A 56753-nucleotide genomic window follows, 5' to 3' on the forward strand; every position below is an offset into this window, starting at 1 on the left:
GGCGAAATTGGTAGACGCACTGGATTTAGGTTCCAGCGCCGCAAGGTGTAAGAGTTCGAGTCTCTTCGCCCCCACCACTTTAAGTTAATAACTTAAAGTTTGATGTAGATGTTAAGTCATCTAGATCTTGGAAGAGGATTGGTGTAATGGTAGCATGACGGTCTCCAAAACCGTTCGTCAAGGTTCGAGTCCTTGATCCTCTGCCACATTTATTTTAAATAAATGTCCCAGATGGGGGCGTGGCGAAATTGGTAGACGCACTGGATTTAGGTTCCAGCGCCGCAAGGTGTAAGAGTTCGAGTCTCTTCGCCCCCACCATTGAAAAAAGCAAGACGATGATCTTGCTTTTTTTATGATTAAATCGTGAGTGTTTAATCATGAATATAGAGGATTGGTGTAATGGTAGCATGACGGTCTCCAAAACCGTTCGTCAAGGTTCGAGTCCTTGATCCTCTGCCATCAAATAAAATAAGGCTCCTATTCGGGAGTTTTTTATTATCTATATTTTTAAAATAACTTTTCATTCGTGCTCAAGCAATTTTCTAAATAGACATTTTTATATCTGTTGCTTTCCAATGCTTTTATCACATCATAGATTGTTTTTTAATTAAGCAATGTACTGAATTTCTTAATCTTTTTTTAAGCTATTGTTTTATATTTATTTAACTTAAGTTTTGGAAATTATTTATATAAAAGCCTTGAATACAATTTTATTTCATGTATGATGCTGTTAACTAGAAAAAAGACTTGTTAGTAAATCTTCTTTTAAGTATCGTAGTTTTAGTCATAATCCTTCGTTTTTTAAGATATTAAGCTCAATTTGTTATTCTTTTTTCAAAGTTATGATAGGGTCATTATTTAATGATTCTAAAATATTAGAAATCAGTAGGATATATCATGTCTAATACAGTAAGTGGTACAGTAAAGTGGTTTAACGAAACTAAAGGTTTCGGTTTCATTCAACAAGACAACGGTCCAGATGTGTTTGCTCACTTCAAAGAAATCACAGGTTCTGGTTTCAAAACTTTGCATGAAGGTCAACGCGTAACATTTACCGTTACTCAAGGGCAAAAAGGCCCAAATGCTGTAAATATTATTCCACAATAATATAACAGCAAGTAAAAAAAGCACTTTTTAGTGCTTTTTTTTATTTTAGCTTTTAAAGAAATTTATTGTTCTTTTAGAGCATTAAAAGCCCTCAATAGGAGGGCTTTTTATTTTCTTGTGAATATAAATCATTAGTTATTAAGCTCTTATAGTTAATAATCGAACGTATTTTTAAAATAAACTTTAGAATATGAGTGAAATATAAATTATTAGTAATAGAGATATGGTAGATTAAAAAATCTTTAAATAAAGAAATTTTATATTTCACGGAATTGCTAATGAACGTTCGCCTGTGTTATGCCAGTCAACGAAACGAAAAAAATGAAGATTTGTTGCAAGATTTGCGTGATATTTTGACAGAAGCACGAGATTTCAATGATTTGAATCAGATCTGTGGGGTGCTCTATTATGCCGATAATGCTTTCTTTCAATGCTTGGAAGGTGAACGAGAGGTGGTTGAACGATTATTTGAAAAAATTACAAATGATGAAAGACACCACAATGTTAAATGGTTGTGTACATATTCCATTGAACAAAACTCGTTTCAACGATGGTCAATGAAATATGTACAACGTAATACAAATATCGAATCTTTCTTTCTAAAAATGGGAGAAAGTACTTTTAATCCTATTCGTCTTGATGAGCAAAATTTAAAAGCTTTCATCAATGAATTAGTCATTGCCGAACAAACTAAAATTAACACAGTTAAGAAAGTGGGTATGGTGAATCGTGGGGTGAAACCGTTTTAGCTATTTGGCTATCACGCCAATATGGATGGTCTTGAGTTTAGGTAATATTTTAGTCATGACTAAATATACAATAACTGAACTTGCGAGCATCCATATCACTTCTAAGCTTTGACTAATGACAAACATAGCCCAATAAAAAAAGCTAAATAGGGCGAGACAGAGTCCACTACCTTTAAAATACCAAGTAATAAATATTCCAAACAGTGCAGAAGAGAGAAGAAGATTAATCGTCTCGTTTATTCCTATGTAATTAAAGAAAATAATCAGTAAGCATAAAGCTAACATTGATAGTAAATATACAAATATATTTTTTGCAATAAACATTTTCTATACCCTATCTGATGATTAAAAAAGTATCTTTCCTCTGTTTCCAGAGGAAAGATAGTACATATTAATTTTTGAGATTCTTTTTCTATTATTAAGAGTTTTTATATTAATAAAGATGACTTTATCATTTTCTCCAGATCTCTTTATTAATATTCAGCTTTCTATTTAATAGTAAAGAGTGCTTATATGTACTGAAATTAATTATAAGAAAAACAATCAGTTGAGTTGTAAGCTTTGGCTTACATAATTGTGAGAGACTGCCTACATTTGTATAAATAATGATCAAATTTTACAAAATTAAATTTATAAAAATAATTGTTTAACAGTAACTTAAGTAAATATATTGTTTAGATGAGCTTTACATAAATAACAAAAAGTAACATCAACTTTAAGAGGTACTTTTCTTAAAATTTATAAATATTAATAAGAAAAAATTGATCTATTTAAAAAATTTTAACATTTGATAAAATATTGTTTTATTAAGTTGTATTTCTAATAAATAAAATTTATGTGTTGAAGGATTTTAATGTGATTAATAGTGAGGAAATTATATTTATATTTTTGAGTTATCTAGTAATGAGCTGCTTTTGAATTATGAGAAAAAACTACTGTAATATAAATGAAACTAGAATATCAGACTTATAAAATTTGAATTATGGCCAGCATAGAACTGACTACACTGGCTTTACTGCTTTTGAATTAATTATTCTGAACGAGTAGCTAACCAAGTACTCACTTCGGGCCAGACCGTAGTGGGTGCTTGACTACCAGAAACTACGCCCATATGACCACCGGGTACCACCTTAAATGTTTTGTCTTGGCTACTAATTAAATCCATGAGTGGTTTAACAGCATCAGCTGTGACAATAATATCTGTGTTGCCACCAACAGCTAACACAGAGCATTTAATGTCTTTTAGATAGGCGGTAAGTTCACCAAATTTAACTACACCTTTAGATAATTCATTATCAATCCAGAAACGGAGAATAATGTCACGCATGACACCGCCCGGATAGGCCAGCATATTATCGATAAATGAACTTGAGGTTGCATGATCGACAATAAACTCTCGGTTATCTAGATTTTTAAAAAGTTCCCAATATGTTTTCAAATTTCCAATCGGATCCGTTAATTTAAAGCCAAGCGTGTTTTGCCAGCCATGAATATGAAATGCTTCACTTGGTACATGATGGCGAATACGAAACGGCGTATGTTTGCGAACCCATTCGGCAGGTTTGGTAAGACTACCGTATAGTTTCCCCATATAACCTGCTTTATGTGTGTCGATAGGGGAAGCGAGAATAATTAGATTTTTAATATCTTTATCTTTAAACAATGCGGTATAGCAGAGCGAAAGTGCGCCGCCTAAACTCCAACCATGCAAAGAAAGCTGTTGCTGACCGCTGTGTAGGCGAACTTGCTTTAACATCTCTGGCATGAAAACTTTAATATAAGTACCGAAGTTGTATTTTGCTTGGTGTCGGGTTGGTACGCCCCAGTCAATTAAGTAAACATCAAACCCTTGGGCTAAAAAGAAACGTACAAAACTACGAGTAGGGAACAAATCGTAAATGAGCATGTTCACTGCTAGTGGTGGAACAATAACTAAAGGTACGCGGTGTTTAGGAGTAGTGGTATCAGTCTCATTTTTATAATGGCGTAAGGTAATGATTTCATGCTTATGAATCACATCAAAAGGTGTTTTTCCTGACAAAGCTATTTGAGGGCCTCTGAAAAAGAGATCTGATGCATTGATCAGCATGTGAGGTATTTTTTGACCAGCACGTGTCTGAAGAGATTTTTTAATAGATTGTAGCTGTGGAACGTTCTGACGAACTTTAAGCAATAAACTCATTGAATATAAAACCTATAAAGATGTTGCCCAGAACAGTAAAGAGCTGGTCTTTGAAGGATATTAAAGTGAATGATGGAGAAGTTCAGTGACCCAAAAGACAGGATTTTTCTTTAAATGTATCAAGTAGAGCTTAGCTTAGCCCAACATACTCTTACTTAAAAAATCGGTAATAAGATTGAGGCAACCAGATGTCTTGATTTCATCGCTTGAGCATTTAAATGTTTAAAAAATTAATTATCAAAGCAATATAGAAATTTAAGAGAGGATACATCATGATTTTTTACTAAATACTCAAAATAATACATTGATTTATATTGGTATTATTAAATAAAGATGGTTTTTGTAAAGTTTGTTTGTGTTTTTTTTAAATAATAAAAAATAAAATATAATTATTTTACAATCCATTAGGAATGTAATCAGAAAGTAGTATATATGGAATTTGTTTTTAATGGTTTTTATACACTAATTTCGGCGGTTATCGTCTTATTGTTGGGCCGCTTTCTTGTTAATCGTATTGATTTTTTAAAACGTTATAATATCCCTGAACCTGTAGCGGGGGGTTTGGTTGCTGCTGTAGTTTCTTTACTTGTCCACACATTGTGGGGGTATAGCATTGTTTTTAGTAGCGAATTACAAACCAGTTTTATGCTCGTGTTCTTTGCTTCAATTGGGTTGAGTGCCAATTTTATGAAGCTTAAAGAAGGTGGTACTGCTTTAATCATCTTCTTAATTTGTGTAGCCTCATTTATTGTTGTGCAAAATGCTGTTGGTATGAGCCTTGCGACTTTATTGGGCCTTGACCCACTTATTGGTTTGATTGCTGGTTCAATTACCTTAACAGGTGGTCATGGTACAGCTGGCGCATGGGGTGAAATTTTAGAAAGTCAGCATGGTATTCAGGGTGCTTTAGCATTAGGTATGGCGAGCGCGACTTTTGGCTTGATTATTGGTGGTGTGATTGGTGGGCCTTTAGCGAAATTGCTTATCAATCGTTACAGCCTTGCTCAACCAAAAACCAATGCTGAAATTCAAAATCGCGACACACATCTTGAACAAAATTCAGATGACCTTGCTCCGTTTGAAAACCCGCATCAAGTCCGTTTAATTACTGCCGATAATGCAATTACTACACTGGGTATGTTTGCAGCATGTTTAGCGTTTGCTGAATTTATGACTGGCTTTAGTAAGGGAACGTGGTTTGAGTTACCAACTTTCGTTTGGGCACTCGGTGGCGGTGTAATCTTAAGAAACATTTTAGAAAGCGTATTGAAAATTGATATTTTCGACCGTGCGATTGATGTATTTGGTAACGCGTCTTTGTCGCTTTATTTAGCAATGGCATTGCTTTCATTAAAGCTTTGGCAACTTGCCGACCTAGCTGGTCCGCTTGTGGTTATTTTAGGTGCGCAAACCATTACGATGGCTTTATATGCAGCATTCGTGACGTTCCGCGTCATGGGCAAAAACTACGATGCAGCAGTATTGGCAGCAGGTCATTGTGGTTTTGGTATGGGTGCAACACCAACAGCCGTGGCAAATATGCAAGCCATTACTAACATGTATGGTCCATCGCATAAGGCTTTCTTAATCGTTCCGCTTTGTGGTGCATTCTTTGTCGACTTAATTAATGCGACAGTCATTCAGCTCATGTTGAAATTTATTGCCTAATATAAAAAAAGCCCGTTAGGGCTTTTTTTATGGGTGTTTGTCCATGAATATTTGATTCTTATTTATAGGCTCAATTTTTATTTTCGGATCATTAAACCATTTTATTTTTAGGATGCTTTTTCTCAAAACTAATAATCGCCCTTAAACCTCGTTTCACATAGAATAAATGCAGATAAATAAAATGAGAAATGTATGAGCTCAGAAGCACATTCAATTAGCTTGGTTGCCCCCGTGGTTTTATTGGCGGCTGCTGTCATTGCGGTTCCTATTTTTAAACGTATTGGTTTAGGTTCAGTATTAGGTTATTTAATTGCCGGTCTAATTATTGGTCCATTTGGTTTTGCTTTTTTTCAAGATTCCACCGCAATTTTGCATATTGCCGAGTTGGGAATCGTGATGTACCTCTTTGTGATTGGTTTGGAAATGCAGCCGTCACATTTGTGGAGTCTTAGACGCGAGATTTTTGGCCTTGGTACATTGCAGATCATCATTTGTGCGTTGGCTTTAACTGGTGTCGGGCTGTTATTTGGCTTTACATGGCAAGTTGCTTTTATTGGTGCGGCAGGGTTCGTCTTAACCTCGACTGCGATTGTGATGCAGCTCTTGGGTGATCGGGGGGATCTGACTCAACCCCGAGGACAAAAAATTGTAGCCATCCTACTTTTTGAAGATTTACTCATTGTGCCATTGCTGGCTATTGTTGCTTTTATGGCACCGAATCATGTGGTCGAAAGCACATCGGTACGTCTAGAAAATATAGGGATTGGTTTGCTCGCAATTGCTGGGCTTATTGCGGCAGGGTATTGGTTACTGAACCCATTATTTAGACTATTGGCCGCTGCTAAAGCCCGAGAAGTCATGACTGCCGCGGCTTTACTGGTTGTGTTGGGTGCGGCGTTACTCATGCAAGTCAGTGGTTTGACTATGGCGATGGGCGCTTTCTTGGCGGGTGTGCTTTTATCTGAATCGACCTTTAGACATCAAATTGAAGCGGATATTGAACCGTTCCGAGGGATCTTATTGGGCCTCTTTTTCCTTGGGGTCGGCATGTCATTGGATTTATCGGTAGTTGCTCAAAACTGGCAACTGATTGTGAGTGGCGTAATTGCCCTAATGTTTGCCAAAGCGCTCATGATTTATATGGTCGCTCGAGTAACGAAAAGCTCTCATACTGAAGCATTGGATCGCGCTTTACTTATGGCTCAAGGTGGAGAGTTCGCTTTTGTACTATTCTCGGCTGCGCTAAGTGCACAAGTTATTGATAGCACCGTTAAATCTAACTTAACCGCTATTGTTGTGCTTTCAATGGTATTGACCCCAATTGTCGGTATTATTTTCAAACGTTTTACTCAAGCAAAAACGAAGGTTTCATTAGAAAATATCAATATTGCCGACGGGCTAAGCGGTAGTGTTTTAATGATCGGTTTTGGGCGCTTTGGACAGGTTACTAGTCAATTGTTGTTAGCAAGAGGTGTCGATGTCACCATTATTGATAATAATACCGACATGATTCGAAACGCCGAAAAATTTGGTTTTAAAATTTATTATGGCGATGGTTGCCGTCTAGATATTCTGCATGCATCTGGCGCCGCAACAGCACAAGCGATTGTGGTGTGTGTAGATAGCAAGGAAACGACCAATAGAATTGTAGAACTCGTGACCCATGAATTTCCTTTGGCAAAATTATTAGTTCGTTCATATGACCGTGAGCATTCACTGCATTTAGTTAAACAAAAAGTGGACTTTATGATTCGTGAAACGTTTGAATCTGCAATTAAGTTTGGCGGCGTGATTTTGCAAGAACTTGGTGTGGATGAAGATGAGGTAGAAAGAATTACCGAGGAAATTCGAGATTTGGATAATGAGCGTTTTGAAACTGAAATCGCTGCAGATGACGTCAATGCGGGAGTAGGTATGCAATATACACATACTCATCATCCAAGACCTACAGCACCGTTGATTCGACCAAAACAAGAAGGGCGGATTTTAAATAAAGAAGATACTTCAGAGAATGAGGGTGTGAATTAGTCATAAAGCTCAGTAAGAGTTTTGTAGAAAAGCTTTTGCTGAGCATTTTTATTGGTGGAAGTACCTAAGTTGCTAAATTCCATCCGTTTGCCAATCAAATCATTTGACCTTATTAAAATTAGATTTTTAGTTATATTCATAAACCCGATTACAAACGCTCTAAAGCCGTACCTTTAACTGGGTTTCTGCGCCAATAATAGGGTTGTAAAAATCTAAGGAAAAGCTTCCAAGGCGTCATCCATGCGATGCGTCGATTGGTTTTCTTGTTTTGAATAATTTGTTTTGCTAAATATGAACAAACAACCTCTGGTGGATCAATCACAAAGAAAAATAAGCGCTTCATCTTTTTCCAGTGTTGTACGTTGCCATTGGTCCAAGACGAAACTAACAGATCGGTTGCGACCATACCGGGGCTGAGCGTACCAGTTAAAATAGAAGTCGATTTGGTCTCTTTATAAAGTGCTTTGCTAAAATAACTTACTGCTTGTTTAGTGGTCGCATATGGGGTCATTCCCGGACTCCATTCGCCGTTGCTTCCCCAACCTTCCATGTTAAAGATTTGGCCATACCCTTGTCGGAGCATGCCTTTTAGAGCTACTTGCGAACCAAGCATTGTGCCCAAAATATTAGTTGAAACGGCTGCATTTAATTCATCTGACTGAAGGTCAATAAACTCTTTCGTTGGGTGACAGCTTCCTGCGTTATTAATCCACACATTTACTTGTCCAAAATGCTGAATTGCTCCCTCCCATAAGGCTTGTAAATCTGCAATTTGTGTCACATCACAGCATGAACCAATAAGTTTTTCTTTACTAAAATGATTTTCTAGGTGATTGAGAGCATGCTTAAGATGCTCCGCGTTTCGTCCAGCGATGACAACTGAACATCCCAGATCTAAAAAAGCGTGGGCGAGTGCTAAACCTATACCTTTTGTGCTTCCAGTGATGACTACGCAGCCAACTTCACGACTAGATAAACTCATTGAAATCTCTAAATTTTTTTAAAATTAACGCTATTGAGCAGCTTTATGAAAATGAGTTGTTTGCTCTTTTAATAAAAGCAAATAGATAATTGATAAACTTATCATCGAAATATTCATTACGATAGGGTTATAAGGCGAGATAAGTGTAGAAGGTTTTAAAAAACCAATTAAGAATAGTAAACCGAATAAACCTAAAATACTTAAATAGTGAATATATTTATGAGTATAAAAAAGAAACAATAAACCAAAAATAATTTCAGCTATACCGCTCGCGCGCCCTGCAAGTTTTGCATGCTCAAAAGAAAGTCCGATGGTTTGCCATACAAATATTTCATCAGAGTTAATAAAGATTAGTTTAGGAACCAGTCCTTGATAAAACCACAAGAAAGCGAGCATAAAGCTTATAAATTTTAATGCTTTAGCATTATTCATTAAGATTCTCTAAAAGATTGAAATTTCAATTTTGATCATTGCGACTATTATGTTTTGATTTAATTTATTCTTCAATAGCTAATAAGATTAGCTTGTTTTTTAATCATTTCTTATGGTTGTTTTTTAACATTAATGTAGGGATATGATAGGAAAATTTTATATTAAAACATAGGAGAAATACTCCTATGTTTTTAATTTTATGGTTCACTAACTAATCTTGATATATTTTTTAAAAGTATATTTCTTAGAAATTGTTTATAGCATTCATCTGTATTTTTGTTTGAATGTTGAACTAAATAACCGTTGAGCTGTGTAATTATAATTATGGCTCTTTCTTTGTATTCTTCTGATGAGATCTTATTATGAATAGGGAGTATAATTTTATATATAAGTTCAAAATTATATTTTTGTATCATTGATAAAGAATCATATACATAGGGTAAGTGATCTGAAATAGAAAAAACCTCTTTAAATGTATGCGTAATGACCGGTTGTTCTATTTCATATATTATATTAGTGATAATATTCATAAACCGATGCAAGGGTGGCTCATTTGCATTTAAGTTGATTAAAATTTCTATACGCTGTATGTAGTCGAAAATTAATTTATCGAGTAAAGCTTTTAATAAACTATCTTTATTTTGGAAATAATGCTGTAAGGTACTTAAACTAATATTCGATTGAGCTGCAACTCCTCGCATACTAAAACCAGAATAACCTTTGGTAAGAAAAACTATCTCAGCATTTTTTAAGATTTGCTTTACTCTTTCTTGTCCTTTTAGTGTGGTAAAGGACTTCTTTATTTGCATAGTATCAAAGGTATCAATTTTGATCATTATCCAGCCTGTAAGTACTATTTAAAAAAAGGCATTCTAAACCATGAAATTAGAAAAATATAAATAAAATATTTAAATTCTATTAAACTAATTATAGGTCATGTGACCTATAATTTTTTAATATCGGTCATATGACCTAATCTAAAATTAAAAAATAGGTCATGTGACTTATTTTTGTCTCTTAAGTAATAGTTAAAATAGGTCGTCTGACCTGTTTAAATAATAATAAGTTTCTTATGATTTTATTAAATCTATAAATTATTGTATTTGAATAAATATTGACTAGTTTTTATTTGATGGATGATATTTATTTTCTCTATTTTTTAGACTTTTTTTTAAAGTAGGGGTGGGTATTTAGTTAGGTGTTTTTTTAACTGTTAAAGAAAGAATTTTAAATAAGTAAACATAGTCTTTTTGTAATGTGTGTATACAAGTTAAATAATTGTTATTAAATTGTGAAAAGAATCACACAATAGTAAAAGGTAGTTTGTTTTATATATAAAACAAATTGGACATATTTTATTTATTGAGTTTGATTCATTTTGTTCTACAAAACTAATCATTATATATGTAGGTTATGAATATGAAAAACATTCAGAAATCACTTCTTGCAGCATTAATAGTTGCTGGTTATGCGGTAAATACTCAAGCGGCTGTTACTGGACAGGTTGACGTTAAATTAAATATCTCAACAGGCTGTACTGTAGGTGGTAGTCAAACTGAAGGGAATATGAACAAGTTTGGTACTTTAGATTTTGGTAAAACTTCTGGTACTTGGAACAACGTATTAACAGCTGAAGTCGCTTCAGCAGCAACAGGCGGTAATATTTCTGTGACTTGTGACGGCACGGATCCTGTTGATTTTACAGTTGCAATTGATGGTGGTGAACGTACAGACCGTACTTTAAAAAATACTGCTTCTGCTGATGTAGTTGCATATAACGTTTACCGCGATGCTGCTCGTACAAACCTTTATGTTGTAAACCAGCCACAACAGTTCACTACAGTGAGTGGCCAAGCTACAGCGGTACCAATTTTCGGTGCAATTGCTCCAAACACTGGCACAGCAAAAGCTCAAGGTGATTATAAAGATACTCTATTAGTTACTGTAAATTTCTAAATATAAAAAGAAATAATTGATTGAGTGGCAGGTTTACTTAAAAGCGAGTGAACCTGTTTTAAATGGAGGGGAGATGATATTTAATCGCGGTTCTATATTTATAATTTCTTATTTTTTAATTTCTTCATTAAATGCGGGTGAAATTGGAGCTAAGTTAACAAATCAAATTGAATTATTACCCTCTTGTTCTATTAATAATAAAGTTGTTGAAAATAATGCGACAAATTTAAATTTCGGAACTGTTGATTTTGGTGAAACCTCAACTGGTTTTAATGGAGTGATCGACGCAAGTTTTATGAATAATGGAAACTCTGGTTTACAGATACAGTGTGCTGGTATTTCTACTGTAAAAATAATATTTGGTTCTGGAAATAATGATAGTAAAGTTCCTGCTTCTTTTTCACAAAATTATTATCATGCATTAAGTAATGGTAGAGATTTTGTTGCTTATAACTTGCTCTATGGTTTAGATAAACAAGTAATTAGAGCGAATGATGCTTTTATTCTTAATGATATGAATATTAAAAAGAATATCGATATTTTTGGTCAAGCCATACACGATGGTGGTCGTATATCTAAGGGTGAGTATAGAGATATAGTACCAATTACAATTGAGTTTTAAGAAAATGAAATATTTTTATTTTAAAGCAATATTATTGCTATCTGTAAGTTCATTTGTATATGCAGTAGATCCTCAATTAAATTCTAGTTTTAAAGTTCAGGCTAAAATTGAAAATGGATGCTCAATAGATAATATCGAACAGAAAATGGATTTTGGTCAGTATTCAGCTTTATCAAAAGATAAAGTCGTTTCTAACATTATAAATAGCAAAGAATCTTGGAATATTCGTTGTACTGAAAGCTTGCCTGTTAGTATTTCTATAGATGGTGGTGAAAATCTACAGAATAATATAAGACGTATGAAAAATGGTTCATCTTCGAATTATTTGCCTTATAAGTTATATAACTCTAGCAGTTTGTCTACTGAATATGTTGTCGGTAATAAATATTTATTGCCTGCCACAACACCTACAAACCGTCTGGCAAATTTTGAAATATATGGTGTCGTTGATTTAGAAAATAATAATGAACCACATACTGCTGGAATTTATAAAGATACTGTTTCAATAATGATTACATGGTGATTTGTATGAACAATTCTGCATTTATTAAAAATGGCATTTTAAAATCTTTTTTATTTGCAAGTACATTATCACTTGTTACACCTGTGATGGCGCAAGCAACTTTTTTAATTTGGCCTATTTATCCAAAAATTGAAGCCAATGAAAAAGCAACAGCGGTTTGGCTTCAAAATACCGGCAAGACCGATGCGATGGTGCAAATTCGGGTGTTTAAATGGAATCAAGATGGCTTAAAAGATAACTATAATGAGCAATCCGAAATTATACCAAGCCCGCCTGTAGCTAAAATTAAAGCAGGTGAGAAGCATATGCTTCGTTTAACCAAAAGCGCCAATTTGCCAGATGGCAAAGAACAGTCATATCGGTTGATTGTAGATGAGTTACCGATTCGCCTTTCCGATGGAAACGAGCAAGACGCTTCTAAAGTGAGTTTCCAAATGCGTTACTCAATTCCGTTATTTGCCTATGGAAAAGGTATTGGTAGTGGTTTAACTGAAGAGAGCCAAAAAGCGAATGCAAAAAATCCTTTAGCCAAACCCGTTTTACAGTGGTCCGTCCGCAACAATGAGAAAGGCCAGTCTGAGCTATATTTAAAAAATAATGGACAGAAATTTGCGCGTCTTTCGGCACTTAAAACTTCAAAAACTGGCAATGATATTTCTTTAGGGAAAGCTGCTTTTGGCTATGTTTTATCGAATAGTACCGTGAAGTTTGCTATTGATAAGTCGACTGCAAATGAATTGTTAAAAACTTCTAAAATTTATGGTGTTGATAGCTCTGGCATAAAACAAGAGTTAATCGAAATCACCAAAATGGAGGATCCAACATGATCCTTCGGCATAATAATTTATGCAAAAGTATTTTGCTAATTTTGTTGTCGGGTGGATGCTTAAATATTCCAAATGTTGCTGTTGCTGGCGATTTGCCTCCACCACCAAAAGATATTAACGAAATTAATCAATTGTTTAAGCTATATCTAGACTTGGTTGTAAACCAATATTCAGTTCAGCAGGTTGTGCCTGTCATTGTTAAAAATGATGAGTACTTCATACAAAAAAACAAGCTGATCGATGAGTTAGAAATTCAAATTCCTCAGGAGCTACTGACAAACAACGAGACTGCTTTAACCAATCAAGATATCTTAACTTTGGGGTTTAGTGGTGATGCAAGTGACTGGATATCTTTAGATAAGTTGAAAGATGTAAGCTATGAATATCAATCATCAAACCAATATTTTAAGCTTAACTTTCCACCTGCTTGGATGCCGACTCAAGTTTTAGGTAAAGACTCATGGTATAAGCCTGTCGTTGCTCAGTCTGGTATAGGGCTGCTCAATAACTATGATTTTTATACTTATAGACCCTATCAAGGTGGTTCAACCAGTAGTTTATTTACTGAGCAGCGTTTTTTCTCTCCGTTAGGGGTTATTAAAAACTCTGGTGTCTATGTCAAAAATCAATATAAAAATGAAGGTAACGCCGAGTCTTTAGACAATGATGGCTATCGTCGTTATGACACATCTTGGCAATTTGATAACCAAAATAACGCTACATCTTTTGTACTAGGTGACATTATTACCGGTAGTAAAACGACTTGGGGAAGCTCTGTCCGTCTAGGTGGTTTTCAGGTACAGAGAAATTATTCAACTCGACCCGATTTAATTACCTATCCATTGCCACAGTTTATTGGGCAAGCCGCGTTGCCAAGTACAGTCGATTTAATTATTAATGGTCAAAAGACCAGTTCAACAGAGGTACAGTCTGGGCCGTTTATTTTAAACAATGTTCCTTTTATTAATGGTAAAGGGGAAGCTGTTGTGGTCACGACCGATGCAGTCGGGCGTCAGGTTACAACAGCGGTCCCATTTTATATTTCTAATACTTTGCTCAAGCCCGGCTTATTTGATTACTCATTGTCTTTAGGGAAAATTCGTGAAGACTACGGACTTAAGAACTTTTCTTATGGAAAATTTGCAAGTGCAGCCGATGCCCGTTATGGGGTCAATGACTGGTTTACCGTAGAAGGTCGTACAGAACTTTCTTCAGACTTACAGTTATTGGGTGCAGGGTCTGTACTCAAGCTTGCAAACTTAGGTGTGCTGAGTGCTTCTTTTAGCCAAAGTAAGGCCGATAAGTCTATGTCTGAAGATCGAGCTAAAGATTTAGAGGGTAATCAATATACGGTCGGGTACAGCTATAACCGTAATCGGTTTGGTTTTAGTATTAACCATAACCAGCGCGATGATGAATATACCGATCTTTCACGGCTGCAATATAGCAATTTAATTTCGGTCAATAGCAATAAAAGCTTAACGGCCAATACTTACTTTGCGACCAAAAACTCAGGCACATTTGGCGTCGGTTATATTAATACTAAGGCGAATGACTTTAAAAACCGCTTCTTAAACTTGTCATGGGCACCTGTTTTACCGACTTATATGAATGGTGTGACCGTTTCCTTAAGTGCCAACCGTGACTTTATCGAAAAAGAGTGGAGTGCTGCATTTCAGCTTTCGATACCACTGTTCCAACGAAACGCGACTGTGAACTCGGGTTATGCATTTAATAAAGAGGGCGATACGGGTTATGTTAATTTCAACCGTTCTGTGCCGTCTGAGGGCGGTGTGGGTGTCGACTTGACCCGACGCTTTAATGAAAATAGTGAAGATTTAAATCAGGCACGTGTCAATTACCGCAATGGTTATATCAATACCGACTTTGGTATGTCTGGAAACCATGACTATAACTATTGGTTTGGTCTATCTGGTTCACTTATTTATATGGGGGGTGAGATATTTGCTTCAAACCGTTTAGGCGATTCTTTTGCATTGGTCGATACCAACCAAGTACCAGATGTTTTGGTTAGATACGAAAACAGTTTAATTGGTCGTAGTAATAAAAAAGGCCATATTTTTGTGCCATCGGTGACGCCTTATTATTCGGGTAAATACAGCGTCGACCCAATCGATTTACCTTCAAACTTTACAATCACGCAAGTTGAACAACGTATTGCTGCTAAACGCGGCTCGGGTGTTGTGATTAAGTTCCCAGTTCATCAGTCTATTTCTGCTAACGTTTATTTAACTCAAGCAGACGGCAAACCGATACCTGTTGGTTCAGTCGTGCATAGAGCTGACCAAGAGTCGTCTTATGTGGGAATGGATGGCATTGTCTATTTAGAAAATTTAAAAGCGAACAATACCGTAACTGTTCAACGTTCGGATCAGAGCGTATGTAAGGCAGATTTTTCTGTAGATGTAGAGCAAGCCAAGCAACAAATTGTGGTGGTTAAGCCTGTTACGTGTCATGAGGTATCTTTACCATGAAAATAAAAACAAAAAAATTACTCAGCCATTTATGTATGTTTTCTGGACTGATGTTGGCTGGAAATTTGGCTCATGCTGCATGTAGTGTGAGTGCTTCCGGTTCATCTACTATTTCGGTTCCGTCTATTTACCTAATGGAAAACGGTGAGAATTCTTCACAGTTTAATTCTGGTTTGTCATGTACGGGTTTTAGTCTGGCTTTAGCAAACATGACATATCTAAAATATCGAGTTGAACAAATGTCGAATTCGTTTACCAACGCTCAAACCGGAGAAAAGCTCAATGCTGTTATTTTAGATAGTAACAATGAAATCATTAGCTTAGGCCAAGAAAAAGACATGAGTAGCTTTACACTGGTCAATCTTTTTAGCGGGCCAGATGGTAATTTGCCTTTTTATATACGCCTTCCGGCTGGGCAAAGCGTATCACCTGGTGTTTATCAGGCTGATTCACCGTTAAAAGTAAAATGGTTCTATTCGGTACCAGGGGTTGCTATTGCCGGAATCGGTATATTCTTTGAAAGCCCAGGGTTTAAACGCGGGGTATTGGGTATCGGTTTTAACTGGGGAACTGGAACAGACTCGCTTGGTTCACTGTCAATTACTGTACTTCCGGACTGTCGAATTTTAGCTCAAGACGTAAACTTTGGTACAGCAGCGTTTGCGTCCAAGCTTGAACCTGTTCAGTCATCTATGGGAATACGATGTTCTGTGAATACGCCGTATTATGTCAGTTTAAACAATGGACTTTCCCCGCAAAATGGCGACCAACGAGCTATGAAGTCGCAAACGGGTAATACATTTTTAAAATACGATATTTTCAAGAACTCATCGAATGATCGATGGGGAAGCGGTAACGAGCGTTGGTCGAGTTTAAATGCAACGATTAACCCGGGCGTACATAATGGAGTAACTCAGCAGAATTATGTGTTTACTACAAAAATTGTGGATGAAAACGCAGACACGGTACCAGCGGGAACTTATCAAGATACGGTCACGGTACAAGTCGAGTTTTAAAAGCTGTTTTATATAGAAGATAAAAGCTCAGTTAATGGGCTTTTTGTCTTGAAAAATAGCTTACAATCAAATAATTATTTTAGGATTTAATTTTAGATTGATAAGGATCACCTATGTTAGTTATGTCTGATAAGCAGCAGCCTAAACATGTACTGACTAACATAGATTCATACATTCCTTTTTCTATTGAGTTCTCTGATAGTGGATTAGCTGATCTATACTGGCGATGTGGAAATGGAAAAACTTGTTTATTTGAACTAGGTTTAAGTAACACTGGCGAAGTAATTAATATTACTCTTGTATCAATAAATTCTAGTAACATTTTGAAAAACAATAATAAATATAAAATTCCATTTCCTGTGGAAAATTTCCTACCTAAATTTGATGTTTCAGAGTGGAATATATCTGAGGATTATTCAAGTATATTTAGAGATGATTTTAATTATGAACTACAATTAATTGTAGGTTTAGATTACTTAGTTTTAACTTATTTAAATATTGAAAAATCAGTATATTACTTTAAAAATGAAGAATTATATTTTGGTTTTAACTCTAATAAGGAACTTTCATCAATACATTTAACTAATATTACAGCGGAAGAAGTAGAAATCATAAAAAGAAATTTCTCAGTTTAATACAAACTAATTTGAGATATTCACAACATATAACTACTCAAGCTCTAATTGGTCATCATCTTTCGTAATTTTAATTTTTAACTTCTTATATTTTCGCTTATTTGGATCTAGGGCTGAATTCATCACTTCATCCGCAAAAGGCGGGCACTGCATCAATTTTGCATAAGCCCTATAGCCGATGCATATTCGAGTAGGCGGGCAATCGGTTCTTTTTGAGTAGTATTCAATGAGTGAGTTCAGTTCTTGTAATAAAGTTTGCTGTTCCATCATACATACTTAACAATTAGATGACTTAAGCATAATAGACTTGGCCGTTTAGCGGAATATGCCTTTAAAATGTACAGCTCTGTAAATTGTGATGTAGTTCTCTAAAACACATATTTTATGTATGAAGTTTGTTTAGGAGAGATTTTGGATGTTTTTTTAATCGGATTGTCATAAAGAAAGGCTAATTTAGACTCATAACAAAAATGATGAAGATTGTTGCGAACAATAAAATCAAAAGCAATTTTCACAGACGTGGTCGTGAGGTAATTAGGGCTAATTCGAAAGAGTTGGCTTTTTTGTTTTAGTGCATTTGTTTAGATCAAGATGTCCTTTATTAACATTCAATTGCAAATTATCAAGTTCTAATATGGAACTTCATTTTTTAAGTAGATAAAAATAAAGGATCTTAAAAATGTTAATCTCAAGCGATAGATTACCAAAGAGTTTTAAAGACAAAGCCAATCAAAAGGTTGCCAAACTTTCAGGCTCATTGTTGGGAGCTGTTACACCAGAGCGACAAGCAACATTGCCAAAAGAGTTTGAACTCAGTCCTCATACGCTTTATAAGCGCTTTGGTAGTACACATTACGGGGTCATGATTCCTGACTTACCTGAACCATTTCGATATTTATCTTGGGCTTCGGTATTAGGTTATGTTGGATTTACGATTACAGATACCAACTATCAAATGTCTAAAGATGGAAAAGGGGATACAGCTTCTTTGGTACATGGAACAGCATTATCGACAACGCCTGAGGCCTACAGAACATTTTCAATCAAAAATGATATCAAGTTTAACCAAACCCCTTTTGGGATTAATTTTGACAATCAAAGTGTCATGGATGAGGATGGTGATGGATTTATATTAATTACTAAAAGAGAAGATTTAGAACTAGAACTTCATTTAAAGCCTACAAAAGCTATTTCATGGTTTGCCTATAGTGCTTTTTATAAGCATTTTAGTGTCTTGATGCATTATGACGGCTACATTAAACAAAAAGGCAATAGTGAGAGTATTAAGGGGCTTTGTACGCTTGAGTCTTGGAAAGCTGTAGCGACCTCAATGCTCAAAAACAAATGGTTAGTTGAGAATATTCAACTTCCTGTAAAAGTCTTTAGCTATCAAGTTATTAATATTGACCATGAACAGCAGTTATTACTGGCTTTTATTTGCTATGAAGACCAACCCATTTTGACTTCTGTTTACTATCGTCATATTGACGAAACATCAATTCAATACAACGGAGATATACTTTTTGAAGTAACCAGTCTTCAAGAAGAACCACAGATTACACCTGATGGTTTTCCAATGAATTTACCAAATACTTTTCGCTGGGCTGCTTATCACAATAATCAAAAGGTTCTAGATATTTCAGCACAAGTAGACACTCCATATTGTTTTGGATTGGCTGCTGGTTTCGTTTCTTCATATACATGGCAAGGCGAATTCTATGATCAGCCATTAGTAGGAAGGGGTTATCTGGAATATATTGACCGAAGATAAAATCGTTTTAAAACTTAGTTGTTTATCTACAACTTCAAGCGAACTAGAAAATATCTGTTTTTATAAACTCAATTTAACAATAGATTTTAATTATTTATCCTTACTTTTTAATGATCTATTTTAAAACAGGTGTCATTTTGTGTGCTTGACTGTAATAGGGTTGAGCACTATCCTTTGCCTGCTGGCTTACATTGCCAGCCGGCTTTGACAGGCTGATTTAGACCGCATCAGAATTATTTCATTTTGAGTAATGGTTCTGCCTGTAAGCTCTTCGTCTCCTCCTGTCGAGGTAGGATGGAAGTAGGACACTTTAGGGTGTGCTAGGGTCTAACTAGTCTGTCAACCTTCTTCCGTCTTGCCACCATTCATTAGCAGTATTTGTATATCTTTAAATTTAAGTTGAACTAGAATTTAGCTTAACTATCTAATTGAATGAAAAACGATAATTATTTAACTATTTTCTATTCAACCTTACATTGACACTCTAAATCTTGCCGATTATCCTTTGCCTGCTGGCCTACATTGCCAGTCGGTTTTAGCAGACCGTCTACAAAAGGCGCACAACAATGCTGTTTTGGTTTTTGTGCGTTCTCTTAAGTCACGCCTTTATGGTGAGGCTAGGAGGGACACCTTCGGGTGTGCTGGTTTCCTTTTGTACCAGTCTGCTAACCCTTCTAGTCTTGCCACCATTATTTAGCAGTAATTGGTAAGACTCTTCTAAATCAAAAGGAGTCCGCCGTTATGCGTACTATTTCTTCTCTCTCGTTGGCAACCTTTGCCAAATTCTTTCTATCCATACCGTTTAAACAGTCTTTAAAACGATTTAACCGACTTTAGGTTTCTATACCTTAAGAATCGTTACGACTAAAACATAGCAACAATAAACCAGAGATAGGTGAGCACACCATTATTGTGCGGTTTTTGCATGCCTGTATTTAGCACTCATTTTAAGAGTGACGGCATTTCTATCTCTTTTATATACAACAAAAAATTATTTTAAGCGGTATACATGAAAAATTTAGAAGTTTCATTTAGAGCAACGCGAGCGCTTTATACAGCAGCAGATTTATTTAAACAATACGGCTTCAACAAGGTTGGGGTGGACCGAATTGTTAGTGAAACTAAAATTTCTAAAGCCACCTTTTACAACTACTTTCACTCAAAAGAAAGATTAATTGAAATGTGTTTGTTGGTTCAAAAAGAACACTTAAAAGAAAAAGTGAGAGCGGTAAGTGAATCTCGTCAATATCCAGATTTGGCGCTTAAGCTTAGACAAATTTACCTTTTACATGCGGACTTAAAGGGGGCGTATTATCTGTTGTTTAAAGCGATTTTTGAAATTAAACAGCTTTATCCAAATGCATATCAAACTGCAATTCGTTATAGGCGATGGCTTAAAAATGAAATTTTCTGGGTTCTGCGAGAATCTAAAAAAAGGGCTACATATGAAGAATCAGATATTTTTGTATTTATGATTGATGGTGCGATTTTTGGACTTTTAGGTTCAAGCCAAAATGAAGAACCTGATCAGTTGCTAGATTACTTTTTAAAGGTAAATGCTTAAATTGAACCTTTTACATTCAAAAACTGAAATAGCAAATTAAAGAACAGAAAGAAAAAAGTGAGGCTGCTAGAGCCTCACTGTATATAGGTGTTTATTTGCCTTTTTTAGTTTTTAAATACTCTGCATAAGCTTCATCTGCAAAACGTCTTAGAGAATCACCAATTGCAGCATATTGGTATTCATTCAAGTTAGCCAAAGATGCACGAGCAGAAGGGTGCTGCACACCGAAGCCAGAACCCGGCAATAAAACCACACCTGTTTCATCTGCTACTCTAAATAATAGCTCGGTCGGATTTTTATTTTTCATAACCCAATCGGCAAACTCATCTCCATAGAGAGTCCGTGAAGTATTTTCAAGGTTGACTAGGGTGTAGTAGTCCACAGCATTCGGATCTGTTGGAACCTCGACGCCAAGCTGTCTATAAAGTGCTGCATCACGTTCACGAACAACAGATTTAACAGCTTTTTTATAGCTTTGGCGTGAGTCCATCATATTAAATAGTGCAAATAAAACCATTTGAACTTGTTGTGGGGTAGACAGACCAGCGGTATGGTTCAAAGCAACATTTCGGCTATCGGCAACTAAACGGTCAATAAACTTAATGCTTGCTGGGTCGGTAGTTAAAGATGAATAGCGCTCTTCAAGCTCTTTCTTCTCTTTTTTCGATAAGTTCGCAATTTGTTTATCAAGCACATTGTTATTTGAAAGTGCAATGACACCGAGTCGCCAACCAGTCGCACCAAAGTATTTAGAGAACGAATAAACCAAAATTGTATTGTCAGGACAGATTGCAAATAGTGATTTGAAGTTATCTGCAAACGTACCGTAAACGTCATCGGTCAAAATAATCAGATCAGGGCGTTTTTTGACGATATCGGCCAAAATCGCAAGTCCTTCATCACTCATTTTCACCGATGGTGGATTACTTGGGTTGACTAAAAAGAAAGCTTTAATAGATGGATCTTCTAATTTCCTAAGCTCCGACTCAGGATATTGCCAACCGAGTTTAGGGTCGGCTTCAATTAATACTTCTTCAAGCTGGTAGTCATTGAGTTTTGGAATCTCAAGATATGGTGTAAAAATAGGGCTACCAATGGCAATACGGTCGCCATTTTTGATAATTTTATTTTCTTTTAATGAGTTAAAAATATAGGCCATTGCGGCTGTTCCGCCTTCGACCGCAAACAGATCTAAGTCTCTTTTTTGCATGCCTTGTACGCCCATTTCCCTTAAGACGTACTCTTTAATAATTGTTTCACTCACTCGAAGCATTCGGTCTGGTACTGGATAGTTACAGCCTAAAATCCCTTCAACCATTTCAAGTAAAAAAAGATCTGGGTCTAAGCCTAACTGGTCGCGCACATAAGACACGGCTTTACCTAAAAAGACCACACCGGGTTTGTCACGGTTTTCCAAAATGAAGTTATCAAAACGTGACTGGAGTCCAACGGGGCGCGGAAAGCCACCTAAACCTTCCGGCATATAGGAAAATGAAAATTCGGATTCGGTCGCAGAAAACAAACCCAGTTGAAAGAACGCTCTACGTGGGATGGTAGCAAGAAAGTTTGGATTACCACGCCCAGCATTTAGCATCATTCGGTCAGTTCTGCTTTGAGCTAATTCTATTAAATTATCTTTTAGTTCAAATGGGCTGAGTTTTGCGTATTTAGAATAATCGACTTTCCCCATGGGACGTCTCCTTAATTATAGTGGGATGAATAAAATTTCTAATTCAATGTATAAAATCAGGCCAAGCCTACGATCAGTGGTCCGAGTAAGGTTAAGAACACATTTGCTAGGGCATAGGTAATTGCAAATGGAACGGTCGGAATCGAGTTTCCTGCTTTGTCTAAAATTGCACCAAATGCAGGGTTTGCACTGCGTGAACCAGATAGTGCACCTGCCATTACTGCAACGTTGTCATAACGCAGAACATAACGAGCAAAGAGCATGGAAAGTAGGAGAGGAACCAGTGTTACCACAACTCCAATCATAAAGAGTGAAAGACCACTTTCTTTAATGGTTTGAATAGCTTGTAAACCTGATTGTAAGCCGACGGCAGCAACGAAGCCTGCAAGACCCAAATCTTTAAGAAGCTGTGAAGCCGCTAAAGGCATATTGCCATGCACCTGATTTCGACTTCGAATCCAACCAAACAGAAGACCTGATAGTAAAGCACCGCCACCAGCACCAAGAGTTAAAGGCACATCACCTAAACGAATCACAAAAAGACCAATCACCAAACCAACCACAAGGCCTGCACCATGGAAAATCCAGTCCGTTTTTAAGCTTTCAGGTAGGGCTTTACCTGCTTCTTTCACCAAGCGGTCGAGGTCGCTTTTTGTTCCGTATACAGTGACCACATCGCCTTGTCGTAAAACAGTGTCATCACTTAAAGGTTGTGGCTCATCCTTACGCTTAATTGCAAGTACATAAATACCGTGCTTTAAATACGCAGGCGTATTGGCCTTAATGTCTCCTAAGGTGCGGTTGAGATATTTGGAATTTCTTAGGATGACATCACTGGTATCCATAATCATTTCCATACCTTGCGATGACTGTAATTCGCTACCGATTTGCTCGGCAACTGAAACCACACTGGCACGGCGACCAACCAATAAGATGACATCGTCTGTTTGTAAAGTTAGCTCGGGAGCGACATCAATAAACTGATCTTTACGTTTTAACCGTTCAATCGTAATACTCGGCTCTTTTGCTTCAATTTCCGCAATAGTTTGGCCATTGGCTTGTTTAACTTTATAAATACGACCCACAATTTCCGGCATTGCCAGTTCTTGGCCTGGTGCGAGTTCAAAAGCCCCTTTGAGCCGCTCACTCTGAGCTTTTAAAGCATCGTCGTGAATTTCTTTACCCATAAATTTAGGCAAGATATTCACACAGACAATAATGGCTCCCAATGAACCAAAAATGTAAGTGACCGCATAGCCAATCGCGACATTTGCCTGAAGTCTTTGAATTTCTGCGAGTGGGAGATCGAGTCTAGAAATTGCATCTCCCGCAGTCCCAATAATCGCTGATTGAGTCATGCCGCCCGCAGCGAGACCCGCAGCCAAGCCTTTATCGAGATGAAAAATTTTAGCCATTACTAAAACAGTGACTAAACCACACACTGCCATGAATACTGCTAATAAAATTTCTTTTATGGACTGTGGACCCAGTGATTTAAAAAACTGAGGGCCACTTTCAAAGCCGACTGCGTAAATGAAGAGAGCAAATAAAATTGCTTTAACGCCGTTATCGACAGGTACGCCAATAAGACTTAAAACAACTGCGACGAGTAAGGAGCCTGCGACTCCGCCAAACTGAAACTTTCCAAACTGGAATTGTCCAATCCAGAAGCCTATTGCGAGTGATAAGAACAATAATATTTCGGGGCTGTGCTTTAAAACACCTTGTAACCATTCAATCATTTTGATCTCACTTTTATTATTAGATCTATCTTTAATATATAAATTTATTTATTTTTCATTTTTAAAATACAATATGAAAATTACTTAAGCAAACCTTTAAGTTTGGTGGTTTTCTTAAGTTTAATTATAAGAATTAATGAGTTTAAAATGCTTGTGATCCAAGGGGTGGTGGTAATCCTGAGTGTTTAAATCAACTATTAATTTTTTAATCATAGATAAAATTTATTTACAATAATATAAAGAATATTTTATGAAATTAAAGCGTCTTGCTTATATCTAATCTTGAAAACAAGTTTTTACTTTGTTGATATTTAAGTGATTAATTTTTAATTGTTAGGCTGGTCCTCATTTTTATATAAATTAAAAAACAATCTACCTAAAATTAATTTTTTGATAATTGTGTCGCATAAATTAATTTTTAATATATTTGGAATACATTTAAATAAATCTTCATAATAATACTTATTTTAAAGAAAAACATAAAATCAACTTGAACCGTGTTCATTTTTAAATAAAAAGCTTCTGGTTATCGAAGCTTGATATTTAAAAATATTTATTACCTTGAAAATAGTGGCTTATAGTGATTTAAAACTTTGGAATTACTGTTTCGAAGCTAACATTTTTAAATAAAGATCTGCTCGCTGTGCATGACCAAAGCACCAATCTTCAGCACTGTTTTGCACAATCACAAACATGACATCTTGCTCTGGAATATTAAGTTCCTGGTGGAGTTGTGCTGTCACATGCTGCATTAAATCTGATTTTTGCTGAGCTGTTCTGGGTTTACCGGAAGTAATGTACAGCAGCATAAATTTTTCAGAGCGGGGAGACTTCACCCAATAGTTTGCGTCAACAAAAATATTGCCTTGAGGCAATTGCTCAAAAATATGGAAGCAATCGTTTTGGGGTGTATCGAAATAATCTTCCATACAAGTCTGCACAATTTTCGATATCTGAGCTTTTTCAAGAGTTGTATATGCATAACTGGTCGTAAAACGAATCATGGGCATGACCATATCTCCTCTGGCATATGTTCAAGTGCTGAAATAGCAGTTGGCAAACCTGAATAAAAAGCAATATGGGTAATGGTTTCAATAATTTGCTCTTTAGTAAGGCCTTGAGTTAAGGCATTTTTTACATGCCATTCGAGTTGTGAATAACGCCCTTGTAAAACAAGTGCAGTGATTGTAATAAAGCAACGTGTTTGAGTATCAAGCATTGGTCTTTGCCAGATATCTGCAAATAAATAGTCTTTGCCAAACTCATAAAGTTTTGGCGAAATCATTTCTAAATTATGAATATCAATTTTTCTGAACATTTTAGAACTCAACATTGGTGCTGTTGTCGCTAATATGGCAGTTTGTTATAGTTTAAAAAATCAAAACTTTTCTAACTAATAATTCGGTTTATATGAATGATTATGGCAAACTTCCGACCAATCTTGATTTAGATGCTTTACGTGCGTTCATTAAAGGAATCGAGCTGGGTAGTTATCAGCTAGCAGCACAACATTTATGTCGTTCTCCGGCCGCAATTAGCGCGCAATTAAAAAAATTAGAACAGCAAACAGGTTGCCAGCTTCTTAGAAAACAGGGCAGGTTATTAGAGCTTACCCCAAGTGGTGAATTGTTATTTAGTCATGCAAAAAACATGTTGGCTATTAACGATACAGTTCTTTTAAAATTGCATCAGACTCAAGCCAGCGGGGTTATTCGTTTCGGTTTACAAGAAGATTTTGCTGAAGGAGCCTTACAGCAACTCATTGCTCAGTTTATGTTTCAGCACCCTAATGTACAGTTTCAAATTCAAGTCGATCGAAATCTTAACTTGATTGATAAAGTACAAAAGCAAGAGCTTGATTTAGCCCTAATCTGGCAACAGGTTGAAGCACATGAAAAATTTTATGAACTACGGAGTGTAGGGACTGAGTGGTTATTTTGTTCTCATCCACATATTCAGCAAATTATTGAAAATAAAGCTTCCATTCCACTCGTGGTATTACAGCAACCTTGTATTCTAAGACAAATGGCTATTGAGGCATTGGAACAGGTTGGGCAGGCTTGGCATATTGCTTATGAGTGTAATTCTGTTCAAGCGTTATGGCCTGCTGTAAGGGCGGGTATTGGTATAAGCTTGAGATCATGTTTTCAGATTCCTTCAGACATTCATCGCATAGAAAGCGATGCATTGCCGGAACTTAAGCCTTTAAATTTTGGTCTCTATTTCAATTCCACCACACAATCTGTACATATTATTCAGCAGTTTCAACAATATATTGAACAGCACCTACGGTAATTTTCATCTCAAAATTTATGATGACTTGGATAGTTTTTCGATTGATTTATATTTTAATTTATCTTAGTAATAAAAAGAGTTTTGTGTGACACAGTTAAAACTATAAATCTCAGAGTATAACTATGAAGCTTAAAGAATTAGCAGGTTGTGAGGAATGCGATACTGTCTATCGTAGAACCCCGCTTGCTTATGGAAAAAGAGCTTATTGCTTATGCTGCGGTGCTGAACTCTATCGGCACACCAAACCTTTTTCGACACTGTTGGCTTTAATCTTAACGGCGTTGATCGTATTTGTTATTGCCAATAGCTTTCCTATTGTAAAAATTGAATTGCAGGGCAACATCTCTGAAACCACTTTACTTGGTGCGGTCTGGGTGATGTTTCATTATGATCGGGCTTTTGTTGGCATTCTTATTTTAATAACCACTTTTATTGTGCCACTTTCCTATCTTTTATTACTCTCCTATGTGTTGGGCACAGTAAGCGTATTGAAGAAAAGACCCACATTTTTAGTATTTGCCTTACGTACACTTTATTTTATGAGAGTGTGGGGAATGGTTGAGGTCTTCTTAATTGGAATCTTGGTCACGCTTGTGAAGTTAATGGGAATGGTGTTGGTGATTCCCGAGATTGCGTTATGGGCATTTGCGATTTTAAGTGTATTGTTGGTCTATATTACTTCCATAAAGGTGAGTGATATATGGAACGAAATTGATAGGTCACTGCCATGAAAACGATAAAAAATGTGACCCAAACACAAAGCTTGCAGCAAGGATCAATGCTTAAGCAATACCCAAGAGCCAAAGATCTCTCATTAATTGTGTGTCATTGCTGTGGCGTCGTAAATTCTGCTCAAAATGGAAAAAAAAGACGAGATAAAAGCTATCAAGTTTTACGTTGTATTCGTTGTAATAGCGTGCTGCATTCACGTAAACCAGCGAGTTTAAATCGAACTTTTGCTTTAGTGGTGGCTGCGACCATTCTCTATATTCCAGCCAATGTACTTCCAATGACGGTGACTGACTCACTGTTGGGTAGCCAGCAAGATACCATCATGAGTGGGGTCATTTACTTTTGGCAAAGTGGAGACTATCTGGTTTCAGCGGTCATTTTCATGGCCAGTATTTTTATTCCCATGCTAAAGCTACTGATTTTGTATTTTTTATTGGTGGCGGTATATCTTCAACAATCGTCAGCGTGGAAGTTTTTACCTGAGCAATGCGTTAAATTATATCGAGTTGTCGAGTTTATCGGCCGTTGGTCAATGATTGACGTATTTGTGGTGGCACTTTTAACAGCGCTCATTCAGATTCAATCACTTGCTACGATTTTAGCAGGGCCGGGTTCGATCGCTTTTGGTGCAGTTGTAGTGCTAACCATGTTTGCATCTTTAAGTTTTGACCCACGACTTATTTGGGATAACTTCTACGCATCTCAAAATACAAATAAACCTTCTACTTTTGCCTCAAACAAAACCAAGATTATTCAGGCTGAACACCCGCCGTTGAATAATGATTCCATTAATCCCAGTCAATAAAAGAACAATGAGTATGTCTGAAAATGAAATAACCCCTGGTAACTCAGATCGTCGTGATCCAGATGTTGAACTGGATAGCGTGAATGATTTGCCAGAACCCCAAGAAAAGAAAAGTCGGTGGAAGCCTCTTTTAATTTGGCTCATTCCATTGGTTGCTCTTTTAATCGCGCTTTCATTAGCGATAAAAGCGCTCTTGTCTCACGGCCCGACCATTGACGTATCTTTTAGGACGGCTGAGGGATTGGTCGCGGGTAAAACAACGGTCCGTTATAAACAGGTGGATATTGGCGTAGTACGGCAGATTGATCTTTCAGAAGACCGTTCACATGTGATTGCCAGAATTGATTTGCGTAAAGATGCGAGTAACTTTGCCGCGAAAGATTCACGGTTTTGGGTCGTGCGACCACGGATTGGGACGAGTGGGGTTTCAGGAATAGACACATTATTGTCAGGTTCATATATTGAAGTGGATGGTGGTAAGTCGGAAGAGAAAAAGCTTGAATTTACTGGCTTAGAGGTACCGCCAGTGATTACTTCCGATGTACCGGGCAAAGAATTTTTCTTAAATGCAGATGACTTGGGGTCTTTAGATGTCGGTTCTCCAATTTATTATCGTCGAATTAATGTGGGCCAAATTACAGCCTATAAATTGTCTAACGATGGTAAAACTGTAGAGCTACAAACTTTTATCCGTGCACCATATGATAAGTTTGTCACCACCGACGCACGGTTTTGGCAGGCGAGTGGTATTGATGTGAGCTTGAATGCTTCAGGATTTAGTTTAGATACTCAATCGCTGGCAAGTATTGTCGCGGGCGGTATTGCTTTTGGAATTCCTGAAAGTTCGCATGCTACCACAGCGGCAAATCATAGTCGCTTTAATCTGTGGGATTCGAAAACTGAGGCATTAAAAGAACCGGATGGGCAACCTCGTGGTGTGATCATGTACTTTGATCACTCATTACGTGGACTGTCTGTTGGCGCACCAATTGATTTCATGGGCATTGAAATTGGTAATGTTAAATCGATTAATGCAGAGTTTTATAACAACTATAAGCAGATTCGTATGCGTGTTGAGGCGGTCATCTATCCGTCACGCGTTGAGAATGGGCAGGCACTCAATCCAAACAGCAATATTTTCAAAGATTTTGTTGAACATGGATGGCGTGCTCAAATGAGAACAGGCAACCTTCTCACGGGCCAAAACTATATTGCCCTAGATAAGTTCCCTAAAGCTAAGCCAGCCACATTACAAATTTTGAGTGATGACCGTGTAGTGATTCCAACTACACCAACTGAATTGAGTGGCTTACAAGCACAAGTTTCTCAGATTGCTGACAAATTAACCAAATTCCCGTTAGTTGAGATTGGGCAAGATGTACGTAAAACGCTCAACAATATGAACACAGCCATTGAGTCTACCGACAAACTGGTTAAACAGTTAGATGGAAAAGTTGCACCTGGTTTACAAGCAACCTTAGACGATGTTCGTAAAACTGTAAGATCGTCAGAGTCTATTTTGTCGAGCGATGCGCCGTTACAACAAGACGTACGTAAAGCATTGCAGCAAATGACACGTGCAGCTGCTTCATTACAGTTAATGGCAGACTATATTGAGCAACATCCTGAATCAATTATTCGTGGTAAGACACCAGAGACCGATGATGAAAAATAAAAACACTCTATCTTTTCAACATCCTAAAGCAGCCAAATGGCTGCTTGGGAGCGGCCTGTTTTTAACGGCTGTTGCCATGACGGCATGTTCGAGTTCGCCAACGCCAAATTATTATACGATGTCCCCTAAAATTACTGCGGCTACAAAATCAACTGTGCAGGTGATTGAGGTATTACCCGTCGGGATTCCAGACCGATTGGACCGTGCGCCTTTGGTACTCCAAGACAGTAGTGGTAAGTCTACGGTGTTAAATAATGAACGTTGGACATCGACCATGGGTACGCAATTACGCGATACCTTGTCGGCGGGTTTACAGCAAAAATTAGGGGCAATTGACAGTTATAGCAGTGGGCTAGCTGGAAATAATCAGCCTTTATATCGAGTTTCTACAGACTTTTCTCATTTTGATATTGTAGATAAAAGCTATATTAATATTGCGGTGTCTTGGGTAGTGAAGCGTCAAATACCGCCCACTCAATTAGAGTCAAATAATGCAAAAGTCATCACGAATGCAGGATCTCAGCTCAATTGTCGAATTGCTTTTAAGCAGCCGATTGATCAGAAAGCTAAAAAGATGGAAGGTATTGTGAATGCTTCAAGTGAAGCGATGACCCAAATCATTAATACGGTTTCTTCTTCAATTGTGGCGCTAGATTCAAACAAAAAATCGGTTATTAGTAATGGTGTCTGTTCTTAATATTAAATCTATACACGTTTTATCCGGTTAAATGCCGGATAAAATTTGATAATTCCATCCGGTTTTGAGTTCTTTAGTTGTTAGTTAAAAGCTGTGAGGAAAAATTTACTCATGTGAGTGTTTTAAATCCCATCCTTTTTCAATACAAATTTGATCAAATGATCTTGCAAGATCGGCTAGGGTAGTTTCTGTTAAACGTTGAATCAAAATCGCCTGTGCAGCTTGAATACTTGTATCTAGAGCTGCATTGACGACTTGTTCTACAGCACATTCCGGATTTTTTCTTTCATTGCCGATTGCAAAAATTGTAGGTTCACCAACAGCTTTATAAATATCAAGAAGCGTAATTTTTTCTATATCTCCTATTAAGTGCCAACCACCGCCAGGCCCTTTCTCTGATTGTACAAAGTTAGCCTGTTTTAACCCAATCATGGTACGACGAATAACTACAGGATTAGTTGATAACATTTTGGCAATTTCTTCAGAAGTAAAACTGCGATTTTGCCTCGCCATGTGTAAAAGCACATGAAGTATTCGGGAAAGTTTATTGTCTGTACGCATAAGCACAAAAAACAGCGTGATCAATAGAATGTATAAAATGTAACATGAAAAGTTGCAAATTAAAATAAAAGGCATTAATGTAACATCATAAGTTACTTATTAAGGGTGAAAAAATGCTGTATGACGTTGCGATTATTGGTGGCAGTTATGCGGGTTTATCAGCAGCAATGCCGTTGGCCCGTGCACGTAGAAACATTGCGATAATTGATGCAGGGCAAAGAAGAAATCGTTTTGCTGAATATTCTCATGGATTCCTTACCCAAGATGGAACTCAAGCTAATGAAATTGTTGAAATTGCAAAAAAACAATTAGAAGTTTATAGCACTGTTGAATGGCAAAATGGGAGAGTTAAAAAAATTGCAAAAATAGATGAAGGTTTTTGTATTTGTATTGATGGAGTGTATTCCATTCAAACTAAAAAAATTATTATTGCGGCAGGAGTTAGTGATCAGTTGCCAGAAATAGCGGGTTTGGCTGAAAGATGGGGAAAAACGGTTTTTCATTGTCCATATTGCCATGGATACGAGTTAGAAAAAGGAAAAATCGGTATTTTGGCCACGTCAGAACACAGCTTACAATTGGCGATGATGTTGCCTGATTGGGGCCCAACCACGCTTTTACTTAATGGAAGTGATCAACTCATTCATACAGAATGGCATACTTCCTTACAAAAACGTGGAGTGATTGTAGAGCCATGTCTTATTCAGGAAATCAGAGGTGAGGCAGAGATTGTGTTTACCGATGGAAAGGTTATTGCTCTGGATGGACTGTTTATTCCAACACGTACATATATTACTCAACCTTGGCTGGCCGAGCTTGGATGTGAAGTCGAAGACACGCCGTTTGGACAAATAATCAAAACAAACGCGACAAAAGACACCACGGTAAAAGGGGTTTTTGCTTGCGGTGATATTGCACGTTTAGGTGGTTCGGTACCATTCGCAGTTGCAGATGGAATGATGGCAGGGGTAAGCGCTCACCGTTCGCTTATTCTTAATGGTTCATCGTAAATTAGGAAAACTGCATTCTACTAAGATCATTACGAATGCAGGATCTCAGCTCAATTGTCGAATTGCTTTTAAGCAGCCGATTGATCAGAAAGCTAAAAAGATGGAAGGTATTGTGAATGCTTCAAGTGAAGCAATGACTCAAATCATTAATACGGTTTCTTCTTCAATTGTGGCGCTAGATTCAAACAAAAAATCGGTTATTAGCAATGGTGTTTGTTCGTAAAACGCATCGTTTTTAATCAACCCCTTTACTTGTGCACAACAGATAAAGGGGTTTTTTATTTTAGTTGCCTCTATAGGTTGAATAACCGTAAGGGCTAAGTAGTAATGGAATATGGTAGTGATTTACGCTTCCATCGACTTTAAAAATTACTGGAACCTCGGCAAAAAAAGTTTGTTGTTTGTTCTTCTTAAACCAGTCTTCAGTTTTAAAGGTAACTTTATAAACTCCTTGCTCTAGTTTTTTATTTTCTGGATAGAGCGCAGTAATACGACCATTTGAATCGGTCACTTGCTGATTGAGTTTAACCCACTGGTTATTGGTATTTTTTTCTAAAACCACTTCAACCTGAGAAGAGGGCAAACCCGTCTCTAGGTTTAACACATGCACACTTAGTGGATTGGTTTGTGCAAATGTAGCTGAAGCTATAAATAATGAAGATAAAGCAATAAATGATTTAGTCATGATGAACTCCTTATGAATGAAAAACGGTTTCAATGGCTTTGCTTGCGCATTGATTGTCATTCTGTGCGCCGCCAGCACCCGCAACTCCAATAGCACCGATCACTTGGTTCTCAAAACGGACAGGTACGCCACCGCCTAACAAAAGTAAATTTGCTACGGTAGTTAAATTTTTTGCATCGGGGTTTTGGTTACTGTTTTGGCTTAAAACTAAGGTCGATGTTTTGGTAGATAACGCGGTATAGGCTTTTTTCTCAGCAGCCATTAAATTATGTGGGCCCACCAACTCATGCCGTTCGGCAGTTAATGGATTACCGCCGCGATCTACAACAACAACTGCAATGTTTTGATTTAATTTTTTGCATGCCTCTTTTGCACTGTCGGCTAGCAGGTGGGCAGTTTTTAGATCTAACGAATAAACTTGATTCAAAGCAGGGGGCTGTGCAAAAGTACTATTACCAAATAGCACGGCTGCTAACATCAGCCAGTTCAATTTTTTCATGATGATTGCCTCTATGTCGCTTTGAAAATCTTAAACAAATTGAATAATTCCAAGCATGACAATCACATTACAAAGTTGTCATCTTTCAAATGAGTCTCTACAAAATGCGTATCCTTATTATTGAAGACGAGATCAAGATCGCCACTTATTTGGTCAAAGGATTAAAAGAGTCTGGATATCAAGCGGAGTGTGTTCACTTAGGGCTGCAAGGTTTGGAAATGCTAAAGAGAGATCAATACGACTTGCTTATTCTTGATGTCATGTTGCCTGACATAGACGGCTGGAGCGTATTACAAGTATTACGTCAGTTCTCCAAAATTCCGGTGATTTTTTTAACTGCAAAAGATCAGGTGATGGATAGAGTCAAAGGGTTGGAGTTAGGTGCAGATGATTACTTGGCTAAACCATTTTCCTATATCGAACTGTTGGCACGTATTAAAAGTCTGTTAAGAAGACAGCAATATCTACAAGAAAACGAGCTGTCTATAAGCGATTTAAAAATGGACTTGGTCGGTCATAAAGTATGGCGTAATGGCAACTTAATTGAGCTGAGCAAAACCGAATTTAATTTATTGCGCTATCTATTGATCAATAAAGAGCAAATCGTGACACGCAGACAAATTGGTTCCGAAGTGTGGAATATTAACTTTGACACCGATACCAACTTTATTGATGTCGCTGTACGCCGTTTACGAAGCAAAATTGATGAAGGATATGAATTAAAACTCATTCATACCATTCGTGGCTTGGGCTATAAAATTTCGGTTAGCTTATGAACTTTAAATTTCTACGTTCTCTTGAAGTCCGTATTACATTACTGGTCACACTTTGTTCTGCCTTAATTTTATGTTCAGTCGGCTTTATGACCTATTTAGGCATTAACCAAATTTTATTAAAGCAACAAGATAAAGCTTTAGCTGACAGAATTAACCGTTTGGAAATTTTGCTACAAGATAGCGAAAATGTAGAGCAAATTATTGCGCGGCCAAAACTGTACCAAAACATGCTAGGCAACCAAGACAATTTGTTTCTGCTTATTCATAAAGACAAAGCTTTAATTAATATTAATCCGCTCCATATTCAGTTACCTGAGCTTGCACAGCGCAACAGTCTTCAATTTCAAGACTTAGCCAACAACCCATATCCAACGCGAATTGCTTGGAAAAGCATAAAAATTAATCAGGAGCCTTATCTACTCATTGCAGGTAAACAGTGGTCGGAACGCATCAATATTCTTTTACCTTTTCAAGAAAGTCTCTTGATGTATGTAGTAGGAGGCGTGTTTGCAATCTTTGTGCTTTGCATTTTAGCGTGTCACCTAGGTTTAAGGTCGCTACAACAACTTCGCAAGCAAACTCATTCTATTAACGTATATCAGCTACAGAAACGATTAAACCTCTCAAATTCACCTTTAGAAGTTGAGCTACTTTCAAAAGATATAAATCACATGCTTGAGCGTATTGAAAAGGGCTATATGCAGCTCAACCGTTTTTCTGAAGATATCGCTCATGAGTTTCGTACTCCTTTGAATAATCTGATTGGGCAAACCGAGATTGCTTTAACTGGCGAACGCTCAGTTAAGCAATATGAAGATTTGCTGGTGTCTCATTTGGATGATTACCACAGATTAAAACGCATGATTGATAGCATGCTTTTTTTAGCAAGAGCCGATCAGAAAATGGTTCTTGTAAACAAACAAGAAATAAACGTCCAAGATGTTATAGATGGGCTATGCCAGATTTTTGAATATCAGGCCGAGGAACAAGAGTGTCATTTTAGTTTCAACTTAGAAGCCCAGAAGTTATTTGCAGATCCTGAGTTATTTCAAAGAGCCGTTTACAATCTCATTTTAAATGCGCTCGTACATGGTGGTGATAAGCGATCTATTTATATTGCCACTAGACATAAGATGATTGAGCATAAGCAATGGGTGAGTTTGACTGTGGTAACTGGTGGGGTTTCAATTGCTGAACATCAACTTGAGCATCTTTTTGAAAGATTTTACCAATGCCATTCAAGTCGAAGTGATGAGAATCAAACAGGTGGATTAGGTTTGTCGATTGTTGCTTCAATTATGGATCTACATCATGGCCGCTATCGAGTTTATAACACGGTTGAGGGTGTGTGCTTTGAGCTTGATTTTCCAGTTGCAGATGCTCTAAAGAAATACAATTAAATCCTTATTAATGTTGCTTAATTTTTAGAATTCACACTTTGTTCACAGCCCTCTGACGTATGTTTAAAAGTATGAAATAAACAGAAGAGGGCAATCATGAAATTATTATTTAAGTCACTTGTCATCAGCAGTAGCCTTGCAGCGGTCAGTTTAATGCTTCCTTTGAGCACCTTTGCAGATACCAATACTAAACCTGTCGCTGTTGATTCTATTGATATTAATAAATACGCAGGTAAGTGGTATGAAATTGCGCATTTACCGATGTTTTTTCAGCGTAATTGTGTAGCCAATACAACTGCAAACTATTCTATTAACGCGGACAAAACTGTTGGTGTTTTAAATAGCTGTACGACAAAAAAAGGCGAAATGATCTCATCTGAAGGAGTTGCTTATCCGCAAAATGAAGGCAACAGTAAATTGAAGGTGAGCTTTTTACCTTCTGGTCTTAGATGGATTCCTTTTACAAAAGGCGATTACTGGGTTTTAAGAGTTGACCCAAATTATCAGGTCGCTTTAGTGGGTGGCCCAAGCCATAAATATTTATGGATTCTTTCTCGTAGCCCTCAACTTGATGAGGCGACATATCAATCTTATCTGCAAACCGCAAAAAGCTATGGCTACGACGTTTCTAAACTCGTTAAAACAACACACTCTAAATAGTGAAATGCTGGTTGCGTAGATGCTTATATTTATCTCGTAACCGAGTGAACTTCACATAAAATTCATTGCGCATTTTCTAAATTAGAACCAAAAGAAATGCTTTAGATCAGGAAGAATCAATGTCTAAATTTTTTCTGCGCTGGATCGATAGCTGGTCAGATTCAGAAAATGCGCAAATGGGTGCTTCTAGCGAATATGTCATTGAAAAGAAAATTCAATGGTTAAGAATTATTCCTTTTATTTTATTACATATCGCTTGTTTAGCTGCATTTTGGGTGGGCGTATCTTGGTTTGCTGTGATCTTCATGCTGGGGTTTTATTTTCTTCGCATGTTTGCAATTACTGCTTTTTTTCACCGCTATCTTTCGCATAAAACTTTTCAAACCTCACGTATTGTTCAATTCATTTTTATACTGATCGGAACCATGAGTGCGCAGCGCGGGCCGTTATGGTGGGCAGCACATCACCGTTATCACCATCACTTTACCGACACCGATCAGGACCCGCATTCAGCGAAAGCAGGCTTTTGGTATTCGCATGTAGGCTGGTTTTTAAATGAGCAAAATTTTGCCACTCGAAAAAAAGTCATTAAAGACTGGTTGAAATATCCAGAGCTAATTTGGCTAGATCGATTTAGTTTGCCTATTGTGATTTTGACGGCCTTAGCAATTTATGGTTTAGGTTCGTGGCTTGCACAACATTTCCCTGAGTTGGGCACCAATGGTTTACAGCTTTTAGTGTGGGGATTTGTGATTTCCACTGTTCTATTAACACATGCAACCTTGTGTATTAATTCACTCGCTCATCGTTATGGCTCACGTGAGTTTAACACCCCAGATGATAGCCGTAATAACTTCCTACTTTCTTTAATTACCTTGGGTGAAGGATGGCACAACAACCATCACTTTTACGCAGGCAGTGTGCGACAAGGTTTTTATTGGTGGCAGATTGATATCACTTTTTATGTGCTCAAACTGATGTCTATATTTGGTTTGGTGTGGGGGCTAAAGCCAGTACCAGACAAGGTTTATCAATACAAAAAGATTAAAAACCTATCGATAGAAAAAATTGAAAACGGTGAAGTGTTATGAAAATTGCCATTATTGGTTCGGGGATATCTGGACTTTACGCAGCTTGGAGATTGTCAGAACAACATCAAGTCACTGTGTATGAAAAAAATAATTATTTTGGCGGTCATACTGACACTCACGAGCTAGAGATAAAAGGCACTAAAGTCGCGGTAGATAGTGGTTTTATTGTGTTTAATGACTATAACTATCCGTTATTTACCGACATGATTAAAACATTAGGCGTAGAAACTCAAAGCAGCGATATGAGTTTTTCTGTGAATAATCTGGTCAGTGGACTTCAATATAATCCTTCAAAAAAATGGTCGCTCTTTGCCCGTCCGCAGAATTTTTTAAACCGAAAATTTCTGCAAATGCTCTCAGATTTGCTGCGTTTTTATGATGACAATAAAGATATAGATGTGGCGGATATTGATCCTAATTTATCGATTGAAGAGTATTTGGACCTTCACAAATATAGTCATGAGTTCCGTTATGAGCATCTTTATCCGATGTGCGGTGCTTTATGGTCGGCACCCGTTGAGCAAGTAGGACAAATTCCATATCGATTTGTGGTGAGCTTTTTTCAACATCACCGCATGTTGCAGTTAAAAGACCGCCCACAATGGCAAACAGTTAAACATGGTTCGGCAAGCTATATTCGTGCTATTCAAAAGAAATGCCGATCCATTGAGTGGAAATTTGCAGAAGTAAAAGCTGTGAGTCGTTCACCAGAAACTGTGTTGATCGAAACCGTTGAAGGGCAAGCCCAATATGACTGGGTGATTTTTGCAAGCCACGCTGACGATAGCTTAAATTTAATTAAAGATGCGTCAGAACTTGAACAAGAAATATTAAGCCAATTTGGTTATCAAGATAATCGAATGGTCGTCCATCGTGATCTTTCAATTATGCCTAAAAGCCGTTTGCAGTGGGCAAGCTGGCATGTACATGTAACACCAACTTCTCAAGTTCAAAACGAAGTGTCCAACATACATTATGGTTTTACCTACTGGATGAACAATTTGCAGAATTTATCCTGTGCTACGCAAATTTTTTCTACTTTAAATCCGAATATGAAAATCAAAGCCGAAGACATTTTGGTTGAGCGGCAATACCGACATCCCGTATTTGATGCAAAAGCGATTCAAGCTCAATCTCGTTGGCACGAAATTAATGGGCAAAATCGGACTTCGTTTTGTGGAGCATATTGGGGCTGGGGCTTTCATGAAGACGGTGCCCGCAGTGCAGCACGTGTTGTTGAGCAACTCTTAGCGTTATAAGAATAAGTAAGGAGCTTTCAAATGTTATTAAATAAACTTGCTATCGCTCCTGCGCTTATTCGTCATCGGCGTTATAGCCCTAAACCGCATGAGTTTACATCGACCTTAAATTATTTATGGTTTGATCCAGATCAATTAGTTGATATTACAAAAAATTGTTCACTCTGGTCGACGGATCATTGGAATGTATTAAAGCTATCTAAAAATGATTTTTTAAACATGTATCACGGTTCTATAAGGGACAGAGTAGAGAAAGCGATACTGCAAAATAATCACTTACATCTTCGGCCAGACTGGGAAATCCGAGTCTTGGCTTTGCCTCGTTGTTTAGGTTTTCGGTTTAATTCGGTCGTATTTTATTTTGTTTTAAATAAAGCCGGAAAACCGTTATTTATTCTTAGTGAAATTACCAACACCCCATGGAATGAACGAAAAGTCTATACACATGACTGTATAAAACAACAAAGTCAGGTGGGTGATTATCAGAGTTTTGATTTTAACTTTGAAAAATCATTTCATGTTTCGCCGTTCATGCCCATGCAGTTGACTTACCGTTGGCGATTTAGTTTTTCAGATCAGCAGAATGTCATTCACATGCAGCTTTTTGAAGAGCAAAAACAAGTCTTTGATGCCACTATGCGCTTTGAGCTTGTGCCCATCACATTTCCTTCACAGCAATATCGATATGCTCTTATAAACAGCCTAGCGCCTTTTAAAATGTTGTTTTCAATATATTTAGAGGCATTTAAGTTGTGGCGAAAAAAAGTTCCATTTTATCGTCATCCTAAAAAGATCAAGGTAGATAAGACATGATAAAAACATTTCTTTATGGTGAAGATGACTCACTACCGTTATTGCTCAAGAGTCTTCTCAAATTACGTCATGGACAGATCACTTTTCAGGGCGCGTGGAATGGGACGGCCGGTGAAGTTTCAGACTTACATGCTGTGATTGAAGTTCACAATCCTTTATTGATGGATCTCATTTTAAAAAATGGTGTTTTGGGAGCAGCAGAGGGCTACATTCGTGGTGACTGGAGCAGCGAGAACCTTGTCGAGTTGATTCAGATTTTGGCACGTAACCGAGCTGTATTAGACCAAATCAACCAGAATGTTATTGCTCAAGCGAGCCAGTTTTTTCTTAAAGCTTGGTATCAAAATCGAAAGAATTCTATAAGTGGTAGCCGTAAAAATATTGCCGAGCACTACGACTTAAGCAACGACTTTTTTAAATTATTTTTAGATCCGTCTTTAATGTATTCGAGCGCCGTTTTTGAAAATGAAAACATGACACTCGAACAAGCATCTGATTTAAAAAAAGAGATCATTTGTAAAAAGTTAGATTTAAAACCACTAGATCATTTGGTTGAAATTGGAAGTGGGTGGGGTGGTTTTGCAATTTATGCAGCTCAACATTATGGCTGTAGAGTAACCACCATTACCATTTCACAAGCTCAATATGATGAAGCGGTTACTCGTGTAAATGAAGCTGGCTTGGCACATCGAATTGATGTGCAACTTAAAGACTACCGTTTGCTCGAAGGCAAGTTCGATAAGCTGGTTTCAATTGAAATGGTTGAGGCGGTTGGTGCGCAATATTTATCGACATACTTTGATCAATGTAAAGCACTCTTAAAACCGAAAGGGTTGGCATTTATTCAAGCCATTACTATTGAAGATTTCCGGTATAAAAAAGCATTAAATACAGTTGATTATATTAAGCGCTATATTTTCCCGGGTAGCTTTATTCCTAGTGTGAGTGTATTAACTAAAACTGCTTCTGAGAGTGGTTTAAGGTTAAAGCATTTAAATGATATTGGTTTAAGTTATGCACAAACACTTCATCACTGGCGAGCGCGGTTTTTAGCAGCGCGGGAACAAGTATTGGCTCTAGGTTTTGATGAAAACTTCATTCGCATGTGGGATTTTTATTTATGTTATTGCGAAGGTGGTTTTAAAGAAGGCGTGATAAGCAATGTTCACTTGTTGTTTGAAAGTACCAGTTACTAAATCAAACAGCTCAAGTAAGGAGACTGCTCATGTTTTGTAATTTACTGATTCTAGATTTAATGATCATGTTGCTGAGCTGGCTACTTGCCACTCTAAATGGCCGAGCTGGAATAGTAGATGCTGCATGGAGTTTCTGTCTGGCAGTAAACATTATTGTGTCTTCTTTACTCATTTCAGTTGCCCCAGTTGAAGTGCGTCTTTTTATCGGTATTTTTAGCGGCTTATGGTTTTTAAGATTATTTTGGCATCTGTTAAGACGTTATCAATCTGAACAAAAAGAAGATGGCCGTTACGCGAGCATGCGTAAAGCGATGGGTAAGTTTCAGCATATTGGCTTTTTATTCTTTTTTATCTTTCAAACACTTTTAGTGCTTTTGTTCTTTTTGCCGATGTGGATGCTCCTCAATGTAGAGGCAACTGAATGGAGTAGAGGATATAAAGTCGCTTTAGTAATTGCAGCTGTCATCATGGCAATTGCTTTCATTGGAGAACAACTCGCTGATCAGCAATTATACCGATTTAAATTAAATCCAGATCATCATGGCAAAACGATGGATCAGGGTTTATGGCGTTATTCACGTCACCCCAATTATTTTTTTGAATGGTTACATTGGTTTGCCTATCCAATTATTGGTTTAGCGGCAGGCCAATATCTATTGTGGATTTATCCGTTACTGATGTGGCTATTTTTATATTACGTCACGGGTATTCCATTTAGTGAAAAACAAGCAATTAAAAGTCGCGGTCAAAATTATCTTGATTATCAACAAAAAACATCAATGTTTATTCCGCGAAAACCCAAAAAATAGGTGCGCATATGGATTTTATTGTTCATCAGTCTTTGAAAATTGTTGAAAGTGGTGTGATTCCAGATCATGCAATTCGAGCTGCAATTCGTGCTTTAAGTAAAAAGCGCTTAATCCAAGAAGGCCGTTATGACCCTGAACAAGGGGCGCAGCGCTACATGGATGTGCTTAATATGCTGAAGAAGAGCGAAATCGCCGTTGAAACGGATAAGGCAAACGAGCAGCACTATGAATTGCCGACCGAGTTTTTTCAGGCGGTGCTTGGAAAAAGACTCAAATATAGTGCGTGTTATTTCCCGACTAAAACCACAACTTTAGATGAGGCAGAAGAGTTGGCTCTTCAGATTTATTGTGAAAGAGCACAACTTAAAAACGGTCAACACATTTTAGAGTTAGGCTGTGGTTGGGGCTCTTTAACTTTGTGGATGGCAGAAAACTATCCACGCTCACAGATTACGGCTGTTTCAAATTCTGCAACGCAGAAAAAGCATATTCTTCGGCAAGCAGAGTTGAGAGGTTTAACCAATGTTGAAGTGCTCACCTGTGATGTGAATGTACTCCAATTAGAACAAAACAAGTTTGATCGTGTTGTATCGGTTGAAATGTTTGAACACGTTCGTAATTACAAACGTCTTTTTGAAAAAATTCAGGGCTGGTTAAAAGCAGACGGCTTACTTTGGTGTCATATTTTTTGCCATCGCTTTTTACATTATCCTTTTGAAGTGAAATCAGATTATGATTGGATGTCCAAGTATTTCTTTACTGGCGGTTTAATGCCTTCGACTTCGACTTTTTTGCATTTTCAAGAGCATTTAGAGTTGGCTCAACAGTGGCAGTGGTCGGGTGAGCACTATATGAGAACGGCAAATGCTTGGCTTGATAACATGGATAACCAAGAAGTCGAACTGAAGCCCTTGTTTAAAAAAATCTATGGAAAAGATGCCAATATTTGGTGGCAACGCTGGCGTATTTTCTTCATGGCTTGTGCTGAGTTATTTGGTTTTGAGCAAGGTCAAGAATGGGTCATTGGTCACTTTTTATTTAAAAAGCGATCATAGTAATTTCTATAGCCTATCCCGGCGATAAAGATATGATAAAAAATCGACATGATGGCAAAGCGAGTCATCCATTAGCCCAAATGTTCAATCGATATTACTGGTTGCAGATTGGTCTGATTGCATTATCGATCGTGGTCGGGTTGGCTTGTAGTGCTTGGGTGATTAAGGGCTCTTTACTTAAAACCGCTTTAGAACAGGAAATGGAGCATTACTGGTTACGCATAGAACGTAATCCAAATGCTGATTTACCAGATACTAAAAATTTATATGGATATCGTTGGAATACACAGGTCGCGCCTCAACCTTTTCGGGGAATGCATTTAGAAAGTGGCGTGCACAGAGTATTCGTTGATGGTAAAGAAAGAATGACGGTCTATGGTGAGCGTAATGGTCAGCATGTTCTGTTGGTATTTGGCGAAAGTAATGTTAATAAACTGATCTGGTTATTTGGTCTTGCTCCACTGATGTTCAGCTTATCTGTTTTATATAGCTTTTTGTGGTGGTCAAATCGAAGAGCAAGACGCTATTTTTCTCCAATTACACGTTTGGCGAATGCTTTAGAAAATATTGATTGGGCACATCAAGACACTCAAGCATCACCTTTTAGAGATATTAATACCAATGGCAATATGGAAGCTGAATATCTCAAACAAGCTTTAGAAAAATATCATCAGGTTTTAAGTGATTTTATTCGACGCGAAAGAGAATTTACTGGAGATGTGAGTCATGAGTTACGCACTCCACTCACCATTTTGAAAGGTAATGTGCAACTGTGTCAGGCGAAATATGGAGACGATAAATCCTTAGTCCGTCTTCACAATACAATTGAAGATATGCAGTTGCTCGTTGATACCTTACTTGCGATTGCACGTAATACGGTACAGAGCTTGCCATCTGAGAAAAATTTATTATCCAAAACAGTAAAGGATTTAGTTGAAAGTTTAGAAGTGATGAGTGTGAGTAAAGGAATACATATTAGTATTCATCCAGACTCAGCTGAACAGCCACGCTGGTTATATCCTTCTATGACTCAAATGGTTTTAGGTAATATTTTACGTAATGCGCTTAACTATTCTCAAGGTTCACAAATCGACATTATTCAACAAAAAAACAGCCTGATTATTGCAGATAACGGAATTGGAATTTCTTTACCTAACGATGTAAAGGTGCAAGAGCTCAGCGACACACAACTTTCCTTAAAGGCTAAAGGTCATGGCATTGGTTTGCAATTGGTACAAAAGCTTTGCAAGCAATTAGGATGGAGAGTGGAGCTGTTTGATCGGCAGTACTATTTAACCACTCATCCTGAACTCGATTTGGAGCCAACCACAGGCTTAATTGTTGTGGTCTATTTAAGTTAAGTCGCAGAATCTTCCAAAGCAATTTTTAAACCGACACCTGCCACTGTATGTAATAGTTTAGGGTCGAAAGGTTTATCAACCATTTTTCTTAAGTTATAAATGTGACTGCGTAACGCATCGCTTTCAGGTTCTTCGTCGCCCCATAATTCCATCATCAGTTCTTGCTTGGTCACCACTTTTGGAGACTGACGCATCAAAATTTTTAATAGTTTAAATTGAATAGGGGGTAACTCGATATTATTTCCAGCACGAACCACGGTTTGAGTTGCGCTATCAAGAATTAAGTCGTGAATCTGAATTTTATGGTGAGTGACTTCGCCAGCTGCTCTTTTTATTAATGCACGAATCCGCATTACTAGTTCATTAAAATCAAAAGGTTTTACTAAATAATCATCTGTGCCAGCAGTAAAACCTTTAAGTTTGTCATCTAAAGTATCTCTTGCTGTTAGCATAAGAACGGGAATATCAACGCCTTGTTCGGTACGTAGCCAGTTACATAGGTCATAACCCGAGCCATCGGGCAAATTTATATCGAGCAACAAAAGATGATAATGCTGAGATTTGAGAAAAGTCCGTGCAGCATCTAAATTACGTGCATGATCGACAACATAATCATGCACTTCAAGAAATTCGCAGACCGTTGCTGCAAGTTCAAAATGGTCCTCAACCATGAGGATAAAGTGATTACCCATGAGATTTTATTAAGCCATTAATTTAATAATTGTTGTTTTAATTTAGCATTAAACGGTTCGCTACCAAACCAGATTTTAAAATATTGATTTGCATTCGGATTGTTTAAAGAGCCGAGTAGCTTCTGATTTAATTTCAGTTCTAGTTTTTGATTTTCATGTTGATAGTTGAGACTATAAAGATCTCCACTCTTAATTGGCCTATATAGTTCATTAATATGATTAAGCGGGGATTTCGTATCAAAGCCGCTAACATTTTTCTTCAAAAAGTGGGTGGCTGCGCGTTTAAATGCCCACTCGGGAATATCGCGGTTATAGCTAAACTCCATTTTGATGCTTTGGCTTTGCCAATTTTTTAGGCAATCTTCAGCAAAGTAACTGACATTTCCCACCTTCTTGCTCGTTACCATTAAAGGTGCTGAACTGCATTTTTTTAGTTCAGCCGCATTCGCTTGAGATACGATTAAGATTCCTAGAAATATCAAGATTCGACTTTTTTGAACGGCAATATCCATTTATATACTCCTCCGAATATGGGTAAAGAACGGTAGAGGCCATTCGCTGGATCCCAATAATCTTGCTGGAAAATAATTTTTTGTTGGTCATTAATCTTAATTTGACTAATTCCATAAGAAGCCATGGTTTTTGAGCGGCCTAGCATTTTAAAGTCATAAGTCATGTACCAATGAATATAGGCGGTATCTTCGTGATGAGTTGCACTAATGAGTTTTACCGTGACATTATTCACTCGGGCATTCATGCCTTCAAAATGCTTAATGAGATCTTTCTTTTGAGAGAACTGCGAGAGTGTATCGTTGATATAAAGTTGATCAGCGTAAAGATTACTCGCGTTATTTACAAAAGAAGGGGTACCGAGCGTATTAAATGCAGCGACAAAACGATTGCCGACATCTAGCGCCTGTTGGTCATCTAATTCTATACCAGTAATTTTTTGTTCAGCTTTGCCATAGTCACCTGAGTAACTAGGCACACTTTTACACGCCGTTAAACCTACCAAAGTAATCAACCCTAGGGCTGTAGTTATAATTTTCATGTCGATATCCAAGCCAACTTTATAAGATCAAATTAAAGAGCTGGTCGTGAATTTTGCGTGAATTCTTATGTTTTATGATTTGGGATTTATGAAGGAGTTTTCTGTTTTGGGAAGTTCATAAATAAGGTCTATTGAACTTAAACATTTCTCTGGCCTCCACAGCTTTTCATATTAATAAATGGGAGAAGCTAGAAATAAACTAAGAAAGCAATTTTATTCTAGCTGCGCTTTACCCATAAGAGATATAGATAAGTTTTGCATAAATAGAAGGATTCAATAATGAAAACAATCGGCTTATTAGGCGGAATGAGTTGGGAATCTACAGCGCTTTATTATCAGCAAATCAATAAAATGGTTCATCGTAAATTAGGAAAATTGCACTCAGCTAAGGTCATTATTAATAGTGTCGATTTTGAAGAAATAGCAGCCTTGCAAGCGAAGGGTTTATGGCAAGAAGCTGGCGCATATTTAGCTGAGCAAGCACAAAATTTAGAAAAAGCAGGAGCAGATTGTATTTTGGTGTGCACTAACACCATGCATAAAGTTGCTGCACAGATTGAAGATTCAATTACCGTTCCTTTCTTACACATCGCTGACGCAACGGCAAAAGAAATTTTGAGTCAAAACATTGGTAAAGTTGCACTGTTAGGAACAGCTTTTACAATGGAGCAAGATTTTTATAAAGCTCGATTGCAGGATTATGGAATTGATGTGATTATTCCAAATGAAGAAGATCGAAAGACAGTCCATCGCATTATTTATGAAGAACTTTGTTTAGGTGTAATTAACCCCGATTCTCAGCAAAAGTACATTGCTATTGTAGAGAGGCTCATTGCTGAAGGAGCTCAAGGAATTATCTTAGGTTGTACCGAAATTTGTATGTTAATTGGCGAGCTTAAATTCTCGGTTCCTTTATTTGATACCACCACTATTCACGCAAAAGAGGCAGTAAGTTTTAGCTTGAGTGAAAATAAAAATTCTCATAGCACCAATTTAAATATATCTGCTGCAATTGCTGGAAATACTGTTTAGCAATATTTGGAATATCCTTTGTCATTAAACGTTAAGCTTGTGTCGTCAAATGTAAAGTGGTCCATATCCTAACTGTTGTAATTTTGGTTATTGCTTTTATAGGCACTCAATAAAAAACCAAAATATGGAATAGGACATGACGTTGACGAAAGCTATACGTTTCTATGGAACAGGAACGCCAGAAGTAATGCGCTATGAAGATGTAGAAGTAGGAGATCCAAAAGCTGGAGAAGTACGCCTACGTCATGTGGCAGTCGGTTTAAATTATGCCGATACATATTTTCGCAATGGAACTTATCAAATTCCAATGCCTAATGGCATGGGCGTCGAAGCATCTGGTGTTATCGAAGCTTTAGGTGAAGGAGTAACTCAGCTTAAAGTAGGTGATCGAGTTACCTATACAGGTTTTTTAAATACGTTAGGTGCATATAGCACCCACCGTTTAATTCCAGCAAATGCTTTAATTAAATTACCCGAAGAAATTTCTTGTGAAACAGCGGCAGCCATGACCATGCGAGGGTTGACCGCTGCTTATCTAATGCGCCGCATTTATGACTTTAAAGCGGGTGATTCAATTTTATTACATGCAGCCGCAGGTGGTGTTGGGCTGATCGTTTCTCAATGGGCTAAATTACTTGGCCTAACTGTTATCGGGACCACATCTTCAGAAGAAAAAGCTGCTGTAGCACGAGCTCATGGTTGTGATCATGTCATTAACTACAGTCATGAAAATGTTGCGGAGCGTGTACGTGAGTTAACAGGCGGCGTGGGGGTAAATGTCGTTTTCGATAGTGTTGGCCAAGCCACTTTTATGAGTTCATTAGACTCTCTCAAACGCCGTGGTTTGTTGGTCTGCGTAGGAACAGCATCTGGTCCAATTCCTGCTTTTGATCCCGTATTACTCGCTGTGAAAGGTTCATTGTTTGTCACACGTCCAGCTTTGGCAGATTACATTGCAGATCCTGCCGAGAAGAAAGAACTGGCAAATGAATTATTTGATCATGTTCGACATGGGCGAATCAAAATTGAAATTAATCAGCGCTATGAGCTAAAGGATGCCGTGCAAGCTCATCGTGATTTGGAAGCACGTAAAACAATAGGTTCATCAATCTTTGTAATTTGAAGGGATTTCTTATGCAAATTGAACAGTTAACTTGCAATATTGGTGCAGAGCTTAGTGGTGTCAAGCTCGCTGATGCGATTTATGATGATGGATTATTTACTGAAATTCGCACACAACTACTTAAACATCGCGTGTTGTTCTTGCGAGATCAGCTCTTAACCCGTCAGGATCATGTGGCTTTTGCAGAAAAATTTGGACCGCTTGAAGATCATCCCGCGGTAGGCAGCCATCCTGATCATCCGGGTTTGGTGCAGATTTATAAACATCCGGAAAGTCCTGTCGATCGTTATGAAAATGCTTGGCACAGCGATGCAAGCTGGCGCAAGGTTCCACCGATGGGATGTGTGCTGCACTGTGTTGAATGCCCACCTGTAGGTGGTGACACCATGTGGACTAATATGGTTATGGCCTATGAGTCTTTACCCGACGATATTAAGGCTAAGATTGCAGACTTACGTGCCTACCACAGCATAGAAGCGAGTTTTGGTGCGGCTATGCCACTTGAAAAACGCTTGGACTTAAAAGCAAAGTTCCCTGATGCTGAGCATCCAGTGGTACGTACTCATCCTGAAACGGGCGAGAAAATTTTATACGTCAACGCGTTCACAACCCACTTTAGTAACTATCACACCAAAGAGCGCGTTAGATTTGGACAAGATGCCAATCCGGGCGCAGCTGAACTACTGCGTTACTTAATTTCTCAAGCGTATATTCCAGAGTTTCAAGTGCGTTGGCGTTGGAAGCCTAACAGCATTGCCATCTGGGATAACCGCAGCACACAACATTATGCAGTCATGGATTACCCACCTTGCCACCGAAAAATGGAACGGGCCGGCATTATTGGTGACGCGACCTATTAAGTCTATAGGTTAATAATTTTATCTAATTGAAAATTCTAAAAAATATATGAGGAGATGCACATGCAATTCTTTGACGACTCATTGCACCCAGAAAATATGGAAAAAGTGGTAATCACGGTTGCGCCGTATGGACCCGAATGGATGCCAGAAGACTTTCCCGAAGATATTCCAGTGACCATGGATGAGCAAATACAAAAAGCAGTTGAGTGCTATGAAGCAGGCGCGACAGTGCTGCATTTACATGTCCGTGAGCTTGATGGCAAAGGCTCTAAACGCTTGTCAAAATTTAATGAACTCATCGCAGGTGTTCGTGAAGCTGTACCTGACATGATTATTCAGGTGGGTGGTTCGATTTCATTTGCACCAGAGAGTGAAGGTGAGGCAGCTCTATGGTTAAGTGATGACACCCGACATATGTTGGCCGAACTCACTCCAAAGCCCGATCAGGTTACGGTGGCAATTAACACCACACAAATGAATATTATGGAATTGCTCTATCCTGAATATTTAGAAGGGACTTCATTGGCACATCCAGCGACTCAGGCAGCATATGCAGAGATGACTGTGCCAGCAGGGCCTGCATGGGTTGCCGAACATATTAAACGCTTATGTAAAAACAATATTCAACCGCACTTTCAATTAACGGGTATGCATGGTCTTGAGACGTTAGAACGTATGGTGCGTAAAGGATTGTACATGGGGCCGTTAAACTTAACTTGGATTGGAATCGGCGGTGGTTTTGATGGTCCAAACCCATTTAATTTCTTTAATTTTATTCATCGCGTACCCGATGGATGTACTTTGACATCTGAGTCTCTACTCAAAAATGTTTTGCCTTTTAATACCATGTCGATGGCAATGGGTTTACATGCCCGTGTGGGCAACGAAGACACGATCATTGATCATCACGGACGCCGTTTTTCATCTGTAGAGCAAATTAAGCAAACCGTTCGAATTGCTCATGAACTAGGCCGTGAAATTGCCTCAGGAAAAGAAGCCCGTGAAATTTATCGTATTGGGGTGCAATACAACAGTATTGAAGAAACCCTAATCGCGAATGGTATGGCACCCAACCGTAAAGCAGGGCAAAAGGGCGTGCCGCAGCGTAAATAATGTGACAAGGTCTAACGGAATTTAGACCTCAATTGTAGTGCAGCTTATTCGCTTTGATTTTAAAAGTGCCTTGCTGCACTAGCTAAATAGAAATTATAAAAAATACAAGGAGGTCGTATGAATGCACATCAGTATTCAGATCAGATGAGCGATGTTGATTCGTCAATCAGTATACCTCGTCGTTATGCATGGCTTGTTTTTGCTTTGACATTTGGTCTGCTCATTTCAGATTACATGTCTCGACAAGTCTTAAACGCAGTTTTTCCTTTACTTAAAAATGAGTGGTTGCTCAGCGATAGTCAGTTAGGTTTGCTCAGTGGCATTGTCGCCTTAATGGTGGGTTTATTGACTCTGCCGTTGTCATTAATGGCAGACCGTTTTGGGCGAGTGAAAAGCTTGGCCATTATGGCGACGTTATGGAGTTTGGCGACTTTAGGATGTGCGCTTGCTGAAAATTATGAGCAGATGTTTATTGCTCGTTTTATGGTTGGTGTGGGTGAGGCTGCTTATGGCAGCGTTGGAATCGCCGTGGTTGTGGCTGTTTTTCCACGAGAAATGCGTGCAACACTCGCCAGTGCTTTTATGGCGGGTGGCGTATTTGGCTCGTTTTTGGGTGTGGCTTTAGGTGGTGTACTTGCACAGCATTTCGGTTGGCGTTGGGCTTTTGGAAGCATTGCTTTATTTGGTCTCATTTTGGCTTTTCTATATCCAATTTTAGTGAAAGAAAACAGAATAAACGCAGCACCTCAAAATAAAATTCGTAGTAAAACTCAGCACATTAAAAGCCCTTTAAAAACTTTATATTCAAGTCGTTCAGTCATTGCCACTTACATTGGTAGTGGTCTGCAATTATTTGTTGGTGGCACAGTAATTGTCTGGATGCCGAGTTATCTCAATCGCTATTACGGCATGAGTACCGACAAGGCAGGTGTGATGGCAGCGATCATTCTGCTATGTAGTGCAGTAGGCACAATTCTATGCGGCATGTTGTGTGACTATTTGGGCCGTAACTGTCCAGATCGTAAGGTCAGTTTAGCGATTACATACTGCTTGCTCGGTTGTGTTCTTTTATTAATTGCTTTTGCTGTGCCTGCGGGACGTAACCAGTTACTTCTCATTTGTCTCGGAATGTTTATTGCTCTAGGAACCAATGGTCCATCTAGTGCCATGGTGGCTAATCTCACACATAACTCAGTTCATGGCTCTGCATTTGCAACACTCACCTTAGCTAATAATTTTCTTGGTTTGGCTCTTGGTCCTTTAGTCGTTGGCAAAGTATCTGATGTGATTGGTTTACATAGCGCATTTCAACTCATGCCGTTGGTCAGTATTGCAGCCGCAGCCATATTTTTTTATGCCAAACGCCATTATCACAAAGATATCTCACGCTTTGAGCAGCAAGGAATAACTGAGCTCAAAAATCATTCAGATAACCAAATCCAAAAATGCGGGATGAATAACAAATGATGATTCGGCAATTACATATTGATGTATTTTTTGACTTTATTTGTCCTTGGTGTTTGATCGGAAAACGTCAGTTACTGATCGCTATAAATAGATTTTATCAGCTTCACCCCAAAGTCAATGTTATCGTCTACTGGCGAGGTGTTCAGCTTATACCTGATTTAGCTGTTGAAGGTGTACCTTTTCAAACGTTTTATTTGAAACGGTTAGATAGTTTGACAGCAGTTCGTATGAGACAAGAACAGGTCAATAACGCTGCAAATAAAGTTGGGCTCAAGATCGATTTTGAGCAAATTAAACGCATGCCAAATACAGCCAAAGCTCATCGCTTATTTGATAAAGCTTTAAAGATAGGAACTCCTGAGCAGTGCAATGCGTTGTTAGAACAACTCTTTGCTGCATATTTTTATGATGGGTTAGACATCGGAAATACCACCACTTTATACAAAATCGCCAAACGCTGTGGTTTCCCGCGTGAACTGATCAAAGATTTGCTTATTCAAGACCATCAAGATTTTATCTCTGCAAGTACAGGAGGTAATGGCGTGCCTTATTTTATTTTTGATCGTGCTTCTGCATTGGTGGGCGCGCAATCAGCAGATGCGCTTTATCAAGCGATGCAAGAGGCAATGCTGGCACAAGGAGAGTTGATATGACCAACCGATTTGAAGTGCCTTTTGAGAAAATACCGCATTCAGGTGAGCGGGCTTTTTTTAAAATTGGAGATAAAACTCTCGCACTATTTAACGTTGCGACTCAATTTTATGCAATCGATGACAGTTGTCCTCATCAGGGCGCATCGCTATTTAGTGGACGTCTAGAAGGACGAGTGATTCAGTGTTGTGCCCATGGTCTACGCTTTGATTTAACAAATGGCTGTTTGGTTAATTCTGCTCAGCTCAAAGTTGCAACCTATCCCGTAGAAGTGATCGAGGACAAGGTATTTATTGTGATCGGTTGTGGGGAAAATCATGAGTAGTTTAGTTTTGAAAAAATTTTCCCAACGTACAAGAGAATTGGCACCAGGCTTTGTGGTCAGTTCGGTCGTTGCTGCGGCTGCCTGTTTTTTATCAGAGCATTATGGCGCGCCAGTTATGCTATTTGCACTACTGCTCGGCATGAGCGTGAATTTTTTAGCGGCTGAAAGTAAATGTAAGGCAGGTATCGAGTTTACCGCACGTAGTGTGCTGCGGATGGGCATCGCGTTACTCGGTATGCGTATAACTTTAGGACAAATTACCGCACTAGGTTGGCAACCAGTTGCGTTAGTTGTCACTTTGGTTGTTGTCACAATTACAGTTTCTGTTATTGCCGCTAAAATTTTAGGCTTCCAAAAACTATTTGGCATGCTCACTGGTGGATCAACGGCAATCTGCGGTGCCTCAGCCGCACTGGCGCTATCCGCTGCTTTTCCAAATCATCCGCAAAAAGAAAAGGCGACTTTGTTTACCGTGATTGGCGTGTCGGCACTTTCAACCTTTGCAATGATCGTCTATCCGATGATTGCGAAGTGGCTAGAGTTATCGCCACAAGCGGCTGGTGTGTTTCTTGGTGCTACGATTCACGATGTGGCGCAAGTGGTCGGCGCTGGTTATAGCATGTCTACTCAAACAGGCGATACGGCGACTGTAGTTAAGCTCATGCGTGTGGCAATGCTGCTTCCAGTAATCGTTTGTGCAGCCATGATTACCCGTATGCAAGGAGCAGATTCAACAGGAGAGCGGCCACCATTGCTGCCTTGGTTTGCCGTTGGCTTTCTACTACTCGCTTGTATTAACAGTACAGGATGGATACCAGCAATGGTTCAAAATGGGATCAATGATTTATCACGCTGGTTTTTAGTCATTGCAATTAGTGCTTTAGGAATGAAAACTCAGTTAAAAGAATTAGCATCGGTCGGCATTAAACCGATTCTTTTAATGATCGGTGAAAGCATCTTTTTAGTGATATTGGTTCTTGGGCTTATGCGCTTGTGGTTTTAATTTTAAAAATTAGATTTTTAAGGAAGCTGTGGAGTGGTTCTCCAGCTTCCTTATATTTTAAATGACTTCATTTGGCTTCACATAAAGAGAAATTAATTGAGCAGGGCTTTATTGTGACTACGCCACATATTCGGTGACATACCAAATTGGCTAATGAACCAACGGGTAAAAGAACTCGGCATTGAGTAACCTAAAATATCAGACACTTGAGCAAGTGAATAATTTAGATTTTTTAAATAACGAAATACGAGATCTTTGCGTACTTCATTCATTAAATCACTAAAACTCGTCTGAGCTTCTTCTAATCGACGTTGTAAAGTTCGTACATGAATACCATGTGTTTGAGCGACTTGATCAATAGTAGCGCGGCCCATTGGCAAAAGAAGATAAATACTTTTACGAATATCAAAAATCATGGTCGATTCATTACTATTCTGCAAAATATCTAAATAACGCTGTGCATGGTTAGCCATCGCCAGATTTGCTTGAGGGTTTGTTGTATCAAGTTCAGCCGCCGTACAAACAATGCCATTAAAGTCACTACCAAACTCGAGCGCACAGCCAAAAATCCGCCGATGCAAAGATAAATCATTAGGCGGGTTATGAGTGAAGTGTACACTTAACGGTCGCCATTTTTGCATCATCAGTGCTGCACAAAAACGATGGGTAATCCCTAAAGCAAGCTCAGTCGCTTGACGACTATAACCGCAAGTTGTCGTTACCACTTCTTCTCGAATAACAACCGTATCGTCAATTTCTTCTATATATATTTCAAGTGAGTTGTTGAGTAAATTCCTATAACGAACAATCGTTTGTAGTGCTTCTCTCAAGGTATATTGGTAACTTAATAATAAACTCAGTTCACCAAAATCCGCGATTTCGCGTTGCTCTGCCATATGTAATCCGAAAACATCGCAATTACTCATTTGGGCTGATTCTTCAAGCAAGGTAATGGCTTTATCTACAGGAATACGTTGTTTAAGATCATTCAATTGGGTTTGACTAAGCCCAACACGTGATAATAAATGGTAGGGATTTAGATCTAATTGCTGAGCAACTGCCAAATAATTTTTTAAAGAGGCGGTATGCGCAAGAGGCACCATTTTATTATCTCCTGTTCTTAATCAGCCATATTCCTTACAGCTCATATCTAGTTATAACTAAAATATCCACATTACAAAAGCTTTTATTTAAGAGCCTAATCGTGATGTCTATTTAATTTTAAACCTGTTCTTTTAATTCATTTGTAATTACAAAAACTATTTTAATTAATTTACGAACTTTAAAAAAGATGTGTCGTCAAATGAAAAGTCCGTGACGTCTTATGTACACCATTAACTGAAATGAGCCTTTATTGTGAGTGGAGTTTTATAAAAATTCTTATGCATCCTAGATGGCAAAATTCACAGGCGTCGAAATGGAAAAAATACAAACCAAAGCAACAATTTTAATTATTCCGGGGTTACGCGATCATGTTCCCGAGCATTGGCAAACAATCTTAGAAACAAAGCTAGCAAAGGTTCGCTCTGTACCACCTGTGCAAACCAATAAACTCAATTGTGAAAATAGAGTTGCTGCTATTCAGGCACAACTCGAACAAATACAAGGGCCTGTCATTTTGGTTGCACACAGCGCAGGCGTGTTGATGACAATACACTGGGCTGCAAAATATCAAAGACCAATTCAGGGTGCTTTACTTGTAGCTCCCCCTGACTTAAACGAAAGCTGGCCAGAAAATTATCCAAGCCCAACTGTACTTTATCAAGAAGGATGGAGTCCTTTACCGAATCAAACACTACCTTTCGACAGCATTTTGGTTGCAAGCACCAATGACCATTTAGCTCGTTATGAAGTTGTAAGTGAAATGGCAGAAAAGTGGGGGAGTCAACTCGTAAATTTAGGTGAAGTAGGGCATTTAAACCCTGCATCTGGCTTTGGCTATTGGCCTTTAGCTGAACAATTCATTCAACAATTAGATCAGGTCGAACAACCTGCCTAGTACAAAAAATACCTGCTTATGTAAACCATTTAAAAGCCAATGGATGGCTTTGGGTAATAAGCAATAAATAAGAAAAATCATATTTATAGGGAGATAATATGATGGGTCATTACGTCTATTTAAATCAAAGAAATAATCACGTTTTATATATTCAAAAAATAGGTGTCTCATTAAGCCTAATTTTATTCATGTCTAAAGCAAATGCAGCCAATTTTGATATTGATAAAGACTGGAAGTTCGAGACAAGGACGACATTAAGCTTAGGTGCTAGTTGGAGTACACAAGACCCATCCGTTTCATTACTTTATCGGCCTGATGCAAACAAAATAGGCAAACAAGGCGCTAGCATTGATGTGAATGGTGATGATGGGCGTATGAATTTTAGTAAATATGATGCCATTTCACAGATCATCAGAGGCATAACCGAAGTTAAGCTAAATGGAAAACAGCAGGGTGCGGTCATTAGCACTAAATACTGGTATGACCATGCTTATGAGACAGGGCACGGAGACTTTAAACCCTTTAATGATTCAGCGTGGCCAAGGCTCGCAAAGTTCAAAGGTATCGATTTATGGAATGCTTATATATGGAAAGATTTTGAACTGGGCAGTGGAAAAAGCATCAATTTAAAATTAGGCAAACAGACTTTAAATTGGGGGAAATCTCAGTTTTTTCAAAACGGTTTAAATTCGGTGAGTGCATTTGATTTTGCCGCGATTAACCGACCGGGTGGGGATGCAAAAGAAAGAATCATTCCAACCGAAATGTTTTCATTCGACACAAGCATTAATAAAAATTTGAAAATAGAAGGGTTCTATCAATTTAAATTTAGACCTTCAGTTGTTGATGGTAACGGAACTTTCTTTGAGATTTCAGACTTTGTGCCCGAAAATGCAGGTCCAGTTCTGATTGCTGGAGGTGGAGATAAATTATCGGATACCGCAATTCGTTTACGTACCTATATTCCACGTGCAGAAAGTAGAAAAGCAAAGGATAACGGCCAATATGGCATTGCTTTAAAACAGACATTACCCAGTTTAAATAATGCTGAGTTAGGTATTTACTATGCGAATTACCATAGCCGTAATGCAAACTTTGATGGAACGGCCGTAACAGCAGCAGGACCCGAACATTTTAATACCGCGAGTTATTTTTCTATCTATCCTGAAAATATCAAAATGTTTGGATTAAGTTTGACTGGGAAAGTTGGAACAACAACCGTTTTTAGTGAATTAACCCACAAACCTAATCAACCTTTACAACTAAACGGCACAGACATTGTCTATGCTCAAGTGCTATCGGAAGGAACACCATTTGCACCGCCGGGAAAAACTGTTGAATTAGGTCAATATATTCAAGGATATGTACGCTTACCCGTAACACAATTTTCGGTTGGAGCAACTGACAACATATTCAATATTTTGGGTGCAAATTCGCTGACATGGTCTACAGAGTTTGCCTTAAACCATATTGCAGATATTGGTAATCATCGGATTGGCCGGACAGGCGCATTTGGTCGTAGTGAGCTTTCAACAGGTGCTTATAATCCTGAAACAGGTGAGTTTAAATGTACGACGTATGGTACAGCTCATCTTACCAATGCAGAAATAGACAATTTAAATGAACGCTTTTGTAATAAAAACGGTTTTTTTAATGAATGGTCATTTGGTTACCGATTACGTGGCGCATTAAATTATCAAGATATTTTACCCTCTACCGTGATTACGCCAAGTCTTAGTTTTAGACATGATGTTTATGGATATAGCCAAAACTTTCAAGAAGGGCAAATGAGTGTAACTGCGGCTTTATCTATGACTTATCAGCAAAAATATACAACAGAGATTGCCTATAATAATTTTTTTGGTTCTAATGAATTTAGCACGATAGATGATCGAGATTTTGTATCATTAACATTTAAAGCTAATTTTTAGTTCAATTATTTTATAAAAAATATAGAAAGACTCGTTATAAATGATATTTAGACGTGGAGGATAAATTTTGAAATTTAGATCAAAAATTGATTGGTGGCTTTTATTAATATTTGTTGTGATCACTGCCAATATCGTTAT

57 protein-coding genes, 3 tRNA genes and 1 pseudogene (1 of these 61 running past the window's edge) are annotated in these 56753 nt (G+C 37.9%); 44 read left to right on the forward strand and 17 right to left on the reverse strand.

Translation table 11 applies throughout. From position 1 onward, the window contains the following. Positions 1-132 precede the first annotated feature (132 nt). The 5 genes from KTJ10_RS05945 (at position 133) to KTJ10_RS05965 (ending at position 1856) form a co-directional block, all read left to right on the forward strand. Positions 133-206: transfer RNA gene (locus tag KTJ10_RS05945), tRNA-Trp, on the forward strand. Positions 207-233: 27 nt separating this feature from the next. Then, positions 234-318 (forward strand) — tRNA-Leu (locus tag KTJ10_RS05950). Positions 319-385: 67 nt separating this feature from the next. Beyond that, positions 386-459 (forward strand) — tRNA-Trp (locus KTJ10_RS05955). Positions 460-897: 438 nt separating this feature from the next. After that, complete coding sequence (locus KTJ10_RS05960; protein ID WP_086265869.1) at positions 898-1107, forward strand: cold-shock protein; 210 nt, start codon at positions 898-900, stop codon at positions 1105-1107. Positions 1108-1385: 278 nt separating this feature from the next. Next, positions 1386-1856, forward strand: coding sequence for an AnBLUF65 family BLUF photoreceptors (locus KTJ10_RS05965; protein WP_005073517.1), 471 nt, complete (start codon positions 1386-1388; stop codon positions 1854-1856). Here the strand turns inward: KTJ10_RS05965 and KTJ10_RS05970 are convergent, their stop codons facing one another. Both KTJ10_RS05970 and KTJ10_RS05975 read right to left on the reverse strand, forming a co-directional pair. Then, positions 1857-2180 carry a hypothetical protein gene (locus KTJ10_RS05970; protein ID WP_130172373.1) on the reverse strand — a complete coding sequence of 108 codons (324 nt, stop codon included), beginning with the start codon at positions 2178-2180 and terminating at the stop codon, positions 1857-1859. It abuts the gene before it with no gap. Positions 2181-2886: 706 nt separating this feature from the next. Next, the gene (locus KTJ10_RS05975) at positions 2887-4038 is read right to left on the reverse strand and encodes an alpha/beta fold hydrolase (RefSeq protein ID WP_068611593.1); all 1152 of its coding nucleotides are present in this window, start codon (positions 4036-4038) and stop codon (positions 2887-2889) included. A gap of 432 nt (positions 4039-4470) precedes the next feature. Between KTJ10_RS05975 and gltS the strand changes: the two genes are divergently transcribed. Next, positions 4471-5706: a sodium/glutamate symporter gene (gene gltS / locus KTJ10_RS05980; RefSeq protein WP_014207191.1), complete on the forward strand. Its 1236-nt coding sequence runs from the start codon at positions 4471-4473 to the stop codon at positions 5704-5706. 192 nt (positions 5707-5898) lie between these two features. After that, positions 5899-7734, forward strand: a complete 1836-nt coding sequence (locus KTJ10_RS05985; protein WP_262441573.1) for a monovalent cation:proton antiporter-2 (CPA2) family protein — start codon at positions 5899-5901, stop codon at positions 7732-7734. Positions 7735-7882: 148 nt separating this feature from the next. Here KTJ10_RS05985 and KTJ10_RS05990 read toward each other — a convergent pair whose 3' ends face one another. From KTJ10_RS05990 to KTJ10_RS06000, 3 genes are all read right to left on the reverse strand, one after another. Further along, entirely contained in the window at positions 7883-8716 is an 834-nt protein-coding gene (locus KTJ10_RS05990) for an SDR family NAD(P)-dependent oxidoreductase (RefSeq protein WP_262441574.1), read from the reverse strand. A 30-nt stretch (positions 8717-8746) separates the two neighbouring features. Beyond that, the gene (locus tag KTJ10_RS05995) at positions 8747-9148 is read right to left on the reverse strand and encodes a DoxX-like family protein (RefSeq protein WP_262441575.1); all 402 of its coding nucleotides are present in this window, start codon (positions 9146-9148) and stop codon (positions 8747-8749) included. A 197-nt stretch (positions 9149-9345) separates the two neighbouring features. After that, positions 9346-9984, reverse strand: a complete 639-nt coding sequence (locus KTJ10_RS06000; protein ID WP_017480795.1) for a TetR/AcrR family transcriptional regulator — start codon at positions 9982-9984, stop codon at positions 9346-9348. A gap of 583 nt (positions 9985-10567) precedes the next feature. Between KTJ10_RS06000 and csuAB the strand changes: the two genes are divergently transcribed. From csuAB to KTJ10_RS06035, 7 genes are all read left to right on the forward strand, one after another. After that, positions 10568-11104 carry a Csu fimbrial major subunit CsuAB gene (csuAB, locus tag KTJ10_RS06005; protein ID WP_002049140.1) on the forward strand — a complete coding sequence of 179 codons (537 nt, stop codon included), beginning with the start codon at positions 10568-10570 and terminating at the stop codon, positions 11102-11104. Positions 11105-11177: 73 nt separating this feature from the next. Further along, positions 11178-11726 (forward strand): spore coat U domain-containing protein, encoded by a 549-nt coding sequence (locus tag KTJ10_RS06010; RefSeq protein ID WP_262441747.1) that lies wholly within the window; start codon positions 11178-11180, stop codon positions 11724-11726. Positions 11727-11730: 4 nt separating this feature from the next. Next, complete coding sequence (locus tag KTJ10_RS06015) at positions 11731-12249, forward strand: spore coat U domain-containing protein (RefSeq protein WP_262441576.1); 519 nt, start codon at positions 11731-11733, stop codon at positions 12247-12249. Then, positions 12243-13076, forward strand: a complete 834-nt coding sequence (gene csuC, locus KTJ10_RS06020) for a Csu fimbrial biogenesis chaperone CsuC (RefSeq protein ID WP_148728131.1) — start codon at positions 12243-12245, stop codon at positions 13074-13076. The genes KTJ10_RS06015 and csuC overlap by 7 nt, the downstream gene beginning before the upstream one ends. Then, positions 13073-15571, forward strand: coding sequence for a Csu fimbrial usher CsuD (csuD, locus tag KTJ10_RS06025; RefSeq protein WP_262441577.1), 2499 nt, complete (start codon positions 13073-13075; stop codon positions 15569-15571). The genes csuC and csuD overlap by 4 nt, the downstream gene beginning before the upstream one ends. Beyond that, on the forward strand, positions 15568-16587 hold the full coding sequence (csuE, locus tag KTJ10_RS06030) for a Csu fimbrial tip adhesin CsuE (protein WP_032005358.1): 1020 nt from the start codon (positions 15568-15570) through the stop codon (positions 16585-16587). The genes csuD and csuE overlap by 4 nt, the downstream gene beginning before the upstream one ends. A 113-nt stretch (positions 16588-16700) precedes the next feature. Continuing rightward, entirely contained in the window at positions 16701-17222 is a 522-nt protein-coding gene (locus tag KTJ10_RS06035; RefSeq protein ID WP_032005360.1) for a hypothetical protein, read from the forward strand. Positions 17223-17255: 33 nt separating this feature from the next. Here KTJ10_RS06035 and KTJ10_RS06040 read toward each other — a convergent pair whose 3' ends face one another. Then, positions 17256-17489, reverse strand: coding sequence for a hypothetical protein (locus tag KTJ10_RS06040; protein ID WP_262441748.1), 234 nt, complete (start codon positions 17487-17489; stop codon positions 17256-17258). Positions 17490-17901: 412 nt separating this feature from the next. On the opposite strand from KTJ10_RS06040, the gene KTJ10_RS06045 reads away from it, so the two are divergent. Both KTJ10_RS06045 and KTJ10_RS06050 read left to right on the forward strand, forming a co-directional pair. Further along, on the forward strand, positions 17902-18993 hold the full coding sequence (locus KTJ10_RS06045) for a DUF6670 family protein (RefSeq protein ID WP_262441578.1): 1092 nt from the start codon (positions 17902-17904) through the stop codon (positions 18991-18993). Between the two features lie 1009 nt (positions 18994-20002). Next, positions 20003-20557: a TetR/AcrR family transcriptional regulator gene (locus tag KTJ10_RS06050; RefSeq protein WP_002116614.1), complete on the forward strand. Its 555-nt coding sequence runs from the start codon at positions 20003-20005 to the stop codon at positions 20555-20557. 91 nt (positions 20558-20648) lie between these two features. Here KTJ10_RS06050 and KTJ10_RS06055 read toward each other — a convergent pair whose 3' ends face one another. From KTJ10_RS06055 to KTJ10_RS06070, 4 genes are all read right to left on the reverse strand, one after another. After that, the gene (locus tag KTJ10_RS06055; RefSeq protein ID WP_002116631.1) at positions 20649-22247 is read right to left on the reverse strand and encodes a bifunctional aspartate transaminase/aspartate 4-decarboxylase; all 1599 of its coding nucleotides are present in this window, start codon (positions 22245-22247) and stop codon (positions 20649-20651) included. A 56-nt stretch (positions 22248-22303) separates the two neighbouring features. Then, the gene (aspT, locus tag KTJ10_RS06060) at positions 22304-23989 is read right to left on the reverse strand and encodes an aspartate-alanine antiporter (protein WP_032005367.1); all 1686 of its coding nucleotides are present in this window, start codon (positions 23987-23989) and stop codon (positions 22304-22306) included. Positions 23990-24588: 599 nt separating this feature from the next. After that, on the reverse strand, positions 24589-24999 hold the full coding sequence (locus KTJ10_RS06065; protein ID WP_262441579.1) for a tautomerase family protein: 411 nt from the start codon (positions 24997-24999) through the stop codon (positions 24589-24591). After that, positions 24990-25307, reverse strand: a complete 318-nt coding sequence (locus KTJ10_RS06070) for a carboxymuconolactone decarboxylase family protein (protein ID WP_262441580.1) — start codon at positions 25305-25307, stop codon at positions 24990-24992. Before KTJ10_RS06070 ends, KTJ10_RS06065 begins: the two co-directional genes overlap by 10 nt. A 92-nt stretch (positions 25308-25399) precedes the next feature. On the opposite strand from KTJ10_RS06070, the gene KTJ10_RS06075 reads away from it, so the two are divergent. From KTJ10_RS06075 to KTJ10_RS06095, 5 genes are all read left to right on the forward strand, one after another. Further along, positions 25400-26284, forward strand: a complete 885-nt coding sequence (locus KTJ10_RS06075) for a LysR substrate-binding domain-containing protein (RefSeq protein ID WP_262441581.1) — start codon at positions 25400-25402, stop codon at positions 26282-26284. A gap of 122 nt (positions 26285-26406) precedes the next feature. Beyond that, positions 26407-27015, forward strand: a complete 609-nt coding sequence (locus KTJ10_RS06080; protein ID WP_005068380.1) for a paraquat-inducible protein A — start codon at positions 26407-26409, stop codon at positions 27013-27015. Then, the gene (locus tag KTJ10_RS06085; protein WP_262441582.1) at positions 27012-27821 is read left to right on the forward strand and encodes a paraquat-inducible protein A; all 810 of its coding nucleotides are present in this window, start codon (positions 27012-27014) and stop codon (positions 27819-27821) included. The genes KTJ10_RS06080 and KTJ10_RS06085 overlap by 4 nt, the downstream gene beginning before the upstream one ends. A gap of 7 nt (positions 27822-27828) precedes the next feature. After that, positions 27829-29496: an intermembrane transport protein PqiB gene (locus tag KTJ10_RS06090; protein ID WP_081035389.1), complete on the forward strand. Its 1668-nt coding sequence runs from the start codon at positions 27829-27831 to the stop codon at positions 29494-29496. Continuing rightward, on the forward strand, positions 29486-30193 hold the full coding sequence (locus KTJ10_RS06095) for a membrane integrity-associated transporter subunit PqiC (protein WP_032052267.1): 708 nt from the start codon (positions 29486-29488) through the stop codon (positions 30191-30193). The genes KTJ10_RS06090 and KTJ10_RS06095 overlap by 11 nt, the downstream gene beginning before the upstream one ends. Positions 30194-30298: 105 nt before the next feature. Here the strand turns inward: KTJ10_RS06095 and KTJ10_RS06100 are convergent, their stop codons facing one another. After that, a complete protein-coding gene (locus KTJ10_RS06100; protein ID WP_262441583.1) occupies positions 30299-30754 on the reverse strand; it encodes an Rrf2 family transcriptional regulator in 456 nt (151 codons plus the stop codon). Between the two features lie 113 nt (positions 30755-30867). Here KTJ10_RS06100 and KTJ10_RS06105 point away from each other — a divergent pair, with 113 nt between their 5' ends. Continuing rightward, positions 30868-31764, forward strand: coding sequence for an NAD(P)/FAD-dependent oxidoreductase (locus KTJ10_RS06105; RefSeq protein WP_262441584.1), 897 nt, complete (start codon positions 30868-30870; stop codon positions 31762-31764). Positions 31765-31780: 16 nt separating this feature from the next. Then, a pseudogene (locus tag KTJ10_RS06110) lies at positions 31781-31987 on the forward strand (hypothetical protein); the annotation flags it as partial. A 60-nt stretch (positions 31988-32047) separates the two neighbouring features. Here KTJ10_RS06110 and uraH read toward each other — a convergent pair. Both uraH and KTJ10_RS06120 read right to left on the reverse strand, forming a co-directional pair. Then, positions 32048-32449 carry a hydroxyisourate hydrolase gene (uraH, locus tag KTJ10_RS06115; protein WP_000167347.1) on the reverse strand — a complete coding sequence of 134 codons (402 nt, stop codon included), beginning with the start codon at positions 32447-32449 and terminating at the stop codon, positions 32048-32050. Positions 32450-32459: 10 nt separating this feature from the next. Beyond that, the gene (locus KTJ10_RS06120) at positions 32460-32927 is read right to left on the reverse strand and encodes a GlcG/HbpS family heme-binding protein (RefSeq protein WP_014207181.1); all 468 of its coding nucleotides are present in this window, start codon (positions 32925-32927) and stop codon (positions 32460-32462) included. 125 nt (positions 32928-33052) lie between these two features. Between KTJ10_RS06120 and KTJ10_RS06125 the strand changes: the two genes are divergently transcribed. The 10 genes from KTJ10_RS06125 to KTJ10_RS06170 all read left to right on the forward strand — a co-directional run bounded on the left by KTJ10_RS06125 (position 33053) and on the right by KTJ10_RS06170 (position 43368). Next, positions 33053-33724 (forward strand): heavy metal response regulator transcription factor, encoded by a 672-nt coding sequence (locus KTJ10_RS06125; RefSeq protein ID WP_045125699.1) that lies wholly within the window; start codon positions 33053-33055, stop codon positions 33722-33724. After that, complete coding sequence (locus tag KTJ10_RS06130) at positions 33721-35124, forward strand: heavy metal sensor histidine kinase (RefSeq protein ID WP_262441585.1); 1404 nt, start codon at positions 33721-33723, stop codon at positions 35122-35124. The genes KTJ10_RS06125 and KTJ10_RS06130 overlap by 4 nt, the downstream gene beginning before the upstream one ends. A gap of 96 nt (positions 35125-35220) precedes the next feature. Beyond that, positions 35221-35784 carry a lipocalin family protein gene (locus tag KTJ10_RS06135; protein WP_068563395.1) on the forward strand — a complete coding sequence of 188 codons (564 nt, stop codon included), beginning with the start codon at positions 35221-35223 and terminating at the stop codon, positions 35782-35784. A 119-nt stretch (positions 35785-35903) separates the two neighbouring features. Then, positions 35904-36875 (forward strand): acyl-CoA desaturase, encoded by a 972-nt coding sequence (locus tag KTJ10_RS06140; RefSeq protein WP_262441586.1) that lies wholly within the window; start codon positions 35904-35906, stop codon positions 36873-36875. Continuing rightward, entirely contained in the window at positions 36872-38134 is a 1263-nt protein-coding gene (locus KTJ10_RS06145; RefSeq protein WP_262441587.1) for an NAD(P)/FAD-dependent oxidoreductase, read from the forward strand. Before KTJ10_RS06140 ends, KTJ10_RS06145 begins: the two co-directional genes overlap by 4 nt. 21 nt (positions 38135-38155) lie before the next feature. Next, on the forward strand, positions 38156-38947 hold the full coding sequence (locus tag KTJ10_RS06150) for a DUF1365 domain-containing protein (RefSeq protein ID WP_262441588.1): 792 nt from the start codon (positions 38156-38158) through the stop codon (positions 38945-38947). Next, positions 38944-40143, forward strand: a complete 1200-nt coding sequence (locus KTJ10_RS06155; protein ID WP_262441589.1) for an SAM-dependent methyltransferase — start codon at positions 38944-38946, stop codon at positions 40141-40143. The genes KTJ10_RS06150 and KTJ10_RS06155 overlap by 4 nt, the downstream gene beginning before the upstream one ends. A 29-nt stretch (positions 40144-40172) precedes the next feature. Beyond that, positions 40173-40952: a DUF1295 domain-containing protein gene (locus KTJ10_RS06160; protein WP_262441590.1), complete on the forward strand. Its 780-nt coding sequence runs from the start codon at positions 40173-40175 to the stop codon at positions 40950-40952. Between the two features lie 8 nt (positions 40953-40960). After that, entirely contained in the window at positions 40961-42007 is a 1047-nt protein-coding gene (locus tag KTJ10_RS06165; protein ID WP_262441591.1) for an SAM-dependent methyltransferase, read from the forward strand. A 32-nt stretch (positions 42008-42039) separates the two neighbouring features. Continuing rightward, the gene (locus KTJ10_RS06170) at positions 42040-43368 is read left to right on the forward strand and encodes a sensor histidine kinase (RefSeq protein WP_068611629.1); all 1329 of its coding nucleotides are present in this window, start codon (positions 42040-42042) and stop codon (positions 43366-43368) included. On the opposite strand, the gene KTJ10_RS06175 is transcribed toward KTJ10_RS06170, so the two are convergent. From KTJ10_RS06175 to KTJ10_RS06185, 3 genes are read right to left on the reverse strand one after another with little or no spacing between them, the layout of a single operon-like run. Continuing rightward, complete coding sequence (locus tag KTJ10_RS06175) at positions 43365-44060, reverse strand: response regulator transcription factor (RefSeq protein WP_199976054.1); 696 nt, start codon at positions 44058-44060, stop codon at positions 43365-43367. The genes KTJ10_RS06170 and KTJ10_RS06175 overlap by 4 nt on opposite strands. 17 nt (positions 44061-44077) lie before the next feature. Further along, positions 44078-44572 (reverse strand): chalcone isomerase family protein, encoded by a 495-nt coding sequence (locus KTJ10_RS06180; RefSeq protein ID WP_262441592.1) that lies wholly within the window; start codon positions 44570-44572, stop codon positions 44078-44080. Next, entirely contained in the window at positions 44539-45111 is a 573-nt protein-coding gene (locus KTJ10_RS06185) for a nuclear transport factor 2 family protein (RefSeq protein ID WP_213071439.1), read from the reverse strand. Before KTJ10_RS06185 ends, KTJ10_RS06180 begins: the two co-directional genes overlap by 34 nt. A 279-nt stretch (positions 45112-45390) precedes the next feature. On the opposite strand from KTJ10_RS06185, the gene KTJ10_RS06190 reads away from it, so the two are divergent. The 8 genes from KTJ10_RS06190 to KTJ10_RS06225 all read left to right on the forward strand — a co-directional run bounded on the left by KTJ10_RS06190 (position 45391) and on the right by KTJ10_RS06225 (position 52685). Next, positions 45391-46143, forward strand: a complete 753-nt coding sequence (locus KTJ10_RS06190) for an aspartate/glutamate racemase family protein (RefSeq protein ID WP_262441593.1) — start codon at positions 45391-45393, stop codon at positions 46141-46143. 136 nt (positions 46144-46279) lie between these two features. After that, entirely contained in the window at positions 46280-47266 is a 987-nt protein-coding gene (locus KTJ10_RS06195; protein ID WP_126645863.1) for a quinone oxidoreductase family protein, read from the forward strand. A gap of 11 nt (positions 47267-47277) precedes the next feature. Beyond that, a complete protein-coding gene (locus KTJ10_RS06200) occupies positions 47278-48126 on the forward strand; it encodes a TauD/TfdA dioxygenase family protein (RefSeq protein ID WP_262441594.1) in 849 nt (282 codons plus the stop codon). Positions 48127-48186: 60 nt separating this feature from the next. Continuing rightward, positions 48187-49239, forward strand: a complete 1053-nt coding sequence (locus KTJ10_RS06205) for a 3-keto-5-aminohexanoate cleavage protein (RefSeq protein WP_212511154.1) — start codon at positions 48187-48189, stop codon at positions 49237-49239. A 117-nt stretch (positions 49240-49356) separates the two neighbouring features. Continuing rightward, the gene (locus KTJ10_RS06210) at positions 49357-50706 is read left to right on the forward strand and encodes an MFS transporter (RefSeq protein WP_262441595.1); all 1350 of its coding nucleotides are present in this window, start codon (positions 49357-49359) and stop codon (positions 50704-50706) included. Next, positions 50703-51359: a DsbA family oxidoreductase gene (locus KTJ10_RS06215; RefSeq protein WP_262441596.1), complete on the forward strand. Its 657-nt coding sequence runs from the start codon at positions 50703-50705 to the stop codon at positions 51357-51359. The genes KTJ10_RS06210 and KTJ10_RS06215 overlap by 4 nt, the downstream gene beginning before the upstream one ends. A 14-nt stretch (positions 51360-51373) precedes the next feature. Next, a complete protein-coding gene (locus tag KTJ10_RS06220; RefSeq protein ID WP_087087876.1) occupies positions 51374-51682 on the forward strand; it encodes a Rieske (2Fe-2S) protein in 309 nt (102 codons plus the stop codon). Next, on the forward strand, positions 51675-52685 hold the full coding sequence (locus KTJ10_RS06225) for a YeiH family protein (RefSeq protein ID WP_262441597.1): 1011 nt from the start codon (positions 51675-51677) through the stop codon (positions 52683-52685). Before KTJ10_RS06220 ends, KTJ10_RS06225 begins: the two co-directional genes overlap by 8 nt. Before the next feature lie 92 nt (positions 52686-52777). Here the strand turns inward: KTJ10_RS06225 and KTJ10_RS06230 are convergent, their stop codons facing one another. After that, the gene (locus KTJ10_RS06230) at positions 52778-53788 is read right to left on the reverse strand and encodes an AraC family transcriptional regulator (protein ID WP_262441598.1); all 1011 of its coding nucleotides are present in this window, start codon (positions 53786-53788) and stop codon (positions 52778-52780) included. A gap of 290 nt (positions 53789-54078) precedes the next feature. Here KTJ10_RS06230 and KTJ10_RS06235 point away from each other — a divergent pair, with 290 nt between their 5' ends. The 3 genes from KTJ10_RS06235 to KTJ10_RS06245 all read left to right on the forward strand — a co-directional run. After that, complete coding sequence (locus KTJ10_RS06235) at positions 54079-54684, forward strand: RBBP9/YdeN family alpha/beta hydrolase (protein WP_262441599.1); 606 nt, start codon at positions 54079-54081, stop codon at positions 54682-54684. Positions 54685-54785: 101 nt separating this feature from the next. After that, positions 54786-56615 (forward strand): DUF1302 domain-containing protein, encoded by a 1830-nt coding sequence (locus KTJ10_RS06240; protein WP_262441749.1) that lies wholly within the window; start codon positions 54786-54788, stop codon positions 56613-56615. Positions 56616-56682: 67 nt separating this feature from the next. After that, positions 56683-56753, forward strand: the 5' portion of a protein-coding gene (locus KTJ10_RS06245; RefSeq protein ID WP_262441600.1) for a PH domain-containing protein. Its footprint extends 349 nt past the window's final position; only the first 71 of its 420 coding nucleotides appear in the window; it begins with the start codon at positions 56683-56685; the stop codon falls past the right edge of the window.

Source organism: Acinetobacter sp. WU_MDCI_Abxc222 (assembly GCF_025514755.1).
Taxonomy (GTDB): domain Bacteria; phylum Pseudomonadota; class Gammaproteobacteria; order Pseudomonadales; family Moraxellaceae; genus Acinetobacter; species Acinetobacter geminorum.

What these genes read in the sequence shown, in the direction of transcription:
- KTJ10_RS05960 (WP_086265869.1), top strand. Translation starts at nt 898, where the DNA reads ATGTCTAATACAGTAAGTGGTACAGTAAAGTGGTTTAACGAAACTAAA.
- KTJ10_RS05965 (WP_005073517.1), top strand. Translation starts at nt 1,386, where the DNA reads ATGAACGTTCGCCTGTGTTATGCCAGTCAACGAAACGAAAAAAATGAA.
- KTJ10_RS05970 (WP_130172373.1), bottom strand. Translation starts at nt 2,180, where the DNA reads ATGTTTATTGCAAAAAATATATTTGTATATTTACTATCAATGTTAGCT.
- KTJ10_RS05975 (WP_068611593.1), bottom strand. Translation starts at nt 4,038, where the DNA reads ATGAGTTTATTGCTTAAAGTTCGTCAGAACGTTCCACAGCTACAATCT.
- gltS (WP_014207191.1), top strand. Translation starts at nt 4,471, where the DNA reads ATGGAATTTGTTTTTAATGGTTTTTATACACTAATTTCGGCGGTTATC.
- KTJ10_RS05985 (WP_262441573.1), top strand. Translation starts at nt 5,899, where the DNA reads ATGAGCTCAGAAGCACATTCAATTAGCTTGGTTGCCCCCGTGGTTTTA.
- KTJ10_RS05990 (WP_262441574.1), bottom strand. Translation starts at nt 8,716, where the DNA reads ATGAGTTTATCTAGTCGTGAAGTTGGCTGCGTAGTCATCACTGGAAGC.
- KTJ10_RS05995 (WP_262441575.1), bottom strand. Translation starts at nt 9,148, where the DNA reads ATGAATAATGCTAAAGCATTAAAATTTATAAGCTTTATGCTCGCTTTC.
- KTJ10_RS06000 (WP_017480795.1), bottom strand. Translation starts at nt 9,984, where the DNA reads ATGATCAAAATTGATACCTTTGATACTATGCAAATAAAGAAGTCCTTT.
- csuAB (WP_002049140.1), top strand. Translation starts at nt 10,568, where the DNA reads ATGAAAAACATTCAGAAATCACTTCTTGCAGCATTAATAGTTGCTGGT.
- KTJ10_RS06010 (WP_262441747.1), top strand. Translation starts at nt 11,178, where the DNA reads ATGATATTTAATCGCGGTTCTATATTTATAATTTCTTATTTTTTAATT.
- KTJ10_RS06015 (WP_262441576.1), top strand. Translation starts at nt 11,731, where the DNA reads ATGAAATATTTTTATTTTAAAGCAATATTATTGCTATCTGTAAGTTCA.
- csuC (WP_148728131.1), top strand. Translation starts at nt 12,243, where the DNA reads ATGGTGATTTGTATGAACAATTCTGCATTTATTAAAAATGGCATTTTA.
- csuD (WP_262441577.1), top strand. Translation starts at nt 13,073, where the DNA reads ATGATCCTTCGGCATAATAATTTATGCAAAAGTATTTTGCTAATTTTG.
- csuE (WP_032005358.1), top strand. Translation starts at nt 15,568, where the DNA reads ATGAAAATAAAAACAAAAAAATTACTCAGCCATTTATGTATGTTTTCT.
- KTJ10_RS06035 (WP_032005360.1), top strand. Translation starts at nt 16,701, where the DNA reads ATGTTAGTTATGTCTGATAAGCAGCAGCCTAAACATGTACTGACTAAC.
- KTJ10_RS06040 (WP_262441748.1), bottom strand. Translation starts at nt 17,489, where the DNA reads ATGGAACAGCAAACTTTATTACAAGAACTGAACTCACTCATTGAATAC.
- KTJ10_RS06045 (WP_262441578.1), top strand. Translation starts at nt 17,902, where the DNA reads ATGTTAATCTCAAGCGATAGATTACCAAAGAGTTTTAAAGACAAAGCC.
- KTJ10_RS06050 (WP_002116614.1), top strand. Translation starts at nt 20,003, where the DNA reads ATGAAAAATTTAGAAGTTTCATTTAGAGCAACGCGAGCGCTTTATACA.
- KTJ10_RS06055 (WP_002116631.1), bottom strand. Translation starts at nt 22,247, where the DNA reads ATGGGGAAAGTCGATTATTCTAAATACGCAAAACTCAGCCCATTTGAA.
- aspT (WP_032005367.1), bottom strand. Translation starts at nt 23,989, where the DNA reads ATGATTGAATGGTTACAAGGTGTTTTAAAGCACAGCCCCGAAATATTA.
- KTJ10_RS06065 (WP_262441579.1), bottom strand. Translation starts at nt 24,999, where the DNA reads ATGCCCATGATTCGTTTTACGACCAGTTATGCATATACAACTCTTGAA.
- KTJ10_RS06070 (WP_262441580.1), bottom strand. Translation starts at nt 25,307, where the DNA reads ATGTTCAGAAAAATTGATATTCATAATTTAGAAATGATTTCGCCAAAA.
- KTJ10_RS06075 (WP_262441581.1), top strand. Translation starts at nt 25,400, where the DNA reads ATGAATGATTATGGCAAACTTCCGACCAATCTTGATTTAGATGCTTTA.
- KTJ10_RS06080 (WP_005068380.1), top strand. Translation starts at nt 26,407, where the DNA reads ATGAAGCTTAAAGAATTAGCAGGTTGTGAGGAATGCGATACTGTCTAT.
- KTJ10_RS06085 (WP_262441582.1), top strand. Translation starts at nt 27,012, where the DNA reads ATGAAAACGATAAAAAATGTGACCCAAACACAAAGCTTGCAGCAAGGA.
- KTJ10_RS06090 (WP_081035389.1), top strand. Translation starts at nt 27,829, where the DNA reads ATGAGTATGTCTGAAAATGAAATAACCCCTGGTAACTCAGATCGTCGT.
- KTJ10_RS06095 (WP_032052267.1), top strand. Translation starts at nt 29,486, where the DNA reads ATGAAAAATAAAAACACTCTATCTTTTCAACATCCTAAAGCAGCCAAA.
- KTJ10_RS06100 (WP_262441583.1), bottom strand. Translation starts at nt 30,754, where the DNA reads ATGCGTACAGACAATAAACTTTCCCGAATACTTCATGTGCTTTTACAC.
- KTJ10_RS06105 (WP_262441584.1), top strand. Translation starts at nt 30,868, where the DNA reads ATGCTGTATGACGTTGCGATTATTGGTGGCAGTTATGCGGGTTTATCA.
- uraH (WP_000167347.1), bottom strand. Translation starts at nt 32,449, where the DNA reads ATGACTAAATCATTTATTGCTTTATCTTCATTATTTATAGCTTCAGCT.
- KTJ10_RS06120 (WP_014207181.1), bottom strand. Translation starts at nt 32,927, where the DNA reads ATGTTAGCAGCCGTGCTATTTGGTAATAGTACTTTTGCACAGCCCCCT.
- KTJ10_RS06125 (WP_045125699.1), top strand. Translation starts at nt 33,053, where the DNA reads ATGCGTATCCTTATTATTGAAGACGAGATCAAGATCGCCACTTATTTG.
- KTJ10_RS06130 (WP_262441585.1), top strand. Translation starts at nt 33,721, where the DNA reads ATGAACTTTAAATTTCTACGTTCTCTTGAAGTCCGTATTACATTACTG.
- KTJ10_RS06135 (WP_068563395.1), top strand. Translation starts at nt 35,221, where the DNA reads ATGAAATTATTATTTAAGTCACTTGTCATCAGCAGTAGCCTTGCAGCG.
- KTJ10_RS06140 (WP_262441586.1), top strand. Translation starts at nt 35,904, where the DNA reads ATGTCTAAATTTTTTCTGCGCTGGATCGATAGCTGGTCAGATTCAGAA.
- KTJ10_RS06145 (WP_262441587.1), top strand. Translation starts at nt 36,872, where the DNA reads ATGAAAATTGCCATTATTGGTTCGGGGATATCTGGACTTTACGCAGCT.
- KTJ10_RS06150 (WP_262441588.1), top strand. Translation starts at nt 38,156, where the DNA reads ATGTTATTAAATAAACTTGCTATCGCTCCTGCGCTTATTCGTCATCGG.
- KTJ10_RS06155 (WP_262441589.1), top strand. Translation starts at nt 38,944, where the DNA reads ATGATAAAAACATTTCTTTATGGTGAAGATGACTCACTACCGTTATTG.
- KTJ10_RS06160 (WP_262441590.1), top strand. Translation starts at nt 40,173, where the DNA reads ATGTTTTGTAATTTACTGATTCTAGATTTAATGATCATGTTGCTGAGC.
- KTJ10_RS06165 (WP_262441591.1), top strand. Translation starts at nt 40,961, where the DNA reads ATGGATTTTATTGTTCATCAGTCTTTGAAAATTGTTGAAAGTGGTGTG.
- KTJ10_RS06170 (WP_068611629.1), top strand. Translation starts at nt 42,040, where the DNA reads ATGATAAAAAATCGACATGATGGCAAAGCGAGTCATCCATTAGCCCAA.
- KTJ10_RS06175 (WP_199976054.1), bottom strand. Translation starts at nt 44,060, where the DNA reads ATGGGTAATCACTTTATCCTCATGGTTGAGGACCATTTTGAACTTGCA.
- KTJ10_RS06180 (WP_262441592.1), bottom strand. Translation starts at nt 44,572, where the DNA reads ATGGATATTGCCGTTCAAAAAAGTCGAATCTTGATATTTCTAGGAATC.
- KTJ10_RS06185 (WP_213071439.1), bottom strand. Translation starts at nt 45,111, where the DNA reads ATGAAAATTATAACTACAGCCCTAGGGTTGATTACTTTGGTAGGTTTA.
- KTJ10_RS06190 (WP_262441593.1), top strand. Translation starts at nt 45,391, where the DNA reads ATGAAAACAATCGGCTTATTAGGCGGAATGAGTTGGGAATCTACAGCG.
- KTJ10_RS06195 (WP_126645863.1), top strand. Translation starts at nt 46,280, where the DNA reads ATGACGTTGACGAAAGCTATACGTTTCTATGGAACAGGAACGCCAGAA.
- KTJ10_RS06200 (WP_262441594.1), top strand. Translation starts at nt 47,278, where the DNA reads ATGCAAATTGAACAGTTAACTTGCAATATTGGTGCAGAGCTTAGTGGT.
- KTJ10_RS06205 (WP_212511154.1), top strand. Translation starts at nt 48,187, where the DNA reads ATGCAATTCTTTGACGACTCATTGCACCCAGAAAATATGGAAAAAGTG.
- KTJ10_RS06210 (WP_262441595.1), top strand. Translation starts at nt 49,357, where the DNA reads ATGAATGCACATCAGTATTCAGATCAGATGAGCGATGTTGATTCGTCA.
- KTJ10_RS06215 (WP_262441596.1), top strand. Translation starts at nt 50,703, where the DNA reads ATGATGATTCGGCAATTACATATTGATGTATTTTTTGACTTTATTTGT.
- KTJ10_RS06225 (WP_262441597.1), top strand. Translation starts at nt 51,675, where the DNA reads ATGAGTAGTTTAGTTTTGAAAAAATTTTCCCAACGTACAAGAGAATTG.
- KTJ10_RS06230 (WP_262441598.1), bottom strand. Translation starts at nt 53,788, where the DNA reads ATGGTGCCTCTTGCGCATACCGCCTCTTTAAAAAATTATTTGGCAGTT.
- KTJ10_RS06235 (WP_262441599.1), top strand. Translation starts at nt 54,079, where the DNA reads ATGGCAAAATTCACAGGCGTCGAAATGGAAAAAATACAAACCAAAGCA.
- KTJ10_RS06240 (WP_262441749.1), top strand. Translation starts at nt 54,786, where the DNA reads ATGGGTCATTACGTCTATTTAAATCAAAGAAATAATCACGTTTTATAT.